52 protein-coding genes (2 of these 52 running past the window's edge) are annotated in these 56,411 nt (G+C 63.2%); 27 read left to right on the forward strand and 25 right to left on the reverse strand.

The genetic code is table 11. The annotated features are described in order from the left end of the window. Nucleotides 1-3, forward strand: partial view of a quaternary ammonium compound efflux SMR transporter SugE gene (gene sugE, locus OQE56_RS00525; RefSeq protein ID WP_267220509.1) — the final stretch only. The gene continues 321 nt to the left of window position 1, outside the view; only the last 3 of its 324 coding nucleotides appear in the window; its start codon lies off the left edge, out of view; it ends in the stop codon at nucleotides 1-3. 72 nt (nucleotides 4-75) lie between these two features. On the opposite strand, the gene phoU is transcribed toward sugE, so the two are convergent. The 6 genes from phoU to rnt all read right to left on the reverse strand — a co-directional run bounded on the left by phoU (nucleotide 76) and on the right by rnt (nucleotide 5,671). Beyond that, on the reverse strand, nucleotides 76-810 hold the full coding sequence (phoU, locus tag OQE56_RS00530; protein ID WP_267220510.1) for a phosphate signaling complex protein PhoU: 735 nt from the start codon (nucleotides 808-810) through the stop codon (nucleotides 76-78). A gap of 87 nt (nucleotides 811-897) precedes the next feature. Next, on the reverse strand, nucleotides 898-1,713 hold the full coding sequence (gene pstB, locus OQE56_RS00535; RefSeq protein WP_267220512.1) for a phosphate ABC transporter ATP-binding protein PstB: 816 nt from the start codon (nucleotides 1,711-1,713) through the stop codon (nucleotides 898-900). Then, a complete protein-coding gene (pstA, locus tag OQE56_RS00540) occupies nucleotides 1,706-2,581 on the reverse strand; it encodes a phosphate ABC transporter permease PstA (RefSeq protein WP_267220514.1) in 876 nt (291 codons plus the stop codon). The genes pstB and pstA overlap by 8 nt, the downstream gene beginning before the upstream one ends. Beyond that, nucleotides 2,581-3,600, reverse strand: a complete 1,020-nt coding sequence (gene pstC / locus OQE56_RS00545; protein ID WP_267220516.1) for a phosphate ABC transporter permease subunit PstC — start codon at nucleotides 3,598-3,600, stop codon at nucleotides 2,581-2,583. The genes pstA and pstC overlap by 1 nt, the downstream gene beginning before the upstream one ends. A 190-nt stretch (nucleotides 3,601-3,790) precedes the next feature. Further along, nucleotides 3,791-4,822 carry a phosphate ABC transporter substrate-binding protein PstS gene (gene pstS / locus OQE56_RS00550; RefSeq protein WP_425601591.1) on the reverse strand — a complete coding sequence of 344 codons (1,032 nt, stop codon included), beginning with the start codon at nucleotides 4,820-4,822 and terminating at the stop codon, nucleotides 3,791-3,793. Between the two features lie 189 nt (nucleotides 4,823-5,011). Beyond that, the gene (gene rnt, locus OQE56_RS00555) at nucleotides 5,012-5,671 is read right to left on the reverse strand and encodes a ribonuclease T (protein ID WP_267220520.1); all 660 of its coding nucleotides are present in this window, start codon (nucleotides 5,669-5,671) and stop codon (nucleotides 5,012-5,014) included. Between the two features lie 222 nt (nucleotides 5,672-5,893). Between rnt and OQE56_RS00560 the strand changes: the two genes are divergently transcribed. From OQE56_RS00560 to OQE56_RS00575, 4 genes are all read left to right on the forward strand, one after another. Next, nucleotides 5,894-7,555: a coiled-coil domain-containing protein gene (locus tag OQE56_RS00560; protein WP_267220522.1), complete on the forward strand. Its 1,662-nt coding sequence runs from the start codon at nucleotides 5,894-5,896 to the stop codon at nucleotides 7,553-7,555. Nucleotides 7,556-7,769: 214 nt separating this feature from the next. Continuing rightward, entirely contained in the window at nucleotides 7,770-8,123 is a 354-nt protein-coding gene (locus OQE56_RS00565) for a hypothetical protein (RefSeq protein WP_267220523.1), read from the forward strand. Nucleotides 8,124-8,338: 215 nt separating this feature from the next. Then, the gene (locus OQE56_RS00570; protein WP_267220526.1) at nucleotides 8,339-9,022 is read left to right on the forward strand and encodes a carbonic anhydrase; all 684 of its coding nucleotides are present in this window, start codon (nucleotides 8,339-8,341) and stop codon (nucleotides 9,020-9,022) included. 14 nt (nucleotides 9,023-9,036) lie between these two features. Then, entirely contained in the window at nucleotides 9,037-10,548 is a 1,512-nt protein-coding gene (locus tag OQE56_RS00575) for a SulP family inorganic anion transporter (protein WP_267220528.1), read from the forward strand. 100 nt (nucleotides 10,549-10,648) lie between these two features. On the opposite strand, the gene OQE56_RS00580 is transcribed toward OQE56_RS00575, so the two are convergent. From OQE56_RS00580 to metG, 9 genes are all read right to left on the reverse strand, one after another. Beyond that, nucleotides 10,649-12,133 (reverse strand): efflux transporter outer membrane subunit, encoded by a 1,485-nt coding sequence (locus OQE56_RS00580; RefSeq protein WP_267220530.1) that lies wholly within the window; start codon nucleotides 12,131-12,133, stop codon nucleotides 10,649-10,651. 4 nt (nucleotides 12,134-12,137) lie between these two features. Continuing rightward, nucleotides 12,138-13,319: an efflux RND transporter periplasmic adaptor subunit gene (locus OQE56_RS00585; protein WP_267220532.1), complete on the reverse strand. Its 1,182-nt coding sequence runs from the start codon at nucleotides 13,317-13,319 to the stop codon at nucleotides 12,138-12,140. Continuing rightward, entirely contained in the window at nucleotides 13,309-16,548 is a 3,240-nt protein-coding gene (locus tag OQE56_RS00590; protein WP_267220534.1) for an efflux RND transporter permease subunit, read from the reverse strand. Before OQE56_RS00590 ends, OQE56_RS00585 begins: the two co-directional genes overlap by 11 nt. 1,434 nt (nucleotides 16,549-17,982) lie before the next feature. Then, on the reverse strand, nucleotides 17,983-19,380 hold the full coding sequence (locus OQE56_RS00595) for a sensor histidine kinase (RefSeq protein WP_267220536.1): 1,398 nt from the start codon (nucleotides 19,378-19,380) through the stop codon (nucleotides 17,983-17,985). Next, nucleotides 19,377-20,042, reverse strand: coding sequence for a response regulator (locus OQE56_RS00600; protein ID WP_267220538.1), 666 nt, complete (start codon nucleotides 20,040-20,042; stop codon nucleotides 19,377-19,379). The genes OQE56_RS00595 and OQE56_RS00600 overlap by 4 nt, the downstream gene beginning before the upstream one ends. A 248-nt stretch (nucleotides 20,043-20,290) precedes the next feature. Then, on the reverse strand, nucleotides 20,291-20,596 hold the full coding sequence (locus OQE56_RS00605) for a hypothetical protein (RefSeq protein WP_267220540.1): 306 nt from the start codon (nucleotides 20,594-20,596) through the stop codon (nucleotides 20,291-20,293). A 360-nt stretch (nucleotides 20,597-20,956) separates the two neighbouring features. Continuing rightward, a complete protein-coding gene (nth, locus tag OQE56_RS00610) occupies nucleotides 20,957-21,592 on the reverse strand; it encodes an endonuclease III (RefSeq protein ID WP_267220542.1) in 636 nt (211 codons plus the stop codon). Further along, the gene (locus OQE56_RS00615) at nucleotides 21,589-22,197 is read right to left on the reverse strand and encodes an RnfABCDGE type electron transport complex subunit B (protein ID WP_267220543.1); all 609 of its coding nucleotides are present in this window, start codon (nucleotides 22,195-22,197) and stop codon (nucleotides 21,589-21,591) included. The genes nth and OQE56_RS00615 overlap by 4 nt, the downstream gene beginning before the upstream one ends. A 13-nt stretch (nucleotides 22,198-22,210) precedes the next feature. Further along, complete coding sequence (gene metG / locus OQE56_RS00620; RefSeq protein WP_267220545.1) at nucleotides 22,211-24,313, reverse strand: methionine--tRNA ligase; 2,103 nt, start codon at nucleotides 24,311-24,313, stop codon at nucleotides 22,211-22,213. A gap of 353 nt (nucleotides 24,314-24,666) precedes the next feature. On the opposite strand from metG, the gene OQE56_RS00625 reads away from it, so the two are divergent. From OQE56_RS00625 to OQE56_RS00635, 3 genes are read left to right on the forward strand one after another with little or no spacing between them, the layout of a single operon-like run. After that, a complete protein-coding gene (locus OQE56_RS00625) occupies nucleotides 24,667-25,839 on the forward strand; it encodes an MFS transporter (protein WP_267220547.1) in 1,173 nt (390 codons plus the stop codon). Further along, the gene (locus OQE56_RS00630; protein WP_267220549.1) at nucleotides 25,836-26,477 is read left to right on the forward strand and encodes an HAD family hydrolase; all 642 of its coding nucleotides are present in this window, start codon (nucleotides 25,836-25,838) and stop codon (nucleotides 26,475-26,477) included. Before OQE56_RS00625 ends, OQE56_RS00630 begins: the two co-directional genes overlap by 4 nt. Then, a complete protein-coding gene (locus OQE56_RS00635; RefSeq protein ID WP_267220550.1) occupies nucleotides 26,470-27,270 on the forward strand; it encodes a DeoR/GlpR family DNA-binding transcription regulator in 801 nt (266 codons plus the stop codon). Before OQE56_RS00630 ends, OQE56_RS00635 begins: the two co-directional genes overlap by 8 nt. Before the next feature lie 69 nt (nucleotides 27,271-27,339). Here OQE56_RS00635 and OQE56_RS00640 read toward each other — a convergent pair whose 3' ends face one another. After that, nucleotides 27,340-27,786: a DUF2147 domain-containing protein gene (locus OQE56_RS00640; protein WP_267220552.1), complete on the reverse strand. Its 447-nt coding sequence runs from the start codon at nucleotides 27,784-27,786 to the stop codon at nucleotides 27,340-27,342. A gap of 150 nt (nucleotides 27,787-27,936) precedes the next feature. On the opposite strand from OQE56_RS00640, the gene apbC reads away from it, so the two are divergent. The 3 genes from apbC to OQE56_RS00655 all read left to right on the forward strand — a co-directional run bounded on the left by apbC (nucleotide 27,937) and on the right by OQE56_RS00655 (nucleotide 31,318). Then, entirely contained in the window at nucleotides 27,937-29,025 is a 1,089-nt protein-coding gene (gene apbC / locus OQE56_RS00645) for an iron-sulfur cluster carrier protein ApbC (RefSeq protein ID WP_267220554.1), read from the forward strand. Nucleotides 29,026-30,160: 1,135 nt separating this feature from the next. Then, the gene (gene dcd, locus OQE56_RS00650) at nucleotides 30,161-30,727 is read left to right on the forward strand and encodes a dCTP deaminase (RefSeq protein WP_267220556.1); all 567 of its coding nucleotides are present in this window, start codon (nucleotides 30,161-30,163) and stop codon (nucleotides 30,725-30,727) included. Between the two features lie 129 nt (nucleotides 30,728-30,856). Next, nucleotides 30,857-31,318, forward strand: a complete 462-nt coding sequence (locus OQE56_RS00655; protein ID WP_267220558.1) for a hypothetical protein — start codon at nucleotides 30,857-30,859, stop codon at nucleotides 31,316-31,318. Between the two features lie 78 nt (nucleotides 31,319-31,396). On the opposite strand, the gene OQE56_RS00660 is transcribed toward OQE56_RS00655, so the two are convergent. Both OQE56_RS00660 and OQE56_RS00665 read right to left on the reverse strand, forming a co-directional pair. Next, nucleotides 31,397-31,813 carry an HIT domain-containing protein gene (locus OQE56_RS00660; protein WP_267220560.1) on the reverse strand — a complete coding sequence of 139 codons (417 nt, stop codon included), beginning with the start codon at nucleotides 31,811-31,813 and terminating at the stop codon, nucleotides 31,397-31,399. Further along, nucleotides 31,810-32,481 carry a dienelactone hydrolase family protein gene (locus OQE56_RS00665; protein WP_267220562.1) on the reverse strand — a complete coding sequence of 224 codons (672 nt, stop codon included), beginning with the start codon at nucleotides 32,479-32,481 and terminating at the stop codon, nucleotides 31,810-31,812. The genes OQE56_RS00660 and OQE56_RS00665 overlap by 4 nt, the downstream gene beginning before the upstream one ends. 103 nt (nucleotides 32,482-32,584) lie before the next feature. Between OQE56_RS00665 and rimO the strand changes: the two genes are divergently transcribed. The 4 genes from rimO (at nucleotide 32,585) to OQE56_RS00685 (ending at nucleotide 36,455) form a co-directional block, all read left to right on the forward strand. Beyond that, nucleotides 32,585-33,904, forward strand: a complete 1,320-nt coding sequence (rimO, locus tag OQE56_RS00670) for a 30S ribosomal protein S12 methylthiotransferase RimO (protein WP_267220564.1) — start codon at nucleotides 32,585-32,587, stop codon at nucleotides 33,902-33,904. Between the two features lie 22 nt (nucleotides 33,905-33,926). Then, nucleotides 33,927-34,730 (forward strand): DUF3025 domain-containing protein, encoded by an 804-nt coding sequence (locus OQE56_RS00675; protein ID WP_267220566.1) that lies wholly within the window; start codon nucleotides 33,927-33,929, stop codon nucleotides 34,728-34,730. Nucleotides 34,731-34,858: 128 nt separating this feature from the next. Continuing rightward, on the forward strand, nucleotides 34,859-35,881 hold the full coding sequence (gene phnD / locus OQE56_RS00680; RefSeq protein ID WP_267220568.1) for a phosphate/phosphite/phosphonate ABC transporter substrate-binding protein: 1,023 nt from the start codon (nucleotides 34,859-34,861) through the stop codon (nucleotides 35,879-35,881). Between the two features lie 61 nt (nucleotides 35,882-35,942). Further along, nucleotides 35,943-36,455, forward strand: coding sequence for a hypothetical protein (locus tag OQE56_RS00685; protein ID WP_267220570.1), 513 nt, complete (start codon nucleotides 35,943-35,945; stop codon nucleotides 36,453-36,455). On the opposite strand, the gene greB is transcribed toward OQE56_RS00685, so the two are convergent. The 3 genes from greB to OQE56_RS00700 are packed head-to-tail and all read right to left on the reverse strand — an operon-like array spanning nucleotide 36,449 to nucleotide 39,714. Further along, nucleotides 36,449-36,946 (reverse strand): transcription elongation factor GreB, encoded by a 498-nt coding sequence (greB, locus tag OQE56_RS00690; RefSeq protein WP_267220572.1) that lies wholly within the window; start codon nucleotides 36,944-36,946, stop codon nucleotides 36,449-36,451. The genes OQE56_RS00685 and greB overlap by 7 nt on opposite strands. After that, the gene (locus OQE56_RS00695) at nucleotides 36,943-38,202 is read right to left on the reverse strand and encodes a hypothetical protein (protein ID WP_267220573.1); all 1,260 of its coding nucleotides are present in this window, start codon (nucleotides 38,200-38,202) and stop codon (nucleotides 36,943-36,945) included. The genes greB and OQE56_RS00695 overlap by 4 nt, the downstream gene beginning before the upstream one ends. Before the next feature lie 6 nt (nucleotides 38,203-38,208). Continuing rightward, on the reverse strand, nucleotides 38,209-39,714 hold the full coding sequence (locus OQE56_RS00700; RefSeq protein ID WP_267220574.1) for a helicase HerA-like domain-containing protein: 1,506 nt from the start codon (nucleotides 39,712-39,714) through the stop codon (nucleotides 38,209-38,211). A gap of 172 nt (nucleotides 39,715-39,886) precedes the next feature. On the opposite strand from OQE56_RS00700, the gene OQE56_RS00705 reads away from it, so the two are divergent. Further along, on the forward strand, nucleotides 39,887-41,389 hold the full coding sequence (locus OQE56_RS00705; RefSeq protein ID WP_267220575.1) for a transglycosylase SLT domain-containing protein: 1,503 nt from the start codon (nucleotides 39,887-39,889) through the stop codon (nucleotides 41,387-41,389). Nucleotides 41,390-41,499: 110 nt separating this feature from the next. On the opposite strand, the gene OQE56_RS00710 is transcribed toward OQE56_RS00705, so the two are convergent. The 3 genes from OQE56_RS00710 to OQE56_RS00720 form a co-directional block, all read right to left on the reverse strand. Further along, a complete protein-coding gene (locus OQE56_RS00710) occupies nucleotides 41,500-41,934 on the reverse strand; it encodes a hypothetical protein (RefSeq protein WP_267220576.1) in 435 nt (144 codons plus the stop codon). A gap of 148 nt (nucleotides 41,935-42,082) precedes the next feature. Further along, nucleotides 42,083-42,928 carry an archaetidylserine decarboxylase gene (gene asd, locus OQE56_RS00715; protein WP_267220578.1) on the reverse strand — a complete coding sequence of 282 codons (846 nt, stop codon included), beginning with the start codon at nucleotides 42,926-42,928 and terminating at the stop codon, nucleotides 42,083-42,085. A 102-nt stretch (nucleotides 42,929-43,030) separates the two neighbouring features. Continuing rightward, on the reverse strand, nucleotides 43,031-44,137 hold the full coding sequence (locus tag OQE56_RS00720) for an FG-GAP repeat domain-containing protein (RefSeq protein WP_267220580.1): 1,107 nt from the start codon (nucleotides 44,135-44,137) through the stop codon (nucleotides 43,031-43,033). Between the two features lie 183 nt (nucleotides 44,138-44,320). Here OQE56_RS00720 and prmB point away from each other — a divergent pair, with 183 nt between their 5' ends. The 10 genes from prmB (at nucleotide 44,321) to OQE56_RS00770 (ending at nucleotide 54,536) form a co-directional block, all read left to right on the forward strand. Continuing rightward, nucleotides 44,321-45,247 carry a 50S ribosomal protein L3 N(5)-glutamine methyltransferase gene (gene prmB / locus OQE56_RS00725; RefSeq protein ID WP_267220582.1) on the forward strand — a complete coding sequence of 309 codons (927 nt, stop codon included), beginning with the start codon at nucleotides 44,321-44,323 and terminating at the stop codon, nucleotides 45,245-45,247. A 6-nt stretch (nucleotides 45,248-45,253) separates the two neighbouring features. Continuing rightward, entirely contained in the window at nucleotides 45,254-45,820 is a 567-nt protein-coding gene (locus tag OQE56_RS00730) for a GNAT family N-acetyltransferase (RefSeq protein ID WP_267220584.1), read from the forward strand. 35 nt (nucleotides 45,821-45,855) lie between these two features. Next, a complete protein-coding gene (gene aroC / locus OQE56_RS00735) occupies nucleotides 45,856-46,944 on the forward strand; it encodes a chorismate synthase (protein ID WP_267220586.1) in 1,089 nt (362 codons plus the stop codon). Nucleotides 46,945-46,990: 46 nt separating this feature from the next. Beyond that, nucleotides 46,991-48,010, forward strand: coding sequence for a 2-hydroxyacid dehydrogenase (locus OQE56_RS00740; RefSeq protein WP_267220588.1), 1,020 nt, complete (start codon nucleotides 46,991-46,993; stop codon nucleotides 48,008-48,010). Between the two features lie 127 nt (nucleotides 48,011-48,137). Then, on the forward strand, nucleotides 48,138-49,166 hold the full coding sequence (locus OQE56_RS00745; protein ID WP_267220590.1) for an aspartate-semialdehyde dehydrogenase: 1,029 nt from the start codon (nucleotides 48,138-48,140) through the stop codon (nucleotides 49,164-49,166). Continuing rightward, nucleotides 49,166-49,471: a hypothetical protein gene (locus OQE56_RS00750; RefSeq protein WP_267220592.1), complete on the forward strand. Its 306-nt coding sequence runs from the start codon at nucleotides 49,166-49,168 to the stop codon at nucleotides 49,469-49,471. Before OQE56_RS00745 ends, OQE56_RS00750 begins: the two co-directional genes overlap by 1 nt. A gap of 165 nt (nucleotides 49,472-49,636) precedes the next feature. Beyond that, a complete protein-coding gene (locus tag OQE56_RS00755) occupies nucleotides 49,637-52,006 on the forward strand; it encodes a motility hub landmark protein FimV (RefSeq protein WP_267220594.1) in 2,370 nt (789 codons plus the stop codon). A gap of 104 nt (nucleotides 52,007-52,110) precedes the next feature. Continuing rightward, nucleotides 52,111-52,878, forward strand: coding sequence for a tRNA pseudouridine(38-40) synthase TruA (gene truA / locus OQE56_RS00760; protein WP_267220596.1), 768 nt, complete (start codon nucleotides 52,111-52,113; stop codon nucleotides 52,876-52,878). Next, nucleotides 52,875-53,495 carry a phosphoribosylanthranilate isomerase gene (locus tag OQE56_RS00765; RefSeq protein ID WP_267220598.1) on the forward strand — a complete coding sequence of 207 codons (621 nt, stop codon included), beginning with the start codon at nucleotides 52,875-52,877 and terminating at the stop codon, nucleotides 53,493-53,495. The genes truA and OQE56_RS00765 overlap by 4 nt, the downstream gene beginning before the upstream one ends. Nucleotides 53,496-53,531: 36 nt before the next feature. Continuing rightward, nucleotides 53,532-54,536 carry a cupin-like domain-containing protein gene (locus OQE56_RS00770; RefSeq protein ID WP_267220600.1) on the forward strand — a complete coding sequence of 335 codons (1,005 nt, stop codon included), beginning with the start codon at nucleotides 53,532-53,534 and terminating at the stop codon, nucleotides 54,534-54,536. A gap of 501 nt (nucleotides 54,537-55,037) precedes the next feature. Here the strand turns inward: OQE56_RS00770 and OQE56_RS00775 are convergent. Next, nucleotides 55,038-55,943: a LysR family transcriptional regulator gene (locus OQE56_RS00775; protein ID WP_267220603.1), complete on the reverse strand. Its 906-nt coding sequence runs from the start codon at nucleotides 55,941-55,943 to the stop codon at nucleotides 55,038-55,040. 109 nt (nucleotides 55,944-56,052) lie between these two features. On the opposite strand from OQE56_RS00775, the gene trpB reads away from it, so the two are divergent. Then, nucleotides 56,053-56,411, forward strand: the 5' end (the start) of a protein-coding gene (gene trpB / locus OQE56_RS00780) for a tryptophan synthase subunit beta (protein ID WP_267220605.1). It continues 850 nt past the right edge of the window; only the first 359 of its 1,209 coding nucleotides appear in the window; its start codon is at nucleotides 56,053-56,055; the stop codon falls past the right edge of the window.

Raw genomic sequence — 56,411 nt, forward strand, 5'->3', positions numbered from 1 at the left:
TGATCGCCGGCTCAAAAACAAAAAAAGCCCCGGATCCATGTCCGGGGCTTTTTTTTGTTTCGATGCTTACGGCGCTCAGTCGTCCTTGTTGCCCAGCTTGGTCAACTCAGGATTGGACGTGAAGTCGCGCTTGGCACGCTGGGCGTTGAGCGGTTCGCCGTTGACCTGATACCAAATGCTTTCGGCGATGTTGGTGGCGTGGTCGCCGATGCGCTCGATGTTCTTGGCCATGAACAGCAGATGCGTGCACGGCGTGATGTTGCGCGGATCTTCCATCATGTAGGTGAGCAGCTGGCGGAAGTAACCGGTATAGGCTTCGTCCAGCTCGGCGTCGTCCTTCCACACCTGATAGGCGCGCTCGGCATCGCGGTCGCGATAGGCGATCAGCACGTCACGCACTTCCTGCGCAGCCAGCTCGGCGAGATAGCCCAGGCCTTTGGTCGGAGCGATGGGAGCGACCATCGACAGCGGGATGGAGCGCTTGGCCACGTTGGCGGCGTAGTCGCCGATGCGCTCGATATCGGCGGCGATGCGCAGCGCGGCGAACACGTTGCGAAGATCGCCGGCGATGGGTGCGCGCAGGGCCAGCAGACGCACCACGTCGTGGCTGATTTCCTGCTCGAGCTGATCGATGGCGTCGTCGTTGTTGACCACGTGTTGCGCGGCGCGCTCATCGCGGCGGTCGATGACATCGATGGCCGATTCCAACTGGCTCACCGCAAGCTCGCCCATGCGAACGATCTCGCCGGTGAGGCGTGTCAGCTCGTCGTCGTAGCTCTTGATGATGTGTTCTTTGCTGCTGCCGCTCATGGGGGAGTCCCTATCAGTGGAGGGTGAGGCGGCGTGGCCCCTCACCCCAGCCCTCTCTCCGGAAGGGAGAGGGAGTGACGTCGTGTTTTAACCGAAACGACCGGTAATGTAATCCTCGGTCTGCTTCTTGCTCGGCTTGGTGAAGATCTGCTCGGTACGGTCGAACTCGATCAGCTCGCCCAGGTACATGAAAGCCGTGAGGTCCGAACAACGGGCCGCCTGTTGCATGTTGTGGGTGACGATGACGATGGTGTACTGGCTCTTGAGCTCTTCGACCAGCTGCTCGATGCGGCCGGTGGCGATCGGGTCCAGCGCCGAGGTGGGTTCGTCCAGCAGCAGCACTTCCGGCTTGAGCGCGATGCCGCGGGCGATACACAGACGCTGCTGCTGACCGCCGGAGAGGCCCAGCGCGCTCTGCTTGAGCTTGTCCTTCACCTCGTCCCACAGGGCGGCGCTGCGCAGCGCCTGCTCCACACGGATATCCATATCGGCGCGCGACAGCTTCTCGTGGTGACGAATGCCGTAGGCAACGTTTTCGAAAATGGTCATCGGAAACGGCACCGGCTTCTGGAACACCATGCCGACCTTGCTGCGCAGTCGGTTCATGGAATAGCTGGCATCGAGAATGTTCTCGTCATCCAGAACGATCTCGCCCTTGGCTTCCAGCTTGGGATAGATCGCGTAGATGCGGTTGAAAATGCGCAGCAAGGTGGACTTGCCACAACCGGAGGGGCCGATGATGGCCGTAACCTTCTTCTCCGGAATATCCATGTTGATGCCTTTCAGCGCATGGAAACCGTCGTAGTAGAAGTGCAGGTCGCGCACCTTCAGCTTGGTGGGCGCGATAGGGGCCGACGTAGCCGCGGACTGCGGGTGGATGCCGGCGGCGGCGGACTCAGTCATGGGACACCTTATTGCGTGAAAGGACCAGACGGGAAGCAAGACTCAGCAGCAGCACGAACATGGTGAGCACGAACGCGCCGGCCCAGGCGATGGCGTGCATCGCGTCACCCGGATCGTTGGCGTACTGATAGATCACCTGGGGCAGGCTGGACATCTTGTCCGACGGGTTGAAGGTCATGTAGTTGTTGCCGAAGGACGTGAACAGCAGCGGGGCGGTTTCACCGCTGATGCGCGCCAAAGCCAGCAACACACCGGTGATGATGCCCGAGCGTGCGGCACGGACGAGAATCTGCAGGGTCAGCTTCCACTGCGGAATACCGAGCGATAGCGCGGCCTCGCGCAGGGTGGAGGGCACCAGGCGCAGCATTTCGTCCGACGTGCGAACGATTACCGGCAGTGCGATCAGCGCCAGCGCCAGACCGCCGGCCCAGCCGGAGAAGGTGGTCGAGCCGCTGGTGAGCGCCGTGGTCGGCAGCACGATGATGGTGTACACGAACAGACCCAGCACGATCGATGGCGCCGACAGCAGAATGTCGTTGAGGAAGCGAATCGACTCGCCCAACCGGGTGCCGTTCGCGTACTCGGCCAGCCAGGTGCCGGCCAGCACGCCGATCGGCGTGGCGATAAGGATGCCGATCAGGTTGACGATGAGGCTGCCCACCATGGCGTTGGCCAGGCCGCCGTCTTCGCCGTAAGCGGTGATCTTGGTGAACAGCTGCGGATGCAGCGCGCCGATGCCCTGGCGCAGCGTTTCCCACAAGATCCAGGCAAGGAACAGCAGGCCAACCAACGTAGCGCACATGCTCAGCGTCAGCGCCACGATGTTTTTGATGCGGCGGTGTGTGTAGAGGAAATTGCTGCTGGCCATCAGCGGCCCTCCTTATGAGCCAGCTGGCGCAGCATCCAGCGTGCGATCAACAGCACGATGAAAGTAACCACGAACAGCAGGAAGGCCAATGCCATCAGCGTCGACTTCTGCAGGCCGGCGGCCTCGCTGAACTGGTTGGCGATGGTGGATGCAATGGAAGCACCCGGATCGAGAATGGATGCCGACAGCGTCATCGCATTGCCCAGCACGAAGGTCACCGCCATGGTTTCACCCAGCGCGCGACCCAGGCCCAGGAAAATGCCGCCAATCACGGCCGAGCGGGTGTAGGGCAGCACGATGTCCCATACCACTTCCCAGGTGCTGGAGCCGAGCGCATAGGCCGACTCCTTCAGGCGCGACGGTACGGTTTGGAACACTTCGCGCATCACCGAGGAGATGAACGGGATGATCATCACCGCCAGCACCATGCCCGCGGTAAGCACGCTAGCGCCAAACGGATAGTCACTGCCGAACAGCTTGCCGACGAACGGAACGTGCTGTGCCACCCAGGAAAGCTTGCCGTCATCCGGCTTGTTGCCCAGATAGTTGGTCAGCCAGGGCTTGATGTGGTCGGCGAAGAAGGGCGCAAAAATAAACAGGCCCCACATGCCGTAAATGATCGAAGGGATACCGGCCAGCAGTTCGATGGCCGAAGCCACCGGCGTGCGCAGCCATGGCGGTGCCACTTCGGAAAGGTAGAGTGCGATGCCAAAGCTCACCGGCACCGCGATCAGCAGGGCAATCAGCGAGGTGGCGATGGTGCCGTACACCGGCACGAGCGCGCCGTAGGTGTCGGAACTCGGATCCCAGGTGTCGCTGACCAGGAAATGCCAGCCGAATGTGCCGAAGGCATGGCGGCCGCCCCACAGAGTGGCGCCTGCGGCACCAAGCAGACAGGCCAACACGAGCAGGGCGCAACCTTTGAGCACCCAGCTGAACAGCCGGTCGTGCCTTGCGTCGCGATGCGCACGCGCTTCCTGTGCCAGGGTGGAGGCGACGGCGCCAACATTCGCTTGCATGTGGAGTGCTTCCCTCAACATTGGGTCCGGCCGGCACGAGGGCCTGTCCGGTCGGTGGACGATGCGCCGCTTCCCGGCGCCTTTCAACGACAGGCCGCCCGAGGTTAGTCGGGCGGCCGTGGTCATGCAGTCAAGCGGTCAGAGTAGGGCTCGTCGGTTGCCGTAGCATGACCGAGCGAGACTCCTCGGCTTAGTGCTTGTACTCGGTGCTCCAGTAAGCCGCGATCTTCTTGACCAGGCTGTCCGGCAGGGCGACGTAGTCGAGCGAGGCGGCGTCCTTCTGGCCGTTCTCGAGCGCCCACTTGAAGAACTCGAACGCCACCTTGGTGTGCTCGGCGTTCTTCGGCTTCTTGTACATCACCACCCAGGTGGTCGCCGTGATCGGCCATGCCTGCGCACCCGAGGCATTGGTCATGATCACGTTGAAGTCCTTGGCGCTGCCCCAGTCGGCGGTAGCGGCGGCAGCGGCGAAGGCCTCGGCGCTCGGCGCGACGACCTGGCCAGCGGCGTTCTTCAGGTTCACCCAGCTGATTTTGTTCTTCACGGCATAGGCGTATTCGACGTAGCCGATCGAACCGTTGATCTGCTTCACGTACTGCGACACGCCTTCGTTGCCCTTGCCGCCCACACCGGTCGGCCACTCAACGGCCGTGCCGAACTTCACCTTGGATGCCCAATCCGGGCTGACCTTGGAGAGGTAGTTGGTGAAGTTGAACGAGGTGCCCGAACCATCCGAACGATGCACAACGGTGATCTTCTTGGCCGGCAGGTTCACGCCAGCGTTCATCGCGGCGATCTTGGGGTCGTTCCACATGGTGATCTTGCCGAGGAAGATGTCGGCGAGGGTGGCGCCGTCCAGCTTGATCTGGCCAGCCGTGATACCCGGGATGTTGACCACCGGCACGATGCCGCCCACCACGACCGGGAACTGACCCAGACCGTACTGTGCGAGGTCTTCAGCCTTCACCGGAGCATCGGTGGCGCCGAAGTCGATGGTGCCTTCCTTGATCTGGGCCACACCGGCGCCCGAACCGACGGACTGGTAGTTGAGCTTGTTGCCGGTCTTTTCGGCGTAGTTGGCCGACCACTTGGAGAGCACCGGGTAGACAAAGCTCGAGCCCGCACCGGTGATATCGGTGGCGTGCGCGGACATGCCGAACAGCGAAGCCGCAGCGAACACTGCGGTGGTGCCGATACGGGACAGGTATTTGGTTGAGGTCAACACGGTGGCTCCTTAAGCGATAAGGGTCTCGGGGGATTCCCGCCCGCCGTTATTTCATGCGTCACGTGTTGCAATGAAATGAGCTCAATGTTTCACCCATATGACAATCCGCCGGGTGTTGTCATATGACATTGATAAAGAAGAGATTAAGAAAACAGGCCAGGCCGGAGTTCAGGCGCCTGATTCTCTTTACATGGACTCAACGCCTATATGTTCGCGTTCGAACATTTCGAGCGTGCGCCAGCGATTGACGATCGTGCAGAACAGCTCCGCCGTGCGCTCGGCATCGTAAATGGCCGAATGCGCCTCGCGCGTATCAAACGGAATGCCTGCCGCCTGCACGGCCTTGCTCAGCACGGTCTGGCCAAAAGCGAGGCCGCTCAGCGTGGCCGTATCGAAGCAGCTGAAGGGATGAAATGGATTGCGCTTGTGTCCCACGCGGCGCACGGCAGCATTGAGAAATCCCAGATCGAACGCCGCGTTGTGACCCACCAGAACGGCCCGCTGGCAATCGGCGTCACGCATGGCGTCACGTACCGGTTTGAACACGTGATCCAGCGCCAGGCGTTCGTCCAGCGCGCCGCGCAGCGGGTTGTCAGGGTCGATGCCGGTGATTTCCAGTGCACGGGGATCGATGTTGGCGCCTGGAAAGGGCTGCACATGGGCCGAGACAGCCGGCATCGGCTGCAGATACCCCTCGGGCGTCATGCGCAAGATGACGGCGGCGATCTCCAGTAACGCATCGCGCTCGGCATCAAAACCGCCGGTTTCCACGTCCACGATGACCGGCAGAAAGCCACGAAATCGCTCGGCCATGCGGCCGGCCATGCTGTTGCAGAGGTTATCCATTTACTAAGCATATCAGCCGGCGCAAGCCGCCCTGTCGACGGCTATTTCACATGGCCCGAGGGGATGTGTGCCGCTGCTTGTCTCCGTTCTGTCACATAACAGGCACATAACGGTAAAGGCGCGAGCCCATCCTGCGCTCCGATCGTGCTTGAGCCGCCGGAGATCGATAGGGGATCAAAGGGGGCGGCTCAGGTGGTTCTTACCTACATGCGGAGAAAAACCATGCGTTCCAAGTTGCTCGCGGTGGCTATTGCTGCCGGTTTGGGCGTTACCAGCTTCCACGTTGTCGCCGATCCGGCGCCGGCGAAGTCGACCTCCAAGACCGGCACCAGCCAGTCCACCCAGGCCGCAGAGATCGAAGCGCTGAAGGCTCAGTTGCAGGCCCTTCAGGCGAAGGTCGTCGAGCTCGAGCAGCGCACGGACGCGCAGTCCGACATCAACGTCTCCACCGGCCAGGCCGTCGAGACCGTGCAGAAGCAGGTCGCTGCCACCGACGCACAGGTCAAGAAGTCGTCCGACAAGCTTGCCTACAAGGGCGTGAACATCACGCTGGGCGGCTTCCTCGCTGCCGAATCGATCTACCGCTCGCACAACACGGGCTCGGACATCGCCAGCAACTTCAACACGATTCCGTTCAAGAACGTGCCGCAGGGCCACACCAGCGAATTCCGCCTGAGTGCTCGCCAGAGCCGCGTGTCGCTGCTTGCCCAGGGTGACGTCGACCCGAATACGCACCTGGCCGGTTACATCGAGGCGGACTTCCTCGGCGGCGCCCAGACCGCGAACCAGAACGAGAGCAACTCGTTCAACCCGCGCATGCGCAACGTCTACATGACCGCCGATTGGGACAACCAGGGCCTGCACCTGCTGGCTGGCCAGAACTGGTCGCTGCTCACGCTCAACAGCAAGGGCATGCTGCCCCGCACCGAGCTGACCCCGCCGCAGATCGACGCCCAGTACGTGCCGGGCTTCACCTGGGCTCGTCAGCCGCAGCTGCGCCTGGTCAAGGATTGGGACAAGAAGTACTGGCTGGGTATCTCCATCGAGAACCCGCAGACCACGTTCTACCTCAACGGCAACCAGGCTAAGGCGCCGGTGCCGGCAGTCGCCGCCGGTGGCGCCATTCCGGCCACGGGTCCGTACTCGATCTACAACATTGGTGCTGGTTCGGGTTACGACTCGGTCAACACCCTGTCGCTCAACCACATTCCTGACGTGATCGTGAAGTTCGCGGCTGACCCGGGTTTCGGTCACTACGAAATCTTCGGCCTCGGTCGTTCGTTCTACAACCGCTACGCCGGTGAGAACCACGACGCCTGGGGCGGCGGCGTTGGTATCGGCATGGTGCTGCCGCTTATCGACAAGACTCTCGACTGGCAGTTCTCGGGTATGACCGGCAAGGGCATCGGCCGTTACGGCAGCGTCCAGATGCCGGACGTGACGTTCAGCCCGAACGGCAACCTGGCTCCGATTAAGGAAAACATGCTGCTGACGGGCCTGACCTGGCACGCCAACTCCGATGTGGACGTCTATCTGTTCGGCGGTCGCGAGCAGGAGTCCAAGAAGGATTTCAACGCCGGCAAGAACGGCTCGCTGGCCCTCGGTTACGGCAACCCGGCTTACAACAACAGCGGTTGCGACACCGAAGGTTCGACCGCTTGCGTGGGCAACACCAAGAACGTCTGGCAGGGCACCACGGGTTTCTGGTGGAAGTTCTACCAGGGCAAGTTCGGCAAGATGCAGTTTGGTGCGCAGTACTCGTACACCAAGCGCGAAGCGTTCGCGGGCCAGGGTCTGGTCAACGGCGTGCTCGTCAACGGTGCTGCTACGCCGAAGGCCACGGAGAACATGTTCTTCACGTCCTTCCGCTACTACCCGTTCTAAGCATCACCGGTACGGTTATCGCAAAGGAGTTCCACCCAAGGATGGAGAGACGGCGGGCTTTGCCCGCCGTTTCTGTTTTTGCTTTCTGCAAAGAAAACCTATGGCGAAACACGCGCTACAGCGCTAAACGCTAGCTGACCCCTTTGGGAATGAAGCGCCTGAAAGTCATCGCAAACACTTGCGACTTAGGATGGCTTTCGATAGTTTGCTCTGCATGTCTTCGCGTCGTTGCCACTCTCCGTTCGCTGTTTTCCTGGCGTGTCTGTTCGGCCTGCTCTTGCTGGTCGGCACGCCGGTGCGTTCGGTGCAGGCGTCCGCAGCTTCGTTCGAAGACAAGGCAGTGGCGACCCAAGTCATGTCCGATGACGTGGCGGACGCCGCAACCGATCACGGCGGCGACTGTTCGCTGGATGACAACACTGGCAACAACGGCATGGACGACATTCTCCATCCGTTCGACGTTGCTTACCTGTGGGCTCCGATGCCCTCCGTGGCTCCTGTAGCCGGCTCTTACGATGTAGGGCCGCACGACCCGGCGCGACTGCTGCGCCCGCCCGAATCCATCTGATACGCCACCGCTGACGCGGTCTGCGTTCCACGTGCGCGCATGCGACGTTGCGTGCCGCCGTTGATGGCCATGCCTGTGTACTGACGTGTTTCGCTGCGAGCGCGTCGTGCGTTCGTGCGCCTTCCTGGCCATCCGTTCCTCTTTTTCTTTTGACGCCCGTTGTGTGGCGCGATGTGCCGTGGGCGTCGTCCCTGCATTTTGTCTGGAGTATTCGCATGAAGCGTTTGATCGAAGGTTTCGAACAGTTCCGCAATGAGGTTTTCCCTGCGCAGCGAGAGCTGTTCGGCAAGCTGGCCAAGGGCCAGAGTCCCAGCACCATGTTCATCACTTGCGCCGACTCGCGTGTGATGCCGGAGATGATGTTCTCCTCGCAGCCCGGTGAGCTGTTTGTCTATCGCAACATCGGCAATATCGTGCCGCCGTACGCGCAGCACGTCAGTGGCGTGGTGGCTGCCATCGAATATGCCGTGAAAGTGATCAAGGTCCGCCATATCGTGATCTGTGGCCACTCCGACTGCGGCGCGATGAAAGCGCTGCAGTATCCGGAGCTGGTGCAGGACATGCCGTCGGTGGCGGCGTGGATGAAGCACGCCGATGTGGCGCGTTATGTGGTTGAGCAAAACGGGCCCAGCCTGCATGGTCCGGAGGGTCTGCGTTGCCTTACGGAAGAAAACGTCGTGGGCCAGCTGGAAAACCTGCGGACGCTGCCTGCCGTCGCTGCGGCGCTAGCAAGTGGTCAGCTGCGTATTCATGGCTGGGTGTACGACATCGCGCATGCGGAGCTGAAGGCCTTCGATGCGCAGCAGGGGCGTTTCGTCGCGATCGAGCCCGGTAAGGGCGACGTGCCCGAGGCGACACCGCATGCGCGCTTTTCCATGTCCGTGGCATCAGCCGCTTGAGGATGGCTGTCGTGATGAGTCAGTACGTTAAACAGGGACTGTTCGGGCGCGATCTGCTCGGTTCCATTGTGGTGTTCCTGGTGGCGTTGCCCTTGTGCATGGGCATCGCCATCGCCTCGGGCATGCCGCCTGCGGCCGGTTTGATCACCGGCATCATCGGCGGCATCGTGGTCGGTGCCATCGCGGGCTCTCCACTGCAGGTCAGTGGGCCGGCTGCTGGTCTCGCCGTGCTGGTGTTCGAGCTGGTGCGGGAGCATGGCATCGTGGCGCTGGGGCCGGTGGTGTTGCTGGCGGGTGTTATCCAGATTGCGGCGGGTTTGTGTCGCGTCGGCATGTGGTTCCGCATGTGCTCGCCGGCCGTCGTGGCGGGCATGCTGTCGGGTATCGGCGTGCTGATCGTGGCTTCGCAGCTGCACGTGTTGATCGATGCCGTGCCCAAGGCGCGTGGCCTGGAAAACTTCGCGGCGCTGCCCGGCGCAGTGATGGATGCCGTGCAGGGTGAGGTGGGCAGCCTGTCCGCTTTGGCCGTGGGCGTGGCCACCATCGCGATCATGCTCGGTTGGGAGAAATTGCGCCCGGCGAAGCTGCGTTTCGTGCCGGGTGCGCTGCTGGCGGTGGTGGCTTTGACTGCGGTTGTGCAGTGGATGGGCCTTCCCGTGAAGACGGTAGATGTGCCGTCGAACCTGATGGCTGCCGTCACGTTGCCGACCTGGAGCAGCCTGTCGGGTCTGCTTGAGCCGGCGCTGCTGATCGCTGCGCTCACCTTTGCCTTCATCGCCAGTGCCGAGACGCTGCTTTCTGCCGCAGCCGTGGACCGCATGCACGATGGCGCACGAACCAAGTACGACCGCGAGTTGACCGCCCAGGGCGTCGGCAACCTCTTGTGCGGTCTGCTCGGCGCATTGCCGATGACCGGCGTGATTGTGCGCAGCGCGGCCAACGTGCAGGCCGGTTCGGCCACGCGGATGGCGACCATCATGCATGGCGCCTGGATCCTGGTATTTGCGTTGCTGCTGCCATGGCTGATGCGCATGACGCCCGTGGCGTGTCTGGCGGGCATCCTGGTCTTCACCGGCATCAAGATGGTGAATTTCAAGCAGGTAAAAGCGCTGGCGGTGTACGGCAAGGGCACCGCGTGGATCTACGTGGCCACCACGGTGGCGATTGTCGCGACGGATCTGCTGGCAGGTGTGCTGATTGGTTTCGCGTTGTCGCTGTTCCGCCTTGCGCTGCATTCATCCCGTCTGAAGGTGGGCCTGGATCAGCACGAGGAACCGGGCACGGCCTCGCTGCGGCTGGAAGGTTCGGCCACCTTCCTGCGCGTACCGTCGGTGGCTCGTACGCTTGAACGTGTGCCGCCGAATACGCGTTTGCAGCTGGTGGTGGATCGTCTTCACCACGTCGATCAGGCGTGTCTGGAATTGCTGCGCGAGTGGGGTCGCAATGCCTCGGCGCGCGGTTGCGAGCTGGTGGTGGACTGGCATCAGCTCAACCAGCGCGTCGAAGGCGTGCGGCGAGTGGCATAGGGCCTCTCGTCATCAAGGAGCTCCTCGTGCTTCCCCTCCCTCTCTACATGAGGAGCTCCCAAGGTCCCCAGGCGGTCGCGACGGCGTAGGTACCGTCGCGTCAGCGGGCCTGGGTTGTGCTGTCGGCCATCGCGCTCGCGGTGGTCGACAGCTGGGCTGAGTCCCAGCCGCCGCCAAGGGCACGAATCAGATCCACGCTCGCCTGCAGGCGTCGCGTACGCACTTGTTCTGCACTGCGTTCGGCTTGCAGGGCCGCAGTCTGCGCACTCACCACGTCGAGATAATTCACCGCACCTTCGCGATAGCGATTGGTGGCGATCGTTTGCGAGTCGTGCGCTGCGCTCGCCGCATCATCTTGCTGATGCGCTTCCTTGCCGAGTTGTTGCAACAAGGTGAGGTTGTCTTCCACCTGCTGGAACGCGTTCAACACGATGCCGCGGTACAAACCCGCCGATGCATCAAGATTTGCCTGCGCCGCCTGCACTTTCGAGCGACGCAGGCCGCCATCGAACAACGTCATGGCCAGCTCGGGACCCAGCGCCCAGTAGCGATTGCCTGCGCTAAGCAGATCGCCCATGCCGGTGTCCTGAAAGCCAAAGATGCCGGACAGACTCAGGCGCGGAAAGAACGCCGCGCGCGCCACGCCGATGTCCGCATTGGCCGCGTAAACGCGACGCTCAGCGGCAGCGATGTCGGGACGCCGTTCCAGCAATTGCGATGGCACGCCCAGTGGAATCGCAGGTACGTCCATCGGTGATTGGTCGGCGGGCAGTGAGAAGCGGGAGGCCGATTCGCCGACCAGCGTGGCAATGGCATGCTCGGTCAATGCGCGCTGCGCCACCACTTCGGAGACTTGCGCCTGGGCATCGGACAACTGCGTCTTCGCACGGCTCACGTCGAGACCGGATGCTACGCCGCCCTCGAAGCGGCGTTCGGTCAGGTCGAGTCCCTGCTGATACGCATCGAGCGTGTCCTTGAGGATGCGCTCCTGCACGTCATAACCGCGCAGCGCGATGTAGAGATCCGCCAACTGAGCCTCGAGGCTCAGTTTCACCGACGCGAGATCGGCTTCCGCAGCCGTGGCGTTTGCCTTGCCGGCAGCGACTTCGTTGCGTACGCGGCCCCACAGGTCCAGCTCGTAACTGAGTCCGAAGCCAAGCGTGTTCGCGCTGTATTCGTTGGGCTGATTGCTGCCGCGCAAGGGCCGGTTGTCTGACTGGCGGTTGCGGGTCGCGGCGGCGCCGACGCCTAGCGTCGGGTACTGATCCGAACGCGCTTCACCGAGTAGCGCACGCGCGGCGTCGTAGCGTGCGAGGGCGACGGCAAGGCTGGGATTGGAGTCGTCAAGCTGCTTTTCCAGCTTGTCGAGTTCCGGGTTGGCGTACACCGACCACCACGGACCTCGCGAGGCCGTGTCCGCCGGGTGTGCGGGTGACCACAGGCCATCGGCTGTCTGGCCGGCATAGCTATCGGGCACTGGGCCGACGTCGGGCTTTTGGTAAGTGGGTGCCAGCGAGCACGCTGGCAGCACGGCCACCAACGCGAGCGGCAGTAGTCGGCGCAGGAAGGGCAGGTTGAGCGTCATGGCGTCAGTTCCGCTTGGCCACGTTGTCAGCGTCGGCGTGCGCTATCTCGACGACATCGCCTTGCGCCAGCGAATCGGAAGGGTGGTTGATCACGCGGTCACCCGGCTGCAGGCCCTTGTCGATGCGCAGGTGGTCGCCAAGATCCATCGCGATATGCACGTCGCGCAGCGATACCTTGTTGTCGGTACCCACGACGGCCACCTGCGGTCCCTGCGCACGGAATATCAGCGTGGTTGCGGGCACCGTAAGGGTCTGACTGCTGCCTGTCACGGGGATGTGCACTTCGGCGTAGGCGCCGGGCAGCAGAGCGCCCTTCGGATTGTCCACTTCAAATTGCGCCAGCAGCGATCCCGTCGCCTGGCTCACTGCGCCCGAGTTGCCGATCAGGCGGCCGGTGAACTGTTCGCCGGGATGATCTGGCACGTCGAGTTGCACGTTCATGTCCGGCTTGATTGCGTCGGCATAGCCCTGCGGCACCTGCACGTACAGGCGCATGCGCGAAGTGTCCGATACGGTGAAGAGCGCCGGCGTGCTCTCGCTGTTTGCGCTGATCAGGTCGCCGATGTCGGTGTTGCGCGCGGTGACGGTGCCGGCAAACGGCGCACTGATGTGCTTGAATGCTTCCAGCGCCGCGATGCGGTCGACATCCGCCCGTACGGCAAGCACGTTCGCCTGCGCGGCTTCCGCTTCACCCGCTTTCTCGTCCGCTTCCTGCTTGGAGACCGAGTTGGAGGTCAGCAGGTTCTTCCAGCGCTTGTCGGTGAGTGCAGCCAAGCGGGCATTCGCCTGGGCGCGGGCGAGATTCGCTTTGGCTTGTTCGAACTGCTGGTCAAGTTCGGGGGTATCGATTTCTGCCAGCGACTGGCCGGCGGTGACCTGGCTGCCAATATCGCTGCTCCAGCTCTTGAGATAGCCGCCGACGCGCGCGTGGATAGGCGCGCTGATCCACGCGTCCAGATGGCCGGGAAGGGTCAGGCCCTGAAGGCCGCCGCTGCTTTCCGGCGTAACGACCTGCACGCTCGGCGTGACCTGAGCATCGGTCCATTTCACCACGCGGTGATAGTCGTAGGCTCGCACCGAGATACCGGCGATGGTGGCGAGTACGGCCACGGCCAGGCCGATGCGCACCGCACGCCCCAGCTTCGGCGTTCGCACAGGTGTTGCGTTGGTGGCGTCATGCGACATGGACGGGTTCTCCAAGAGCGGAATCGGATTCGGGTTGCGCCTGCTCGCGGCCGTGCACGATGCTGAAGATCACCGGCACAAAGAGCAGAGTGGCAAAGGTGGCGAACAGCAGGCCGCCGATCACGGCACGGCCCAGTGGCGAGTTCTGTTCCTGCGTCATGGCCATCGGCATCATGCCGATGATCATCGCAAGCGCGGTCATGCAGACCGGGCGGAAGCGCGTGAAGCCCGCTTCGAGCGCCGCCTTCATGGCATCGCCATGTTCGGCGAGGCGTTCGCGGCAGAAGCTGACGACCAGGATGGAGTTGGCGGTGGCGACACCCATGCACATGATCGCGCCAGTCAACGCAGGCACCGACAGCGTGGTGTGCGAGAGAAACAGCATCCACACGATGCCTGCGAGTGCGGCGGGCAGGGCGGTGATGATCACGAACGGATCGAGCCACGATTGGAAATTCACCACGATCAGCAGGTAGATCAGCACGATCGCGCCGACGAGGCCAAAGATCAGGCCGCTGAAGGCCTCGTTCATGGTGCCGACCTGGCCATGCAGGCTGACCAGAGTGCCCTTCGGACGCGAGAAGGCAAACTGGTCCAGCACCTTCTGCACGTCACCCGCCACGGCGCCGAGATCGCGATCCTGCACGGAGGCGTAGATATCGAACGACGGCATGATGTTGTAGTGCGACACCACCGCGGCGCTAGGCACGCGCGTGAACGTGGCGAGGCCGCCGAGCACCTGGCTCGCGCCCGTGCTGGCGGGCGTGACGGGCAGGCCGGCAAGGTCCGACATGCTGTCCATCTTGTATTGCGGCGTGGCGGCGACGATGGGGTAGGACACGCCATTCTTCGGATTGAGCCAGAACGTCGGCGCCACCTGCGAGCTGCCGGCGAGCGACGCCACCATGGTGTTGGTGACGTCGCGCTCGGTCACGCCCAGCATGTCTGCACGCGTGCGGTTCACCGTGACGTTGAGCTGCGGATAGCTGGTGCTCTGCTGCAGGCGGACATCTGCGATGCCGGGCACTTCGCGCAGGCGCTTCATGATCTCCGTGGCGTAGGCCTCGTTGGCCTTCAGATCGCGGCCAGCGATGGAGACGTCCAGCGGCGCCGGTGCGCCGAAGTTGAGGATCTGCGAGCTCATGTCCGCCGGCAGAAAGGCGAACTGCGTACCGGGGAATTCACGCGGCAGACGTGCGCGCAGCTCGCGTACGAATTCGTCGGTCGGCGCGTGGCCTTCCTTCAGCTCCACCTGAATATCGCCATCCTGTGGGCCGATGGTGCCGCTGGCGTTGTAGACCATATTCACGCCCGACAACGGCAGGCCGATGTTGTCAATCACCGTGTCCAACTGGTCCGGCGGAATGACCTTGCGGATGGCGTTTTCAATACGGTCGAACTCGGCCGCCGTTTCCTCCACGCGGGTACCCATCGGCGCCCGCACGTGCAGCGCGATGGCCCCGGCATCCACATCGGGGAAGAAGTCGCGGCCGAGGAACGGCACCAGCGCGAACGAGGCGAGCACGAAGGCGAGAAAGCCGATAACGAAGCGCTTGCGATGGGTGAGCGCCACGCTGAGCGTTGCATGATAAACGTCGCGCACTTGGGCAAAGCGGTGCTCGAAGCGCTGCTGAAAGCGCACCATCGCCGCGAGGAATGTACTGCGCTTGCGCGGCGCCGGCTGGTCGCCCTCGTGGTGATTGATGTACTCGTCTTCCGGATGATCGCCGGGGCCTTCTTCGATGTGGTGTGGCTTAAGCAGGTACATCGCCAGGGTGGGCACCAGCGTGCGCGACAGCACGAACGACGACACCATCGCAAAGATCACCGCCAGCGCCATCGGGCGGAACAGGAAGCCCGCGATGCCGTCGAGCAGGAACATCGGCACGAACACGATGCAGATGCACAGCAGCGAGACAAAGGCCGGCGTCACAATCTGTTTGGCGCCATCCATGATCGCGTCATGGACGCTCTTGCCTTGTTCGAGATGCCAGTTGATGTTCTCGATGGTCACCGTGGCGTCGTCCACCAGGATACCCACCGCCAGCGCCAGGCCGCCCAGCGTCATCACATTGAGCGTCTGCCCGGTGACCGAAAGCAGAGCGATGGCCGAAAGGATCGCGAGCGGGATAGACACCGCGATGATCACGGTGGAGCGCCAGCTACCCAGGAAGATCAGAATCATCACCGAGGTGAGCAGCGCCGCGATGACGCCTTCGCGCGCCACCGAGGAAATGGCGCCCTTCACAAAGGTCGACTGGTCGCTCAGCAGGGTGACCTTGAGGTTGTCCGGCAGCGATTCGCGCACCAGCGGCATCAGCGACTTGATGCCAGACACCACCGCCAGTGTCGATGCATCGCCCACCTTCAATGCCGGCATCAGTACTGCGCGTTTGCCGTCCACGCGCACCACGTTGGTCTGCGGCGCGGCACCGTCGCGCACATGGGCCACGTCGCCGATGGTGATGGTGGCGTTGTGCACGGTCTTCACCGGCAGTTGGTTCAACTCATCAATGGCGTTGGGGCTGTTGTTGAGCTGCACGTGGTACTCGTACGTGCCGATCTTGGCCGTGCCCACCGGAATGATCTGGTTCTGCGCGGCGAGCGCATTGCTCACGTCCTGCGCGGAAAGGCCGTTCGCGGCGAGCGCGCGCGGATCAAGGTCGAGCGTCACCTGGCGCGCTGCGCCTCCGTAAGGCGTCGGCACGGCCACGCCTGGCACGGAGGTGAGCATCGGGCGCATCACGTTGAGGCCCTGATCGAGGATCTTGGCTTCGGACATGCTCTTGCTCGACAGCGCCATTTGCAGAATGGGCACGGTCGAAGCGTTGTAGTTGAGGATGAGCGGCGGCGTGATGCCCGGCGGCATCTGCTTGAGCACGGTCTGCGAAATCGAGGTGACCTGCGCGGTGGCCGTGCGGATATCCACGCCCGGCTGGAAGAAGATCTTCACGATGCCCATGCCGGGCAAGGACTGCGACTCAATGTGTTCGATGTTGTTGACCGAGGTGCTCAGCTGGCGCTCGTAGTAGTACACGACGCGCCCGGACATCTGGTCTGGCGGCAGGCCGTTGTAGCTCCACACCACACTGATCACCGGAATGCCGATGTTGGGGAAGATATCGGTGGGTGTGCGGAAGGCCGCCAGCGGGCCGGCAATAAGGATAAGCACCGCCAGCACGATGAACGTGAGCGGGCGGGACAGGGCGATTCGGACGAGGCCAAGCATGAGGTGTTCCGGTGGTCCATCGGCACACGAGGGCGCCACGGCGCGACGGCGGTTGCGTCACATCGGTGATATCTGCGGGGGAATCAGCAGGGCGGTCCGGAGCTGGGTGGAACGCGGCGACAGATCGTCATGGTGTGGCTCGGTGCGGGCGGGGCCCGATGTGGCCATCTTGGCAAGGCAATCTTGTGGAAACCTTTTGGGGGGGGCTGAAGGGTTGCCAAGTGGCTGTGGTACATGGTTTTGCTCCCTCTCCCCTCCGGGGAGAGGGTTGGGGTGAGGGGTGGGTGCTCGCCTCGCCGTTTCATTCAGACCGTCTTCCAGGCGAAGGTCGGAGAAGCGCGCAGAACACCCGTGGGGTGCTCGCGGTGGCGTTCATTCCCCTCACCGTCATCCCCGCGAAGGCGGGGATCCAGCGCTTTTGCTCTGGTGTGAGGATTCCGCGACCTGGCTCGCCTGCGGCGGGCTTCCGCTGTCCTGCCGGACAGCGGGTCACTTCTCTTTGCGTGGCCAAAGAGAAGTAACCAAGAGAAAGGCCACCCCGATGGCGCGCCTTCCGGGCTTGCAGCCCGGAAGGTACGCGTGCGGGTTACGGGGTTTTTCGACAGGGCCTCCTGCCCTGACGAAAAACTGGCCGGCATCCCTGCCGGCCACCCTGCGGGCTATTCCTCCACCCGCCCGCCGCGCCATAGGGGCCCGGAGGTCAAGAGCGAAAGCCGGAGCCGGAGCCGGAGCCGGAGCCAGAGCCAGAGCCAGAGCCAGAGCCAGAGCCAGAGCCAGAGCCAGAGCCAGAGCCAGAGCCAGAGCCAGAGCCAGAGCCAGAGCCAGAGCGGCGCGCGAGGCGCGCCAGAAGTCGCGTCCGTGGTTTCCCTAGACTCATGGTTCCCTGTAGGAGCGCACTTGTGCGCGACCGCAGCGTCACGAGGATGCCGCTCCTTCGGCAGGTCGCTCACCAGTGCGCGCCTACAGAAAAGAGCACGCGATACGAGGTGATGCGATGTGCCGCGCTAGCGGCACGAGCCGTGTGCTTTTGATCTGTGGGGCCCCTGTGCGGCGGTGAGGGTTGGACGATCAGGCCCCGTAGGGGTGCCTGGCATGGATGCCAGGCACTTTTCGTCAGGGCAGGATGCCCTGTCGAAAAGCCCGGCCAACCCTCACGGACTTGCCGGGCTATCAGCCCGGCAAGCGCCAAGCGGGGTGCTCTTTCTTTTGGTTACTTTTCTTTGAGCAAGCAAAGAAAAGTGACCCGGCGATCGGCAGATCGTCGGAAGCCCGCGGCAGGCGGGCCAGGTCGCCGGAACGCGCACAAGAGCGAAAGTCACTGGATCCCTGCCTCCGCAGGGATGACGGTGAGGGAAATAAACGTTACCGCGAGCACCCACCCCTCACCCCAACCCTCTCCCCGAAGGGGAGAGGGAGAAAAAAGCGCGCTCACCACTACGACTCACACGCCATCCGAATGCGCACCAACAACCCCCGCCCCAACGGAGACTCCAGCAACTCAATCGACGCCTCCTGCAACTCAATCGCACGCTGCACGATACTCAGCCCCAGCCCATAGCCGCGCGTCGCGCTCTCCACCTCGCGATGGAATCGCTGAAACACCGCCTGACGCCGGTCTTCCGGAATGCCTGGCCCGTTGTCGCAGATATCGATGACGACCTGGCCACCCTCACGCCGAATCGCCACCTCCACCTGACCCGCGGGCTGCGTATAACGCAGCGCGTTCTCGATCAGGTTGCGAAACATCGCGTTGAGCGCCACCTCATGACCCAGCACGAACAGCAGTGTGTCGTCGTGGTTGAGGCTGAACGCGATGTCCTTTTCGGCAATCAGTGGCGCCAACTCCTCGATCACCTCGATCACGATGCGGCTGAGATCGAGCCGGATGCGCTGTTGCGATGCCGCGCCGGCTTCCAGGCGTGCCATCGCCAGAATCTGTTCGATGCGGCGCCCAAGCCTCGCCATGCTCTGCTGGGCATTGCGCACGGTGAATTCCATCTCAGCCGGGTCGTCGGCGATCATCGCGCTTTCGAGATGAATCATGGTGGCGGCCAGCGGTGTACGCAGTTCGTGCGCGACGTCTGTGGCGAAGCGATGCTCGCGGTCGAGCGCGTCTTCGAGTCGCTCCAATTGTTGGTTGAGCGCCACGATCAGCGGTTTGATCTCGCTCGGCGCAACCTCGGCAGGCATGGGCTTGCGGCTGCCCGGTGTGCGCCGGTCCAACATCTCGGTGAGCAGGGCCACGGGTCGCAAGCCCCGTTTCACGGCAAGACTCACCAGCAAGGCCAGCAGTGGCAGGCCGATCAGTAAGGGCAGGGTGTGCTCGATGACCAGGCCGCGTGCGATATCCAGGCGGTTATCGGAGCGCTCGCCGATGCGGATCACGAGATGTGCGCGATTCTGCATCGTAAATGTGCGCCACAGTCGCCCCTCGTGCTGTATGTCGCGAAAGCCGCGTTCGTCGGTGGTGGGAGGCGGCAGATCGGCGAGATTCGACGTGGCGGCGATCAGTTCGCCGTTCGGGTCATAGGCCTGAAAACCGACTTCGGGCTCGTAGTTGTGCGGGTGCACCGAGACCACGACGCCGTGATGATGGGCATCGGCGTTCTGAGCAATGTTGGGAAGGTCCGCGTCCCGCAGCGGTAGCTGGCCATGCGCGATCAATGTGCCGAGCGTGCGTCCCGCCTGGGCGAGACGGCCATCCAGCAGCTCGTTCATCTCTCGCAGTTCGCGGCGATAGCTGATCCAGCCCAGGGGGATGAGCACCACGACCATCACCGCGATGATTAACCAGGTCAGGCGTGTGCGTAGGCTGGCTGGATGCGGCTTCATTGCGGCTCACGCGGAATCATGTAGCCAATACCGCGTACGGTGTGGATCACCTCGGGGCTGAGCTTGCGCCGCAGCCAGTGCACCTGTACTTCGATGGCGTTGCGTTCCACGATGGTATCGAGCCCGTAGACAGAGTTCTCCAGGGTTTCCCGGCGCACGATGCGCCCGGCGCGTTCCATCAGTACGCGCAACAACGCGAATTCGCGGCGGGTCAGGCTGACCCGTTCGCCACGGAACTCCACTTCAGCGGTAGCGAGGTTCAAGCGTAGCCCACCTACTTCCACCAGGTTGTCGGCCAGGCCCTGCGTGCGCCGGGTCAGCGAGCGAATGCGAGCGGCAAGCTCACCCAGGTGGAAGGGCTTCACCAGGTAGTCGTCGGCACCCAGGTCGAGGCCACGGATACGCATCTCCAGCGCGTCGCGTGCCGTCATGACCAGCACCGGCGTTTTCACGCCGGCCCGACGCGCATCGGCCAACACCTCCAGACCATCCTTGCCAGGTAAACCCAGATCGAGCAGCACCAGGTCGACGGGGTCGCCGCGCAGCGCTTCGGTGGCTTCGCGGCCATCGCGCAGCCAGGTCACGGCATAGGATTGATGTTCCAGTGCGTGCTTGATGGCCGCGCCTAACTCGGCATCGTCTTCGACCAGCAGAATATGCATGCCATACCACCCGTGTCGGTGTCGGGAGGGCGCGGATCTCACCAACGCCCGGCACCATGATCGTGAACCTTCCTTTTGTGGATCTTTTCCCGTCGAGCGGGATCAGACGCTGTCACGTTGGCGCGTGAGATGGGTTCCGTCAATCGGTGGCAGACAAAAAGAATGACGGCAGGCTGCCGCCCACCGTCATTCTCCCTGCGATAGCGCCGAAAGGAGGCGCTGGTGAAAGTTTTCGCTGTGCGAAGCTCTCAGGGCCCCTTTGCCAGCGCGGCGGCAATGATGGCTTGCTTCAATTGAGCCTGGTTCATCGCGGTGGCCTGCGATTGGTCGATGGCCACGGCCTTGATGGACTGCGGTTTAAGCATCAGGTGGCGCTGAATTTCCCAATTGGCGGCCTGGTGCTGTGCAAGGGCGAAGTCTTCAGGGGTGTTGCCGACAAAGCCGACGACGGCATAGCCGTTCAGATCAACGGTGTAGCTTTCAACCGCGGCACTGGCCTGACCTACAAAAACAAGACCGAACGCGATCAGGGCGGGGAGAAGTACGCGTTTCATGGTGTTGCCTCCTGCGGGGGGAATGCACTATCCGGGGGAGGCTTGACCTTAGGCCGTTGTGGCGGCTCAAGCTTGAGGAAGTCGCGCGAAAGGCTGAGGAATTTGTGAGGCTTTCGGGTTCGTTTTGCGCAATATGTGCCACTCGTCATGCATGGCAGGGGCATGAGCGACTTGAAGTGGTAAGAAACGTCGTGTGGGCATGACATATCGCGGACACGCTCGCGATACGTGATGGAAATGTGCAGGGCAAGCTGTGGGCTTCCCTTTGATCCTTCAGTTGCAAATGTAAGCACTGCAAGCTGACGATGGGCACGCCATAAGCCGCGTCGAGAAGTCGCTGCGACGCAGATACCCAGTCGATCAGGGTTGGGTCTTGTCCTTGAAGCGACACAGATCGCGAATCACGCATTGCGGGCAGTCCGGTTTGCGCGCTTTGCAGACATAGCGGCCATGCAGGATCAGCCAGTGATGCGCGTCCTGCTTGAACTCAGGCGGCACCACCTTCTCCAGCTTGTCTTCCACTGCGCGTACGTCTTTGCCCGGCGCGAGACTGGTGCGATTGGAAACCCGGAAAATATGCGTGTCCACCGCGATGGTCGGGTGCCCGAACGCCGTGTTGAGGACCACGTTGGCGGTCTTGCGTCCCACGCCCGGGAGTGCTTCCAGCGCTTCGCGCGTGCGCGGCACTTCGCCGTGATACTGCTCGACCAGGATGCGGCACAGCGCGATCACGTTCTTGGCCTTGCTGTTGAACAGGCCGATCGTGCTGATGTACTGCTTGAGCTTCTCTTCGCCCAAATCGAGCAGGGCCTGTGGCGTGTTGGCCACGGGATAGAGCTTCTTCGTCGCCTTGTTGACGCCCACGTCGGTGGCCTGTGCCGACAGCACCACGGCGATCAGCAGTTCAAACGGCGTGGTGTAGTTGAGCTCGGTGGTGGGGTGGGGATCCAGTTCGCGCAGGCGGGTGAACAGCTCGACGACGTCGGCCTTCTTCACGTGGGCTTTCCTTGCTGTTTTGCGCGTGCGCGGGCCAGTGCCGCCAGCACGGGGTTGGCCTGGTTGGCGCTCGCATCGACTGCAGCCTTGCGTTGCGCCAGCTCCGCTTCGCGCTGCGCTTGCTCTCGCGCAAGCCGCGCCTCGCGACGCTGGAAGTGCAGGCGGGAGGCATCGGCGTGCGCCGGATCATCGACCTGTGAGAGCGGCATCGGCTCAAGCACGATGCAGTCGACCGGGCAGGCGGGCACGCACAGTTCGCAGCCGGTGCAATCGTCAGCGATCACCGTATGCATCAACTTGGCGGCACCTACGATCGCATCGACAGGGCAGGCCTGAATGCATTTGGTGCAGCCGATGCAGTCGGCTTCCACAATGCGCGCCAGCATGCGCGGCTTTTCGATGCCGTGCTCAGGATCGAGCGGCAATACCGGCACATCCAGCAACGCCGCGAGACGGGCGATGCCAGCGGCACCGCCCGGCGGACATTGGTTGATCTTTGCTGCGCCGCTCGCGATCGCTTCCGCGTAAGGGCGGCAGCCGTGGTAACCGCATTGTTCGCATTGCGTTTGCGGCAGCAGGGCGTCGATGCGGTCGGCGAGCGACATGGCGGCGCGAAACTCAGCGAACCGTTGCGCCCGGCTTGGCGCCCTGGTCGGCATCGAGCAGGAACAGATCGCTGCCGCCGTCGCCGGCGGAGAGGATCATGCCCTCGGACAGGCCGAAACGCATCTTGCGTGGCGCGAGATTGGCGATGAACACCACGTTGCGACCGACCAGCTTTTCCGGCTCGCCATAGGCGGCGCGAATGCCCGAGAAGATCTGGCGCTTGCCCAGCGGGCCGGCATCCAGTTCGAAACGCAGCAGCTTGTCCGAGCCATCGACGAACTCGCAGACCAGTACCTTGCCAATGCGCAGGTCGAGCTTGACGAAATCGTCGATGCCGATGATGGCGGCGCCGTCGATGGCGGGAGCGGTCTGGGTGGTGTTGGCGTCACTCATGGTCTTGCCGGAATCCTTGAATTTCTTGGGAGCAGGCTTGGTGTCGGCGGGCGCGAGCGAATCTTTCGACGCTTCCACCATGGCCTCGACTTGCTTGGGATCGATGCGGCCGAGCAATGGCTCGAACGCATTGACGGTGTGGTTGTGCAGCTCGGCGCGGGCGTCGTCAAAACCGCTGATCGGCGCGGCAAGGAAACGCTCAGCCGCTTCCACTGTGGCGGGCAGTACCGGCTTGAGCAGGCCGGACAGCAGGCGGAATGCGGCCAGTGCGAACGAGCACACCTGATGCAGTTCGGTGCGCAGGCTTTCGTCCTTGGCCATCGCCCAGGGCGCCTTGGCCGCGATATAGCCGTTGACCATGTCGGCCATGGTCACGAAGCGGCGTGCGACCTCGGCGAACTCGCCGCTGTTGTACAGCGCCGGCACGTCGCCGTAGTGCGACAGCAGCTCGCGCCACAGTTCCTGTTCTTCGTGGCTGAACGCCGGCGCCAGACGGCCGTCGAAATACTTGTGCACAAAGCCGGCGGTACGGCTGGCGATATTCACCCACTTGCCGACCAGGTGCGAGTTGACGCGCTCCTCGAAGGTCTTGAGATCGAGGTCCACGTCTACCGGCGTATCGCTCAGCATGCTGGCGAAGTAGTAGCGCAGAAATTCCGGATGCAGGCCGGAGTCCAGATAGGTGCGGGCCTTGATGAAGGTGCCGCGCGACTTGGACATTTTCGCGCCGTTCACCGTCAGGTAGCCGTTGACGTGCAGCGCCGTCGGCGTGCGGAAATTCGCGCCGTGCAGCATCGCCGGCCAGAACAGGCCGTGAAAGTTGATGATGTCCTTGCCAATGAAGTGGTGCATCTCGGCGCGGCTGTCCACGGCCAGGAAGTCTTCGAACTTCAGGTCGGTGCGGTCGCACAGCGCCTTGAAGCTGGCGAGGTAGCCTACGGGTGCGTCCAGCCACACATAGAAGTACTTGCCCGGTGCGTCAGGAATGGGGAAGCCGAAGTAGGGCGCATCACGCGAGATGTCCCAATCTTTCAAGCCGCCGTCCAGCCATTCGCGCAGCTTGGCCACCACGCCGCTGTTGGCCACCGGCGTGCCGTCGGTGAGCTTGCCGCCGAACCAGTCGCGCAGCAGCGGCTCGAACTTGCCGAGCTCGAAGAAGTAGTGCTCCGAATCGCGCAGCACCGGCGTGGCGCCGGACATCACCGAGGTCGGATTGATGAGATCGGTCGGTGCGTAGGTGGCACCGCAGTTCTCGCAATTGTCGCCGTACTGATCGGCCGTGCCGCAGTTGGGGCAGGTGCCCTTGATGTAGCGATCCGGCAGAAACATTTCCTTTTCCGGATCGAACAGCTGCTGGATATCGCGGCGGGCAATGAAGCCGCCGTCACGCAGGCGCGTATAGATCAGCGAAGCGAGTTCGCGGTTCTCTTCCGAGTGGGTCGAGTGGTAGTGGTCGAATGCCACGCCGAAGGCGGCGAAATCCGCCTCATGCCCAACGCGAATGTCTTCGATATATGTCTCGGGAGACAACCCGGCCTTTTCCGCCGCCAGCATGATCGGCGTCCCGTGCGCGTCGTCGGCGCAGACGTAGACCGTCTCGTTGCCCTGCATCCGCTGCGCGCGCACCCAGATATCGGCCTGGATGTAGCCCAGCAAATGACCCATGTGGAGCGGGCCATTGGCATAGGGCAGGGCATTGGTAACGAGTAGGCGACGGCTCATGGGCGGCGGCGGTTGAGGTGGGGCCGTCCATTATGGCATGCGATCTCAATGGACACTGCGCTTGTGCATCTGGATGGCCAGATCCGATAACGGTGGCGCAAGTGAGCAAGCATTGAGGAACGGGGCACGAGCGTAAGCCCTGTCCGTGCAAACACCACGAGATGCATGACGCCGAGTTGGACATCATCGGGTGCGCGCCTGCATCGACCGAAGTCCATGGATGGTTTGCGGCGACTCTGCCGACAGACACGGGCATTGGGGGCGTGAAGCAGCTTGTCTAACCGGGCCTCTCGTTGTTGCATGTTGTTGCACGTTTCAATACATTGATGCCTGGTCGCTTCCCCGAGTCATTTGTGAAAGCTTCACTCGAGTCTGTTCCCACGGGCGGCCGCTCGGCCGTTGTGCCCGCTGCCAAACGCGCCACCCGCTGGATCTTTCTGGTTGCCGGTATCGCCATGTCCGCGTGGGCGCCGATGGTGCCTTACGCCAAGGCAAGGCTGGGCCTGGACGACGCCCAGCTGGGCCTCGCTCTGCTGGCATTCGGCGGCGGCTCCATGCTGTCGATGCCGTTTGTCGGCTGGCTGGCGCATCGATGGGGTAATCGCGCGGTGATCATGACGTCGGGTCTGCTCACCTGCCTCGCTTTGCCGATGCTTGCATCGGTTCCCAGATTGTCCACATTGATGGCTGCGCTGCTGTATTTCGGCGCGACGCTGGGTGCGTTGGACGTGGCGATGAATGCGCATGCGGTGGATGTCGAACGCCTGGATGGCGGCCGCTTGATGTCAGGTTTCCACGGGCTCTTCAGTTTGGGTGGTCTTGCCGGCGCGGCGGTGATGAGTTCCCTGTTGGCGATCGGTGTGTCGTTGACGGTCGCTGCGTCACTGATCACTGCCGCGTTGGTGGCAACGGTGCTCGCACTACGCGGCGGCTTGCTCGATGACGCATCACATTCTATCGACGCACCCAAAGAGCCCCTTGGCATGCCGCACGCGCTGGCCTGGCTGCTGGGGTTGCTTTGCTTCGTGAGCTTTCTGGCGGAAGGCGCCATGCTGGATTGGAGCGCCGTGTTCCTGCGTGATTTCCGCGGACTGGCGCCGGCGTCGGCAGGGTTGGGGTATGCGTGCTTCTCGGTGGCGATGGCTACCGGCCGCCTGTTTGGCGATCGCGTGATAGCCCGTCACGGGCCAGCGTGGGCGGTGCGCACGGGCGCGGCGTTGGCAGCGTGCGGCTTCCTGTTAGTGGCCTGCGTGCCCACTACGGCGACGTCGCTGGCTGGCTTTGTAGTGATCGGCCTGGGCGCATCCAACATTGTGCCCGTGATGTTCAGCGCAGCCGGGCGTCTGCCGGGCACGCCGCCGGCGATCGCGATTGCTACCGCCACCACGCTGGGTTACGCGGGCTTGCTCAGCGGGCCGGCATTGATAGGTTTCCTGGCACACGCAAGCAGCCTGCCGATGGCGTTCGTGGCGGTCGCGGGATTGTTGGTACTGGTGGGACTTTCAGCGAGGATCGTGCAGCGATGAGCAAACGTGTCGATACGGTGATATTCGATCTGGGTAACGTGTTGATCGGTTGGAACCCGCGCCGGCTTTATCGTCAGCTGTTTGATGACGAGGCGGAGATGGAGTGGTTCCTGCGCGAGGTCTGCAGCAGCGCATGGAACGAACAGCAGGACGCCGGGCGTTCATGGGCGGAAGGTACCGCCCTGTTGCGTGCGCAGTTTCCCGAACATGCCGTGCTGATCGATGCCTACCACCTGCGCTGGGAAGAGACCTTGCTGGGCCCTATTGAGGAGAGCGTGGCCTTGCTGGCAGCGCTGCGCGAGCGCGGCGTGCGCTTGCTTGCACTTACCAACTGGTCGCAAGAAACATTTCCCGTGGCGATGCAGCGCTATGCCTTCCTACAGTGGTTCGAAGGCATCGTGGTGTCCGGCGATGAGAAGCTGATCAAGCCCGATCCACGCATCTACCAGCGGTTGCTGGATCGCTATGGCGTGGATCCGGCTACGGCGCTCTATATCGACGACTCCGCGCGCAACGTTGCCGCGGCGGAAGCACTTGGTATGCATGGCTGGTGGTTCCGCGATCCCGCAGGTTTGTCCGAACGCTTGCAGCAACTGGGGTTGCTGGAGCTATCCGCCCGCGAGGTCTCGCATGGTTAAGGTGACGCCCGCAGACAACAACGCGCTGCCAGAGGAGCGCCAGCAGCGCATCCTGTCGCGGCTGCGCAGCGATGGCCGCGTGGTAGCGGCGGAGCTGGCACTGGCGTTCGAGGTGTCGGAAGACTCGATCCGGCGCGATCTGCGCGAGCTGGCGGCGCAAGGGCTATGCAAGCGGGTCTACGGTGGCGCGCTGTTGCCGGCCGTCACGCTCACGCCGCTCAAGCAGCGCCGCACCGAACATTCCGCCCGCAAGGAGGCTCTGGCACGCAAGGCCGTCAGCCTGGTGCAGGCGGGGCAGACCTTGTTGATCGACGCGGGCACCACCAATGCGGCCATTGCGGCAGCGCTGCCGCGCGAGGCCGGGCTGACCGTTATCACCAACGCGCCGCATATCGCGCAGCTATTGCTGGATCGCGAAGGATTCGAAGTGCTGTTGATCGGTGGCCGTATCGATACCGCGATTGGCGGCACCGTGGGTGCGCAAGCGGTGGAGCAGGTGAGGCGCGTGCGTGCTGATCTGTGCTTCCCCGGCGCGTGTGCGATCGATGCAGCGCATGGTCTGTGGGGCTTCGACAGCGAAGAGGCACTGTTCAAGCGCGCGATGATCGAGGCCAGCGACGAGACGGTGGTGGTCGCTACCGATGACAAACTCGGCGCTGTGGCGGCCCATCAAGTGTCGGAGTTGTCGCGCGTGCAGCATCTGGTGGTGGAGCATTCGGCGGATCGCGCTGCGCGTACGGCGTTTACGTCGCGGGGTGTGGCGGTGCATCGGGCCGAGGCCACGGCGGGCTGAGTTCATCTTGCCCGCCTCGGTTTCTAGTGGGAGCGCACGATGTGCGCTCCCACAGTCAATCCAGAGCGCTTACTGCTGGCGCAGCCATTCCTGGCTGCGGCCAAGCAGCGAGAAACCGATATAACCGCGCACGGTGAGCTTGCTGCCATCTGCGCTCGGCTGCAGCTTCACCTTGTAGACCTTGCCGGTCTTGGGATCGAGGATTTTGCCGCCGTCCCAGATATCGCCGTCCTTGTGCACGCCCCACATGATGTTCATGCCTTCGACGGGCTTGTCCTTGCGCTCGCCGTCGCAGTTCTTGCAGATCGGGTGCGGACCTTCGTCTGACTGCAGCACCTGCAGCACGGTAGCCTTGAGCTCGCCGCCCTCGTCGGTGATCTGCACGATGGACTTGGGCTTGCCCGTTTCATCGTCGATGGTCTTCCAGGTGCCCACCGGCGTGTTTTCGGCGGCGAACACGGCGCCGGTACCCAGCAACAGGCTGGCGGCGATGGCGATGCGAAGCAGTGACTTCATCAGGTATTCCTCCCCGTACGAAAGCGTATGTCCCGAGCCTGACCGACCTTGCGCAAAGCCGTCAAGCTGCATTGCGAAAGTCTGTCGCAGGCGCCCTCAGGCGCTTGGCTGGCATAATGGGCGATCCCCAAAGACAGGCCTCATTGGTTTATGACGCAGGCGAGCGAAGCCCTGGTCCGCCGCATTCTTGGCGAGCTGGTTGACCCCCATACCGGCGCCCCCGTCGGCGAGGCCATTCGTGCCGTAGGCGTGGACGGCGATCGCGTTTCGGTGGATATCCAGCTCGGTTATCCCGCGGCCGGTGCGGTCGCTGCGCTGAGCGCACGGGTAAAGCAGGCACTGGAAGCCGATCCGGCCATTGCCTCGGCCTCGGTGTCGATCGGCTCACGTATTCACGCGCATAAGGTACAGGGCACGCTGGCGCCACAGCCGGGCGTGAAGAACGTCATTGTGGTGGCGTCGGGCAAAGGCGGCGTGGGCAAGTCCACGGTGGCGGTGAATCTGGCCCTCGCGCTTGCGGCAGAAGGCGCAAAGGTCGGCATTCTCGATGCCGACATCTACGGCCCGAGCCAGCCGCGCATGCTTGGCATCAGCGGCAAGCCGCAGTCGCCGGACGGCAAGACCATCATCCCGATGGAGGCGCATGGCCTGCAGGCCATGTCGATCGGTTTCCTGGTGGACGAGGAAACCCCGATGATCTGGCGCGGCCCCATGGTCACCCAGGCCATGATGCAGCTGCTCAATGACAGCCGCTGGGAGCAGCTCGATTACCTGGTTGTCGATCTGCCGCCGGGCACTGGCGATATCCAGCTCACGCTGGCGCAGAAGGTGCCGGTGTCTGGCGCGGTGATCGTCACCACGCCGCAGGATATTGCCCTGCTGGACGCGCGCAAGGCGCTGAAGATGTTCGAGAAGGTGGAAGTGCCAGTACTGGGTGTGGTGGAGAATATGGCTACCCACGTTTGTTCGAACTGCGGTCACGAGGAGCACATCTTCGGCGAGGGCGGCGGCGTGCGGATGGCGGAACAGTACGGTGTGGCTTATCTGGGGTCGTTGCCGCTGGATATCCGCATTCGTGAGCAGGCGGATGGTGGTACGCCGACTGTGGTGGCGATGCCTGAGTCCGATCTTGCGGCGCGTTATCGCGAGATCGCACGGAATGCCGCCGGCCGTCTTTCGCGGACGCCGCGGAACAAGTCGTTGGGGTTGGGCAAGATCATGGTGGAGGGGGCGCCGTAAGCGTCTCGCCGGCTTGCTCTTCGGGACATAGGTTTCGGTTGGGCCGTGTGTTTTTCTCCCTCTCCCCTCCGGGGAGAGGGTTGGGGTGAGGGGCGGGTGCTCGCGGTAGTGCCCATTCCCCTCACCGTCATCCCAGCGGAAGCTGGAAGCGCTTCACAACAGCCGAAGGCTGGTCATCCAGTGACTTTCGCTCTTGTGTGCGTCCCCGCGACCTGGCTCGCCTGCGGCGGGCTTCCGCTGCCCTGCCGGGCAGCGGGTCACTTCTCTTTGCGTGGCCAAAGAGAAGTAACCAAGAGAAAGGCCACCCCGATGGCGCGCCTTCCGGGCGAAGCCCGGAAGGTTCGCGGGCGGGTTACGGGGTTTTTCGACAGGACCTCCCTGTCCTGTCGAAAAACTGGCCGGCATCCTTGCCGGCCACCCTGCGGGCTATTCCTCCACCCGCCCGCCGCGCCATAGGGGCCCGGAGGTCAAGAGCAAAAGCCAGGGCCAGAGCGGCGCGCGAAGCGCGCCAGAAGCCGCGCCCATGGCTTCCATGCACTCACGGTTCCCTGTAGGAGCGCACTTGTGCGCGACCGCAGCGTCACGAGGATGCCGTTCCTTCGGCTCGTCGCTCACCAGTGCGCTCCTACAGAAAAAAGCGCGGGATACGAGGTGATGCGATGTGCCGCGCCAGCGGCACGAGCCTTTGCGCTTTTGATCTGAGGGGCCCCTGTGCGGCGGTGAGGGTTGGACGATCAGGCCCGCAGGGGGATCGGCATGGATGCCGATCCCTTTTCGTCAGGGCAGGAAGCCCTGTCGAAAAGCCCGGCCAACCCTCACGGACTTGCCGGGCTATCAGCCCGGCAAGCGCCAAGCGGGGTGCTCTTTCTTTTGGTTACTTTTCTTTGAGCACGCAAAGAAAAGTGACCCGGCCTCCGGCAGGAGGTCGGAAGCCCGCCGCAGGCGAGCCCAGTCGCCAAATCGCAACAACCGAGCCCAGTCGCCAAATCCCAGCAACCCAGCCACAAAACCATGAGACCCAGGCCCCCCAAACGCCCAGTCTCACACCCCATGACTGGCGGCCCACCCGCCATTTCCGCTATTTTCGCGGTCTTTACGCCGACCGGCGTGACAAAACCGCCCTCCGGGAGTTCGAGTGAGCATCAAATCCGACAAATGGATCCGCCGTATGGCCGAGCAGCACGGCATGATCGAGCCGTTCGAGCCGGGCCAGGTCAAGACGCGCGACAACTCCAAGCTCGTGTCGTACGGCACGTCGAGCTACGGCTACGACGTGCGCTGCGCGCGCGAGTTCAAGATCTTCACCAACATCAACTCGACCATCGTCGACCCGAAGGCATTCGACCCGTCCAGCTTTGTCGATGTCGAAGCGGACGTGTGCATCATTCCGCCCAATTCGTTCGCGCTGGCGCGCACGGTCGAGTACTTCCGTATTCCGCGCAAGGTGCTCACCATCTGTCTCGGCAAGAGCACGTATGCGCGCTGCGGCATCATCGTCAACGTGACGCCGCTGGAGCCGGAGTGGGAGGGCCACGTCACACTGGAGTTCTCCAACACCACGCCCTTGCCCGCAAAGATCTACGCCAATGAAGGCGTCGCGCAGATGCTGTTCCTCGAATCCGACGAGGAGTGCGAGACCAGCTACCGGGATCGCGGCGGCAAATACCAGGGCCAGCAGGGCGTTACCTTGCCGCGCACCTGACGCTGTTTCTTGCGCTGCTGCGACGGCCCTGACCGCGCACCTGAATGGGTGCCGTCCGGATCCGACGCAGGGGCGTGAGGCGGCGCTACACTTCCCCTTGTTCACACCGATGCATTGCAGGAGATCCGCATGACCCGTTTTTCCACGCTGCTGACCCGCGCGGCCGCAGCCATCCTGCTGGGCAGCATGCTGGTGCTGACCGGTTGCCATCGCGGCAGCGCCAAGAATGACGTGCGCACCGCCGACATGAAGAGCCAGTTCGACGCCGTAATCCAGGCCTATAAGAGCGGCCAGTTCATTGTCGATGGCGCCGTGTTGTCCGCGCTCGATACCGGTAGCCACTTCGCCTACCTCAAGGATCAGGGCAGGTTGCCCAAGACTGTGCTGCTCGAGCCCAGCGACGATTCCAAGATTCGCAAGCAGCACCTGCAGTACATGGCACGCCTGCAGATCGACTATGGCTTTACCGTGTACTACGACGATGGCGGCACGCTGAAGAAAATCAGCGTGGTCGATACCAAGGCTCGCGAGCTTGAGGATTACAAGGCACCGCAGAAGGCCGAGGCACCGCCGCCGCAGCAGCATTACTGATTGCTGACAGTTCCATCAAAAAGCCCGCGGAGTGATCCGCGGGCTTTTTCTTTGGGTCGCTCGAAAAAGTCGCAACGCTTACGGCATCAGCTGATGACGCAGCTCGGACATTCGTGACGCCAACGCGTCCGCATCATAGGGCAGGGCACGACCGCTACCCCACACCGGGCCCGGCCAGGCAGCATCGCCTTCACGGCGACCCACCACGTGGATGTGCAACTGACGCACGATGTTGCCGAGAGCGCCGAGATTGAGCTTGTCGAACGGCGACGTTGCACGCAACGCTTGCGAAGCGAGATTCACTTCGTGCCAGAGCAAGGTCTGTTCATCCGCTTGCAGGTCGCAGATTTCCACCAGGTCGGCCCTGCGTGGCACCAGCACCAACCAGGGAAAGCGGGTGTCGTTCATCAACAGCACGTCGCAAAGCGCAAGCGATGCGACGCGCCGGGTATCGGCCTGCAGGCGTGGATCGAGCGCGAAGCCGGTCTCGCTCATGCGCCGTGTGCCAGATGCTTGTCGAAGAATGCCAGCGTGCGTTCGTAGGCCAGCTTGGCGCTGACTTCGTCGTACTGCTGGCCGACATCGCGATTGAACGCGTGATCGGCGGGGTAGGTGAACACCTCCATCTGCGGCAGCATCTCGCGATGCTTTTGCACCATCTCGGGCGGAATGCTCTTGTCCTTTTCGCCGAAGTGGAACATCACCGGCGCCTTGGGCTTTTCGCCCAGAAACGGGACGTTGCGGGCGCCGTAGTAGCTCACCGACGGCAAGCCAAGACGGATGGCCGAAAGCATGGCGATCGTGCCGCCCCAGCAATAGCCCACCGTGCCAATGCGCCCGGCGGACGAAATGGCTTCGGCGGCGCTGGCCACGTCTTCCACCGCGCGATCCATGCCAAGTTCCATCACCAGGGCCTTGCCCCGCGTGTAGCCTTCTTCGTTGTAGCCCAGCTCCACGCCGGTCTCCAGGTGATCGAAGAAGCACGGCGCAATGGCGGTGTAACCGGCTTCCGCAAAGCGGTCCGTCACGTGCCTGACGTGCTCATTCACTCCGAAAATCTCCTGGATCACCACTATGCCGCCCTTGGATTTGCCTGCCGGCTTGGCCAGATAGGCCCCGATGCACTGCATCCGCGTGGTGTTGAGGTTGATTGACTGGCCCATCACTCGTACTCCCTCGTGGCGATGGGTCATTCTAGCCATTCAGGGAAAAGCGTCCGCCTGCGATATAATGGTCTGTTTTCCGCATAGTTACGGTTGCCCAGCCATGTCGCAGGTTTCGCCCAAAGTCGGTTTCGTCAGCCTCGGATGCCCCAAGGCGCTGGTCGACTCCGAACGCATCCTCACCCAGCTGAAGGTTGAGGGTTACGAGATCGTGCCGAGCTACGGCGCCGCCGATGCGGTGGTGGTCAACACGTGCGGCTTCATCGATGCGGCCGTGCAGGAATCGCTGGATGCCATCGGCGAGGCTTTGCACGAGAACGGCAAGGTGATCGTTACCGGCTGTCTGGGCAAGCGCTCGGAGCTGATTCGCGAAGCCTATCCGGATGTGCTGGCCATTACCGGTCCGCAGGACTACGCCAGCGTGATGCATGCGGTGCATAGCGCATTGCCGCCGCAGCGCAATCCGCTGCTGGACATCATTCCGGATACCGGCGTCAAGCTGACGCCGAAGCACTACGCGTATCTCAAGATTTCCGAAGGCTGCAATCACCGCTGCAGCTTCTGCATCATCCCGTCGATGCGCGGCGACCTGGTGTCTCGTCCGGTGGACGAAGTGCTGCTGGAAGCCGAGCGTCTGGTGAAGGGCGGCGTGAAGGAGCTGCTGGTGATCTCGCAGGACACCAGCGCCTACGGCGTGGATGTGAAGTACGCCGAGCGCCAGTGGCGAGACAAGAGCTATCGCACGCGCATGACCGAGCTGTGCGAAGGCCTCTCCGAACTCGGTGTCTGGACGCGCCTGCACTATGTCTACCCGTATCCGCACGTCGACGAAGTCATGCCGTTGATGGCGGAGGGCAAGATCCTTCCGTACCTCGATATCCCGTTCCAGCACGCCAGCCCGCGGATCCTCAAGCTGATGAAGCGCCCGGGCAACATCGACAAGACGCTGGAACGCATCCGCAACTGGCGCAAGGTGGTGCCGGATCTGACGATTCGCAGCACGTTTATCGTGGGCTTCCCCGGCGAAACGGATGCCGAGTTCGAAGAGCTGCTCGACTTCCTGCGTGAGGCGGAACTCGATCGCGTCGGTGCGTTTGCCTATTCGCCGGTGGATGGCGCCAAGGCAAACGAATTGCCGGGTGCCGTGTCCGAGGAGTTGAAGGAAGATCGCCTGGAACAGTTCATGGCAGTGCAGGCGGAAATCTCTGCGGCCAAGTTGCAGCGCAAGATCGGCCGCACCATCAAGGTGCTGGTGGACGAAGCGGGCAAGGATGGCGCCGTGGCGCGTTCCGCGGCCGATGCGCCGGAGATCGATGGCGTGGTGCACATCGCCAACGGTCACTTGCTTAAGCCGGGTCAGTTTGTCGACGTCGTGGTGGAAGACGCTGACGAACACGATCTGCACGCGCGCCTGCTGGGTTGAGTCGCGGCTACGGCCGGGTGTGATGCGTTACATCGCACCCGAGCGGGGAAGCGTCGAACGATCGCAGTTCGGGCAGTCACCTCTGCAAGACTGGGCGGCCCAGGCCGAATGGTTGCAGGGAAGCGAATGGCCGTCGATCGCGGCGCTCAATGCAGCGCGGCCGGAGGTGATGTCCGAGTGTTTCGTTGCGCAGACCACGACGCTGTTGAGTGATGGTCTGCATTACGAACAGCGCATCGCTGAACGTGGCGAGATAGCCACGCGCGAGGCCAACTGGCACGACTTGTTCAACGCGTTGATATGGCTGCGCCATGGCGGCATCAAACGCGCCCTCAATGTGCAACAGATGGCCGAAATTGCGCATATGGGGCCGCGTGACCGGTCGCGCGCCCAATACGCCATGACGCACTTTGACGAAGCCGGTGTGTTGGTCGCGGTGCGTGATCCGCGGTTGCTCGAACTGTGGGATGCGCATGACTGGTACGGCCTGTTCTGGCGTGAACGAGGCGCATGGACGGATGGGCGCATCTCGGTCGAGGTGTTTGGCCATGCGTTGCTGGAGCATGCCCTGACGCCCGATAAGCTGCTGGTGGGCAAGGCGCTGGTGTTCGTTGGCAGCGCAACAGCGGAAAGTGTGGAAAGCAGCTGCGCCAACGGGATTCTGGCAGGGCGTCTGCTGCGCGACCCGCTTGAACTGCGCCCCTTGCCATTGTCTGGGATTCCCGGCTGGCACCCGGACAACGACAGCGAGGCGTTCCATCGGGATACACCCTGCTATCAACCGCGCCGGCTCGGGCGACGGTATCCGGCCCCCAGTTTGCTCTGACCTTGCACCCTCCCGGTTTTTGCGAAATTGCCCCGGCGTCACAATCGCGCTAAAACGTCACTAGCGGGGCACCAGGACCGAGCAACGCTGGGGCGGGCATGGATATGGCTTGTCGTGGGCGCTTTGGCATGAGGCGTTGGTTGCTCAGGGCTGGACTGCTGGCCTGCTTGTTGGCGCCTGGACTTTCTTTGCGCGCAGACAACGCGGCTCCGGATACCGGAGCCGCCCCCATCCGTTTCGGCATTCTGCCGATTGGCAGCGCCGCCGAGTCGCGCGAGCAGTGGCGACCGTTGCTCGATGATCTCGAGAAGAAGCTGGGGCATCCGGTGACGACGGTCTCCGTGAGCAGCTATGCGGGTCTGTCGGGTGCCATCGGCGACCAGCGTGTGGATATGGCCTTTCTTTCAGGGCGTTTGGCCATTGAGGCGGTAGTGCATCAGCACATGGGCGTCGTCGCCCAGTTCGTGCGCGACGACGGCGCGAAGGGCAACGTCGCCATGCTGATTGTGCGAGCCAACGGTCCCATCCATAACCTCAAGGATCTGTTGGCCCGCCCGGGGCGTTGGCGCTACGGACGAGGCGAAACGCTTTCGGTGACCGGTTATGTCGCGCCTGAAGCCGAGGTGTTCGCGCCGCGCGGGCTCAACTCCGACACGTTCTTTGCCAGCGTGCACGTGGGCAATCACCAGAACAACGCGCTTGCCGTGGTGAATGGCGAAGTTGACGTCGCCACGTGCAACAACCCTGATCTGGATCTGTTCCGGCGCAACTTCCCTAATGAGGCTGCGGAGCTTCGGGTGATCTGGCGCTCCACGCTGATTCCCGCCGGCGTACTGGTGGTGCGCGACGGCTTGCCTGACCCATTGCGCGGACAATTGATCGACTTCATGCGTCACTATGGGCGCGCACCGGGAGCGGCCGGGGAGCGTGAACGTGCCAATCTGGCGCGCATCCCCGATCTGGCGGGCTTCGAGCCGGCCGATAGCCGTGTCTTGCAACCTTTTGTGGATCTGGAGTTCAAACTCATCCGCGAACAGGCTGAGCACGGCCGCTGGATCAATGAGCAGGCCAAAGACGCCCGCCTCAAACAGATCGATGCGGATTACCAGAAGGCTTTGCACCAGTTGATGCGCAACCGAAGCCCGATCTGACGCCCCGGTGCTAGGGTGTTGTCATGGCCGGGGGCGTCCGGCGAATTTGATGGAGATGTTGATGTCTGCTTTCAATCATGTATGGCGTGCGTGCCGCCTTGGCGTGCTGTTGCTCCTGTTGGCCGCGGCACCGCTGACGCATGCCCAGGTTGCACCGCCCGGCTTGCCGGAGGCGGACAAGCAGCAGATCAAGAAGTACACGCTCAATGATGACGTGTTCAATCGGTTGGTAGCGGCCACTCAGGAAGCGCGCGCCACCGGTATTCCGCCGCAGGCGGCGCCTGACGCCACCAAGGTGCACAGTCTGGATGACCTGGCTATGCAGGCGATGGGCGGCGATCCGCGCATTCCCCAGCTTGTGAAGAAGTATGGCTTCACGCCACGCGAATTCATGTTGGCCAATATCGCGTTGATGAACGCCATCATGGCCTCACGCGCCCGCAACGATCCCGCGATGGCCAACAACCTTAATCAGGTCTGGGACAATCCTGACAACATCCGCTTCGTCGATGCCCATCAGGCGCAGATCGCGGCGTTGCTGCAGGGGCAGGGTGCCCGGCCTGAGGGTCAGTAAGTCACTTCGACAATGACGAAGCGTGTGCGGCCGCCGGGAAGTTCGGCTTCGAACTCGTCATCCACGCGCTTCTTGAGTACGGCACGGGCCATTGGAGAGTCGATGCTGATCCAGCCCAGGCGTGCGTCCGTTTCGTCGGGACCGACGATGCGATAGCGCAGGGTCTCGCCAGAATCGGCATTTTCCAGCTCGATGCTGGCGCCAAAAAACACCACGTCACGATCAGCGGGCGCCCCTTCGGCCACCTTGAGCGAGGGGATGCGCTTGCTGAGGTAACGCACGCGGCGGTCGATCTCGCCGAGCTGCTTTTTGCGGTAGGTGTACTCGGCGTTTTCCGACCGATCGCCTTCGGCTGCGGCTGCGGCAAGCGCTTTCACCACTTCGGGGCGCAATGTGTGCCACAGGTGATCGAGTTCGGACTTTAGTCTCTCGAAGCCGTCGCGGGTGATGATGGCGGTGGAGGATGGTGACGGTGGGCGCCAGCGGCTCATGCGGATTTCGTCTGTGCTTGCAGTTGTTGCGCGAATGCGTCGATGTCACGGCGCAACGGATGGTCGGGCCAGTGGGCGGATAGTTTACCAAGCAGCACCACGGCATCGGCCGTACGCTCGGGCGTGGCGGCAAGCAGGCGCGCGGCCAGCAGTCCGTAAGTTGGCGCATCGGGCGAACGCGGCCATCGCGCAAGAAAGCCGCGGCACATGCGCAGCGCCAGGTGACTCATGCCCGACCGCGCCGCCAGCGCGGCCAATGGGCCAGCGATGGAGGGATCGTCCGGCAGAAAGGCGCTATCGATCTCCTGGCATTCCTGCACCAGGCCGAGTGCACGACGCGATTCGCCATTAGCCATCAGCGCGGCGATCCAGATGTGTCCGTGTTCCAGCAATCCGTCGCGCAGCCCTTCCTGTCGCAGCAGCTCGCGATAAGCCTGATGCAACGGTGCGGGCGCGCTGCGACCCTGCATGCGCGTTACCAGCATGGCAATGGCCGTACGGCGATCGCTCGCCGCCACTTCGTGCACCTGCTGCAGTAGCAGGGTGTCTTCATCCTGTCCGTTTTCACGCACAAGTTCTTCGGCCTCGGGCTCCAGGCCGAAACTCTCGTGGCGCTGGTGAACCATGGCGCCCATCAAGTGCAGGTTGAGAATGATCAGGTAGGTATATGCGAAGGCGAACAACGGCAGCGAGAGCAGTTTCGGCAACATGCCGGTGGCAACCGAGGCCAGAATAATCAGCGCGCCCGTCGCAAGATTGAGCCCCACGGGAATCAGGTACGCCCAGCCGAATCGGCGGATGACCTCCCACCAGGTCACCGGACTCATCGCCAATTCCATATTGCCGTCGAACGCCAGCGACATGTCGATGGCGGGCAGCATCACCGCAAACAGGATCATCAACGGCCACAAGGCTTGCGGATAGAACAGACTGCTGACGAAACAGAGTGCGAACGCAAGCAGGTGAACGGCAGTGAGTCCGTTGCCTGCGGCGGGGTTTTCATCCACGCCGATGTCCGGTGGATCGGCGAAGCCATTGGCGGTGTACGTCAGGCAGATGGCGGCATACCGCCATGTGGCCGCCCACAACGCGAAACTCGCAAAAATCCCGATGAACGCGGGCAGTATGACGAGGTAATGCGCCAGCGCGAGCGCCGCGCAGGTGGCCAGTCCGCCGCCACGCAGGGGATAGCTCAAGCCGGTGACGAAGCGTTCGCTAAAGGGCGTGTCAGGCGAAACGATGGCGATGCGAATCATGGGCGTTCAGCGCTTGCCGCCGAAAATACCGCCCAGTACGCCGCGCACGATCTGCTGCCCGAGACGTGACCCGACGGCGCGGCTGGCAGATTTCGCCATGGCTTCGATCATGCCCTGGCGGCGGCTGGTGCCAAGCAAGGCGTCGCGCACGGCATCGGACCAGCCTGGCTCGCTGCTGGCGCTGGTACCGGCAGGGGCATGCGTTGCCACCGCCTGCGGATCGGCCGCCTTTTCGTTGGCACGCCTGGCAAGGATTTCCGCAGCCGATTCGCGATTGACCGGCGTGTCGTAGGTGCTGCCTACCGGAGAGCGCTGGCGTACGGTGCTGCGTTCGGCATCGGTGATCGCGCCGATGCGGGCGGTGGGGGCCGTCACCATCACGCGTTCGACCGGCGAGGGCACGCCGCCATCACGCAAGGTCGAAGCCAGCGCTTCGCCCACGGCGAGCTGGGTGATCGCTTCGGCGACGTTGATCGCCGGGTTCGCCACAAACGTTTCGGCCGCGGCCTTTACGGCTTTCTGGTCACGTGGGGTGAACGCGCGCAGCGCGTGCTGCACGCGATTGCCGAGCTGTCCAAGGATGTTGCCGGGCACATCGTCTGGATTCTGCGAGCAGAAATAAACACCCACGCCTTTGGAGCGGATCAGGCGCACCACCTGTTCCACGCGCTGCTGCAACGCCGGCGGGGCATCGTCGAACAACAGGTGAGCCTCGTCGAAGAAGAAGACCAGTTTCGGCTGGTCGAGATCGCCAACTTCCGGTAGCTGTTCGAACAGTTCCGACAGCAGCCACAGCAGGAACGTCGAATACAGGCGTGGTTTGAGAATCAGCCGATCTGCGGCGAGCACATTGATGACGCCGCGGCCACTCATGTCCTGGCGCATCAGATCGCTTAATGCCAGCGCGGGCTCGCCGAAGAACTGGTCCGCGCCATCTTGCTCCAGCTTCAGTACGGAGCGCTGGATCGCGGCAATGCTCTGTGCGCTGATCAAGCCATAGTGCGCCGAGATGTCCTTGGCGTTCTCGCTGGCGAAACTCAGCATGGCGCGCAGATCGGGCAGATCCAGCAGCAGCCAGCCCTGATCGTCCGCTACCTTGAAGATGACCTCGAGCACGCCTTCCTGGGTGTCGTTGAGCTCGAGCACGCGGCCCAGCAGGGTGGGGCCCATCTCACTGATGGTGGCGCGCACCGGGTGCCCGAGCTTGCCGTAGATGTCCCAGAAAATGACCGGGTTTGCCTGCGGCTTCCAGTCCGTGATCCCGAGTTGGGCAAGCCGCGCTTTTAACTTGTCGCCCGGCTCAGCGGCGGGCATGGAAAGACCGGCGAGGTCGCCTTTCGCATCGGCGAGAAAACAAGGCACGCCCAGTTTGGAAAAGCCCTCGGCCAGCACCATCAGCGATACCGATTTGCCGGTGCCCGTCGCTCCCGCGATCATGCCGTGGCGATTGCCGTAGCGCGCATCCAGGTTGACGCTGGCGTGGTCGTTGCGGCCGATGAGAATGTCCGTCATGGGATTTCTTCCTTTGAGTGCTGCCCGATTGTAGCCACGCGCGTCCCTGAGTGAATGGCGTCTTCACATGCACGTGACGGCGCGCACCGGCACTACGTCGCGTTGCAAATCGGTTGAGTCGACGCTCCCGGGGCAGTAAGGTCGGCCCTTCGATTGCACAGCGAAGTTGCCCATGGTTTTCCCCGTCGTTCCCCGCTTTCCGCGTCTGGCTCCCCTCGCTGGCGTGACCCTGTTGCTGGCTGCCTGCGCCAGTGGCGGCAGCACCAAGCCGACGCCGCAGGCTAGTCAGTTGTACGCGCAGTTGGATCAGGCCAGCCGAGGCTATGAAACGGCCCTGGCGCAGGCGCGGGCCGGCGATGCGCAGGCGTCGCAGAAAACCCTCGACGCGTCGCTGGACCAGCTGAAGAGCGCGTCCGCTCAATGCCCGTCGACGCAGGGTTGCGATCCGCAGCGCTTCTTCTCGGTGTTCGACCGCCTGCTGCGCCTCAAAGACGGCAATTTTTCGCTGGGCGATGACGTCGGCGGCATGGATGACGACCCGCCGGAGGGCAGCAACAGCGGCAAGCAAGGGGCGGCCGCGCTGCCGGAGGCGCAGCGCAGCGTGACGCTGCTGCGTGGGCAGCAGTTGTCGCAACTGATTGCCATGAACGGCCCGGTGAAGGCCGCGCTGGAAATGTGGCTCACCCAGTGGCGCGGCAACCTGATGGATGCCTACGTCAATTACGAGTTCCTGCGCTACCAGATGTGGCCGGAATACCAGAAGCAGGATCTGCCCGAGGCCTTGCTGTTCGGCATCATCGCCAAGGAATCGGGAGGCAAGGTGCACGCGGTGTCGCGTTCAGGCGCGGCGGGGCCGCTGCAGTTCATGTACGCCACGGGCCTGCGCTTTGGACTCAGCACGGAAGATGGTTTCGACTCGCGCTTCGATCCGGCCGCTTCAGCGCGCGCCAATGCCGAGTATCTGGACGAGCAGCTCAAGATCTTCAACAACAACCTTGAGCTGACGCTGGCTGCCTATAACGGTGGGGAAGGGCGCATGCGCCGTCTGGCGGGCGACAACACCTCGGTGAGCCTGTACGACCCGACCATCTACAACCAGCTTTCGCAGGAAACGCGCGACTACGTGCCGTCGGTCCTCGCCGCGGCCTGGTTGTTCCTGCACCCGGAAAGCTACAACCTGCGATTCCCGAAGATAGATGGCGCGCAGGGCAGCATTGTCCTCAAGCGCTCCGCATCGCTGACCGAGCTGACGGTTTGCCTCGGTTCTGCGGGCGGCATGAGCGATGGCTGGTTCCGCACCCTGCGCAATCTCAATCCGAGGCTGGATCCACAGGTGGCCCAGCCGACCGGCGTGCGCATCATCGTGCCCAAGGTGCTGGAAAAGCCGTATGAGGCACGCTGCGTCGATGGCCCCTGGCCGATCCTTGCCAACGACCTGCACACCGCCGTGTTGCCCGTGGTGCCATCAACGCCGGCACCGGCGCCCGCCGCGTCGGCAGCACGTTCGTCGAGCACTGGCAAAACGCGTGGTTACGTGGTGAGGCGTGGCGATACCTTGACCAGCATCGTCGGCAAGCTCGGGTGTACCTCGGTGCAGGAGGTTGCACAGATGAACGGGTTGAATCACCAGCACATCAAGCCGGGTCAGACTCTGAAGGTACCTGCCTGCCGCTGATTCACTCGAACAGCCTGACCTGAAAAGGAAAACGCCGCCCCGGAGGGCGGCGTTTTCTTTCTACGGCAACTAGGGCCTGGCCACACGGATAGTGTGAACAGGCCCTAGCATCAGGCTGCAGCGGGCGCCTGCATCCATTTGTGCGCTGGATCGGCGCGGTGTTCTTCCTTCAGTTCACGCAGCAGCCGCATCACTTCGCGATGGGGCGCCTTCAAGTTGGCGTGGGGGGTGTCCTTGGTTTCGTGATAGGCCACAGCGAGCCACAGGGCGATGCCGCGCATGGCCACCTCGGGGTTGTCCGAGCGGGCGCGTGCCAGGCCGATGTCGGTGCCCTGGCCCCACGGCAGATAGCGTTCTTCCGGCGAGGTGCCATAGAGATGGGGGAAATCACTGCGCGACGCCTGACCGATCTCCCGCAAGGCCATCGTGCCCAGCCGTGCGCGGCTGCGCTTGGGCAGTGCATAAACGCTGCGCGCGATTTCGCGGAGCTGCTGACTGAGCTGGCGCGCGCGATTCATCGCGATGAGGCGGGTGACGATGCGCATGGAGTGTCCTTGATTAGCCCCAGGGGTGGCGGCCGCGCATGGCGGTGCCGGGCGAGGAGGTTAACCCCACCCGGCGAGGCAGTGCGCCAAAAAGGTCACAAAACGACGCGATGCGTCACCGTGGCGTCAAATAATTGACGCCAGTTGCTCAATGTTTGAGCAACGCACCCATGCGCTGGCCCACCTTGACCGCCTGTTGCGAAGGCAGGGCGTCGAGTTCGGTCATGCCGTCGGGGAACAACAAGATCACGGTGGAACCCATGTTGAAGCGGGCCATTTCGGCGAAGCGTTCCAGCGTGATGTTCTGTCCGGCAAACGACTTGCGGCGGATCGAAGAGGCATAGGGCGGAATCACCAGGCCGTCCCACACAGTCGCGACGCTGGAGACCAGGATCGCGCCCACCATCACCACCACGAACGGGCCGTGCTCACCTTCGAAATGGCAAACCAGCCGCTCGTTGCGGGCGAACAGGCGAGGGATCGCTTCCACCGCGAACGGCGCCACGCTGAAAATGCGGCCGGGCACATGCACGGTTTCCTTGAGCGTGCCCTTCAGCGGCATGTGCACGCGGTGATAGTCGCGGGGCGACAGATAGATCGTGGCGAAGCTGCCGTTGCGGTACGGCGTGGCACTGGCCTCATCGCCCAGCAGCTCGCCCGCGGTGTACTCCTGCCCCTTGGCCTGGAAGATGCGGCCGTCGACGATCTTGCCCATCTGGCTGATCTTGCCGTCGGCGGGCGAGATCACCGAGGCGGCGTCGCTGTCAGCCTGACGCGCATCGGGGCGCAACTTACGGGTAAAGAACGCATTGAAGTGCTGATAGGCCAGCGGATCGGGCTGCGTGGCCTCGGCCATGTTGACCTGGTAATTGCGCACGATGGTGCTGATCAGAAAGTTCTTCCACGGCTTGAACGTCCAGCGCGTGGCCCAGTAGACCACCCGCGACAGGGCGCGATGCGGAAGGATGTATTGGAGGAGTACGTTGAAGGTCATCTCGCAAGTATGAATGATGTGGGGGGATGCGCCCACCCGGCCCCGTGAAGGGGCTCTTTGCGGAAAAGGAGGGCCGGGATCGAATGCCGGCCCCTTGCCAGTTCAGTTTCGCGCGCCGACTAATGTCCAGCCGGACGGGTAGCTACCGATGGACAGGTAGTTCCAACCTGAGCCCGTGCTCGACATCGTGGACGTATACCAATGCAGGGAGCCGGGGCTGGAGCCGCCATTGGCAGTGTCGTTAGCCCAGATCGCCACACCTTCGTTGAGATGTGCGTAGTTGCCGATGGCACCGAGATAGTCGCCGGCGTTAATTGGGAAGCTGTTTTTGAGAGTAAAGGTGGTCGAAGCCACTTGGTGCTGGTTGTTGTATGACTGCACCCATTCATACTGCTCGAATTTAAGCGTCGTGTCGTTTTGGACGTAAACGTTGACGCCGCCAAAGTCGCCTGCCACTGCGGCTCCTATGATTCTTCCTTGTGCGTCGTAATTGCCCAAAAATGTGGAGCTGAACCAATTACCCTGGCCTGCCCACAGGTAGACGTCGTTTGCCGCGCTGGTCCATAGCAGGTCGAGATGCGTGGTCTGCATGAAATGCCCGATCGCGGCCACGTGATAACCGCAGGTGACGTTGAACGTCTTGATGTTGGCAATCTTGCTTCCATGCATGATCCAGTAGCCGAACTGACAAGTGCTTTCGTTCCACCACAACAGATCCGCGTCGCCATCACCGTCGATGTCGCCCGCGCCGAGCAATTGCCACCCGGCGGGATAGGTGCCGATGTACTCAGACTTGAACGAGCTCCCCTGGGAGGTCCACAGGTACAGATCGTTGTTTGCACTAGTCCAGATCAGGTCGGACTTGGTATCGCCGTTGAAATCGCCAATGGCTCCGATGTAGTAGCCCGGGGTGATATTGATCACCTGATAGGAGCCCCTGGCATATCCGGTGTTACTGCTGGTGGAGCCCGTGATCCAGAAGGCAAACTGGCTGGTGGTATTGTTGAACCAGAGCAAGTCACTTATGCCATCACCATCTATGTCGCTAGGGGCGACATAGTTGTTTGGATAAAAAACCTCGTTGGCAACTTGCAGGAACTGAGGTTTGGCGGGCGCGCCGACTGCCAGGGCCTTACCGGGCAGCACTGCCGCGAGCGCGCACAAAACGGCGAACAACCGGGCCATTGCTGCCCGTATTTCCTTATCCATAATCCCCCCCGTGGACATATTTTTTTGGCGCATCCCGGCTTCCGCCGGTGGCGCCCGGATTCTGGGGCATGGCATGAGAGGGGGGCAATCGGCCGCCACTGCCCAGGCGCCCAGGTGTCCGGCCAAGCAGGGCGCATTCTGTGGCAGCTATACTTTGCGATCCCTCGAAGCCCAGAAACCGCCGTGACCCACGAACTCGCCTCCATCATCGACTTCATCCGCTACGGCGCCAGCCGATTCTCGGCGGCCGGGCTCACCTTCGGCCACAGCCACGACAACCCTATCGACGAAGCCACGCACCTGGTGCTGGCCAGCCTGCATTTGCCGCCGGATATCCCGCCGGCTTATGGCGCAGGCCGTCTGACCACCGCAGAACGCGAGCGCGTGCTGGCGCTGATCGAGCGCCGCGTCAACGAGCGTCTGCCGGTGGCTTATCTGGTGGGCGAGACCTGGTTCGCCGGGCTCAAGTTCAAGAGTGACCGCCGCGCGCTGGTGCCGCGTTCGCCGATCGCCGAGTTGATTGAATCGGGCTTCCAGCCGTGGCTGGACCATCGTCACGTGGAACGCGCGCTGGACCTGTGTACCGGCTCGGGCTGCATCGGCATTGCCATGGCCGAGTACAACCCGGAGTGGCAGGTGGACATCGTCGATATCAGCGATGACGCGCTGTCGCTGGCACGCGAGAACATCGTGTTCCAGCATGTGGAAGGACGCGTCGAAGCCATCAAATCCGATCTCTTCAATGGCCTCAAGGGCCGTCGTTACGACCTGATTGTCTCCAATCCGCCGTATGTCACCGAAGACGAATACGCGGCACTGCCAGGCGAATACAGCCATGAGCCGAAGCTTGGGCTGACCTCCGGCGAAGATGGTCTGGACATCTGCGTGCGCATGCTCAACGAAGCTGCGGACTACCTCACTGAAGATGGCCTGCTCATCGTGGAGGTCGGCGAGAGCGAACACGCGCTGGCGGCCTTGCTGCCGGAAGTCCCGTTCGTGTGGATCGAATTCAAGGTGGGTGCGATGGGCGTTTTCGCGATCGAGCGCCGCGACCTCATCGAGCACGCTGACGCCATCCGCGCGGCCGCCAACGCGCGCCAGGGGCGCTGATTCCTCGTGGAACTGGAGACGCCGCGCCTTCGGATCGATGCCTTGCATCTTTCCGATGCTGCGGCGTTGTTTGGTTATCGCTCCCTCCCTGAGGTAGCGAAATACCAGAACTGGTGGCCCGAGACGGTCGACGAGGTCGAGCGTTTCATTCGTAACCAATCGCGTCTGCTGGCGCCTGCGCCCGGACAGTGGTTTCAGCGGGCCATTCGCTGGCGCGATGATGGTGCGCTCATCGGCGATCTGGCGTTCTGCCTGTCGGACGACGGTCAGGCGGAATTCGGCATTAACCTCGCGGCTTCGCATCAGGGCAAAGGCCTCGCTCGCGAAGCCCTGCAGGCGGTGCTGGAGCGGTTGTTCGGCGCCATGGGCGTGCATCGCGCGCACTGTTCGGTCGACCCGCGCAATCTGCCCAGCATGGCGTTGATGCGCTCGCTGGGCCTGCGCCAGGAGGCCCATTTTCACGAAAGCCTCCGGTTTCGTGGCGAGTGGGTGGATGATGTGATCTTCGCGATGCTGGCACGCGAATGGCGGGCTCGCATGGCCGAGAGCGCAGACGAGGCCGCATCGCGTTAAGCTGTGCCGGTTTCCCTGCAGACGACCCGAGACTCGTGTCCAGCAACTCCTTCGGCAAACTCTTCACCGTCACCACGTTCGGCGAAAGCCACGGTCCGGCCATTGGCTGCGTGATCGATGGTTGCCCGCCAGGGTTGCCCATCACGGCCGAAGAGTTCCGCACAGACCTGGATCGTCGCGCCACCGGCAAGAGCCGCCACACCTCGCAGCGCCGCGAGGCGGACGAGGTGGAAATTCTTTCCGGTGTCTACGAGGGCAAGACCACAGGCACGCCGATCGGGCTGCTGATCCGCAATACCGATCAGCGCAGCAAGGATTACGGCGATATCGTGCAGACGTTCCGGCCGGGCCACGCCGATTACACCTACTGGCAGAAATACGGCATTCGCGATCCGCGCGGTGGCGGCCGCTCCTCGGCACGTGAAACCACCATGCGTGTCGCCGCGGCGGTGATCGCCAAGAAATGGCTGGCCGAGCGCTATGGCGTGCGGGTGCGTGGCTATATGGCGCAGATCGGCGAGATCACGCCGGGTTCATTCGACTGGGCGGCGGTGGAGCAGAACGCTTTCTTCTGGCCCGATGAGCATGAGGTCTCTACGCTCGAGTCGTATATGGACGCCTTGCGCAAGTCAGGCGATTCCGTAGGTGCGCGCGTCACCGTGGTGGCCGATGGCGTGCCGCCGGGTTGGGGTGAGCCCATCTACGGCAAGCTCGATGGCGACCTGGCGTCGGCGCTGATGTCGATCAATGCGGTAAAGGGGGTCGAGATTGGCGATGGCTTCGGCGTCGTCCCCCAGCACGGCAGCCAGCATCGCGACGAAATGTCGATGGACGGCTTTACGTCCAATCATGCAGGCGGCATTCTTGGCGGCATCAGTACGGGGCAGGCCGTGGTGGCGTCCATGGCGCTCAAACCCACCTCGAGCATCCTGATTCCTGGTCGCAGCGTGAACCTGGCGGGTGAGCCGGTCGACGTGGTGACCAAGGGCCGCCATGATCCCTGCGTGGGTATTCGCGCCACGCCCATCGCGGAAGCCATGATGGCGCTGGTACTGATGGATCATGCATTGCGCCACCGTGCCCAGTGCGGTGACGTTGGCGAGGTTGCTCCTCGCATTCCCTGATAAGAGCCGGTCCGTAATTCGGACTGGCGCGGAACAGATGTAGAAGATGACCGCCAAACCGAAAGTCTGGGTATCCCGTCCTCTCTTTCCCGACGTGCTGGCTCGCCTGGCGCAGTATTTCGACGTTGACGCGGAAGCGGTCGAGCGCCGGCACAGTGCGGAAGAACTCAAGCGCAAGCTTGCCGGCGTCGATGCAGCCGTGCTGGGGCTGACCGACCGGGTCGATGCCGCTGTGCTGGAAGGCAATCAGCGCCTCCGGGTGGTGGCCAATCTCGGTGTGGGGTTCAACAACCTCGATATCGACGCACTGACCCGCGCCGGCGTGCTGGCCAGCAATACGCCGGATGTACTCAACGAAAGCGTGGCCGATTTCGCCTGGGCGCTGATGCTGGCGGCAGCGCGCCGGGTCGGGGCGGCGGAGCGCTGGCTGCGGGCAGGACACTGGCCGGGCAGTCACATGCGTTTCGACGACTGGCTGGGCCTGGATCTGCACGGCCGCACGCTGGGCATCCTTGGCATGGGCCGCATCGGCCGCGGCGTGGCGCGACGCGCGGCCGGGTTCGACATGCGGGTGCTGTATCACAACCGCTCGCGACTGCCGGACGAGGTGGAGCGCGAATGTGGAGCGGCGCTGGTGAGCAAGGCCGAACTCTTGCGCCAGGCTGATTTCCTGGTCCTGGTGCTGCCATTTACCCGTGAGAATCGCCACGCCATCGGCGCGCCCGAACTGGCGCAGATGAAGCCCTCGGCGGTTTTGGTGAATATCGCTCGTGGGGGCATTGTTGACGATGCCGCCCTTGCGGCGGCCTTGCGCGAAGGCCGGCTGGCCGCGGCGGGCCTGGATGTGTTCGAAGACGAGCCGAACGTGCATCCGGACCTGCTCACGTTAGACAATGTGGTGCTGTGCCCGCATATCGCCAGCGCCAGCGAAGAAACGCGCCGCGCCATGGCGAGCCTGGCAGCTGACAATGTGGTGGCGGCCCTGGGCTATGGCGAGGTGGCAGGAAAGCCGCCGACACCGCTGAATCCGGCGGTCATGGCACGCTGGACCGCATCCAAAGCGTGATGACATTCACGCCCATGCGTGTCGCAGGTTGTTTTGCGCGCCGCCCCGGCTAGATTTCCGCAGATGCGGAGATCAGGTCACCCCCAGCCGGGACGGTTTTCCGATTCCTCCTACCTGATACCGGGACATGAGCAAGAAGAGCAGTTACAAGGTGGCAATGGTCGGCGCGACGGGCGCCGTAGGTGAAACGCTGCTGGCGATCCTGGCCGAGCGTGAGTTTCCGATCAGCGAGCTGGTGCCTCTGGCGAGCGAGCGCTCTGCCGGCGAAAAAATCACCTTCGACGGCAAACAGGTCGTCGTGCGCAACCTTGCCGACTACGATTTCGACGGCGTCGACATCGCGTTCTTCTCGGCCGGCGGCTCGGTGAGCCGCGAGCACGCGCCGCGTGCGGCCGCCGCGGGCGCGGTGGTGATCGATAACACCTCCGAGTACCGCTACCAGGACGACATTCCGCTGGTGGTGAGCGAGGTGAACCCGCATGCCATCGCCGAGTACACCACGCGCGGCATCATCGCCAACCCGAATTGCTCCACCATGCAGATGCTGGTGGCGCTGGCGCCGATCCACCGTTCGGTCGGCATCGAGCGCATCAATGTGGCGACCTACCAGTCCGTCTCCGGCGCCGGTCGCAGCGGCATGGAAGAACTGGGCAAGCAGACCTCCGCCATGCTCAGCTTCCAGGACGTGGAGACTAAGAAATTCTCCAAGCAGATCGCTTTCAACGTGATTCCGCACATCGACGACTTCCAGCCGAACGGCTACACCAAGGAAGAAATGAAGATGGTGTGGGAGACGCGCAAGATCTTCGAAGACCCGACCATCCAGGTGAATCCCACTGCCGTTCGCGTGCCGGTGTTCTATGGTCACTCCGAGGCCGTGCATATCGAAACGCGTGACAAGATCACCGCTGAGCACGCGCGTGAGCTGCTTGAAAAAGCCGAAGGCGTCGTCGTGGTCGACGAGCGCAAGGCGGGCGGCTATCCGACGCCGGTGACTGACGCCGCGGGCAAGGATCCTGTTTTCGTGGGCCGCATTCGTGAAGACATCTCGCACGAGCGCGGGCTCGATATGTGGATCGTGTCGGACAACATTCGTAAGGGCGCGGCGCTAAACGCCGTTCAGATCGCTGAACTTCTCATCAAGGACTATCTGTAATGAAAATGATGCTGTCGGGGCTGGTCATGTTTTCATTGGTGCTTGCCGTGCCGGCCCAGGCAGCACAGGCCCAGCCGTCGTCCGCCGTCAAGGCGGGCGACCAGAAGCAGGTCGAGCAGGCCATCGAAAAGCAGCAGGCCACCCTCAAGCAGTTGCAGGGTGATGTGAGCCGTGAGGAAAACCGCTCCCACGAGGCGGACGCCAAGCTCAAGCAGCAGGACCAGACCATTGCGGATCTGCAGCAGCAGCTCAAGGCATTGCAGGGGGCGTCCACGGATGCCGGGCACCCCGCAAAAGGTGGCTGAGACCCGCCACCCTACAAGAACAAGTGGTAGCAAGACACTGTAAATATTGGCCAATGCTATTGTTGATTGGCCCGTACCTAACTTAAAGTGACGCCTCGTTCCCGGTCCTGCCGTTTTGCGGCAGGCCGATGAGAAACGTCACGGGGTCGTTCGGGGGATTACACGATGAATCGTTCGTTGAAGCTGTCGATGCTGCTGGCGCTTGCCTTGGGCAGCACCCAGGCAGCTGCGCTGGAACTGGGCCAGATCCAGGTGAAATCGGCTCTGGGCCAGCCCTTGCTGGCCGAAATACCGGTCAATCCCGACAGCCCGGCCGAGTTGCAGAACCTCACTGCCCGACTGGCCTCCGCTGAAGATGCGGCCCAGGCTGGCGTCGCGGCCGGCCCGACGATTCCGTTGCAGTTCTCTGTGGTGGACGGTGCCAACGGCAAGAAGGTCATCCGCATCACCAGTGCCGCGCCGGTGAACGATCCTTACCTGGATCTGCTGGTGGAAGTGAATAACGCCGCTGGCAAGAGCCTGCGCGAGTTCACCATCCTGCTCGACCCGCCCAACAGCGTGTCCAGCGCGCCGGCCACGACGGCGCCGACGCAGGCCGCGCCCAAGTCATCGCGTCACGCGACGGCACCGGCCGCAGCCAGCAGCAGTCAGGCGAATGCCGCTGCACCGGCTCCCGCTCCCGCGCCGGAGGCAAAGCCGGCCAAGCCCAAGCCCGCACCTGCGCCGCGCGCGGCGGGTGGCAGCACCTTCGGTCCGGTCGAGCGTGGTCAGACGCTATCCGGGATCGCCCATGAAACGGCCCCGGACGGCGTAGACGCCAACCAGATGCTGCTGGCCCTCAAGCAGGCCAACCCGGATGCGTTCTACCGCGACAACATCAACGCGCTGAAGAGCGGCGTGGTGTTGCGCGTGCCCACCCGCGAGGACGCTCAGGCCCTGGCCGTCGCTGCCGCCGCAGCCGAAGTGCGCCGCCAGAACAGCGATTGGCGTTCGGGTGCCGCTCGCACGCCGACCACCGTTGCCGATGCCGGTACACGCGCAAACACCTCGTCCGCACCGACCACGGCGGCTCCGGGCGGCGACCATCTGGCGCTGGTCCCGGCCAAGGAAGGGTCGGACAACGCTGCTGGCAAGGGTGGCAAGGGCGATAAGACCGAAAAGGGTATGGCCGCGCTGCATCAGGATTTGCTGCGCAGCCAGGAATCGCTGGCGTCCCTGCAACAGCAGGGTGACGAGCTGAAGTCGCGCCTGAAGGATCTGGAAGGCATCAATGGCAAGAACGAGCGTCTGTTGTCGCTGAAGGACAACGAGATCGCCGATCTGCAGAAGAAGCTGGCTGACGCCCGCAAGGCGAAGGGCGTGCCCGCTGAAGCGGCTGCCAAGCCTGCTGCGGCGGCCAGCGCTCCGGCCAAGCCCGAAGCGGCCAAGGCTGCAGACGAGACCGTGGTGAAGGCCGGTACGCCGGCCACGGCACCTGCGTCGGCCAGCACCAGCGCTCCGGCCGCCGCTGCGGTGGCCAGCAGTGCCGCTACGCCAGCCCATGCCAGCACGGCGGCAACGCCGGCCGTGGCAAAGAAGCCCGCAGCGCAGCCGGCCGCCAAACCGGCGCCGGTGGCAGAGGAAGAGCCCTGGTACATGCAGACCTGGGCCTGGGGTGTAGGCGCGGGTGCTGCCGTGTTGCTGCTCGTGCTGGGGCTGCGCGGCCGTGGCCGCAAGCCGGCCGCTGCCGCTGCCACGGGCACGTCCTCGCTGGCCGATCGTTTCGGTACGGTGCCGCCCGGTGGCCCGGCCAGTGCCGACCCGGACCAGGACGAATTGCTCGATCAGCTGGCCGAGCATCCGGATGACATCGGTTTGCACCTGGAGCTGGTGAGCCTGTACTACAGCCGCCGTGACGTCGATCACTTCGAGGCTGCGGCCGAGGCCATGCACGCCCATATCGCTGATGTGCAGCAGCCCGAATGGGTGGACGTGGTGCACATGGGTGAGGATCTGGTGCCGGAACATCCGCTGTTCGCTCATGCCGCGCCGCGCGTGCCGCAGAGTGGAGAGGAGCATGAGGCCCTGGATCACTTCGACCTGGGCCGCTACGCCAATGATCATGAGGACGATGATCTGCCGCCGCCGATTCCGTCGACCTCGGCCCAGCAGGTGCATCATCCGAAAGTCAGCGAATACCACTTCGATTTCGATCTGACCCCGCGTCAGACCAATCTCCACGCTCACGCTCCGGCCTCGTCGTCGTCGGCGACGGCGGTCGAAAAGGAAGTGGAAGAGCAATTTGAAACCCATGGCTCCACCTGGGAATTTGCTGAGCCGAGCGCCGATTCGGCGAGCGACGCTGCGCACCACGAATTGCATCACGACCTGGGTCAGCTGAACGACGATCCGGTGGACACCAAGCTGGACCTGGCCCGCGCCTACCTGGACATGGGCGACCCGGACGGTGCCCAGGCGATGCTGGAAGAAGTCATGCACGAGGGCACGCAGATGCAGAAGGACGTGGCCAAGCGCCTGCTGGACGGCATTCGCTAAACCCTCGAAACGCTAGTGTTGCCAAGCACGGGCCGGCTTTTGCCGGCCCGTGTGCGTGTGGGGCCTGCTAACCTTGCGCTTTCGTTGACGGCAACTGTTTCTTCATGCGCATCGCCCTGGGTATCGAATACGACGGCACCGAGTTTTCCGGCTGGCAGCGACTGAGCCACGGCAACACCGTGCAGGGCGTGCTGGAGCAGGCGCTGTCATTTGTCGCTGCGCATCCCGTGGAAGTGGTCTGTGCAGGGCGTACCGATGCCGGCGTGCATGGGCGTTGCCAGGTGGTGCATTTCGATACCGAGGTGCAACGCGACATGCGCAGTTGGGTGCTGGGCACCTGCTCCAATCTGCCGGCGAGTGTGGCCGTGCTGTGGGCGCAGCCGATTGACAGCACGTTCCACGCGCGCTTTTCGGCGCGCAGCCGACGTTATCGCTATCGCATTCTCAATCGCCAGGTGCGTGCCGCACTGGATGCCCGCTATGTCACCTGGGAGCGTCTGCCGCTTGATGCTTCGCGCATGCATGAAGCCGCGCAGGCGCTGGTTGGCGAGCACGACTTCACCGCATTCCGCGCTATATCCTGCCAGGCGCCCCATCCGCGACGTGAGGTGAAGGCGGTGAGCGTGCGGCGCGAAGAAGAGCACGTCATCATCGAGATCGAAGCCAATGCCTTTCTGCACCATATGGTGCGCAACATCGTCGGATCGTTGTTGCCAATCGGGCGCGGCGAGCAACCGGTGGCCTGGATGGGCGAATTGCTGGCAGGCTGCAACCGCGAGGTCGCCGGGCCCACGGCGCCGGCATCGGGCCTGACCTTCCTCGGTCCGCGCTACGAATCACACTGGGGCTTACCAGCGGAGGTGAGTCAGTGACCCGCATCAAATGCTGCGGCATGACCCGTGTCGAGGATGCGCAGCTGGCGGCGCAGCTCGGCGCAGACGCCATCGGCGTCGTGTTCACCGCACGCAGCAAGCGCCGCGTGACGATAGCGCAGGCGCAGGCGATAGCCGAGGCAGTACCGCCGTTCGTCAGCATCGTTGCGTTGTTCATGGATGACGACGCATCGCTGGTACAAGCCGTGATCGATGCCGTTCAGCCCGATCTGCTGCAGTTCCATGGCGGCGAGCGCAACGACTGGTGCGCGCAATTCGGCCACCGCTACCTCAAGGCTATAGCGATGGGCGAGGGCGAGGCCGCATTGCCGCGGTTGCGCGAGTATCCCGGCGCGGCGGGGTTGTTGCTTGATGGACATGGTCTGGGCGAATCGGGCGGCAGCGGCAAGGCGTTTGATTGGTCGTTGATGCCAAAGGATCTTTCGCAGCCGTTGATCCTGGCCGGCGGTCTGACGCCCGCCAATGTGGCCGAAGCGATCCGCGTGGCGACGCCGTGGGCGGTGGACGTCGCCAGTGGCGTCGAGTCTGCGCCTGGTATCAAGGACCCGCGCAAGCTCGCGGACTTCATCGAAGCTGTGCGAGCAGCTGGCTGCTAGCATCGCCTGACACCCGCTTTCTGCTCCAGGTCGCCCATGCCCGTTCCGATGGAAGAGTTTCACTACGACGGCCAGCCCGATGCGCTGAACACCATCCTTCGTGGCGAGCGCCCTGTCGTGATCCGGGGTCTGGTGAGACACTGGCCCATCGTCAAGGCGGCCACGACCTCGGATCAGGCTTTTGCCTCGCAGCTGATGGCGCTCGACAACGGTTCTATCGTCGACGCGCTACTGATGCCGCCGGAAGAGCAGGGCGTGATCGGCTATCGCGGCGATGCGGACGCTTTCAACTTCAATCATCACCGCGTGTCCGTGACGCAGGGTCTGCAAAAGCTGCTGCAGTTCGCCGACAAAGAGGATGCGCCCGGCATTGCGTTGCAGAGCGCGCCGATTGCCACCTGTTTGCCCGGCCTGCTTGATGACCATGCGATACCGTTGCTCGACGAGGCGATCAAACCGCGCCTGTGGCTCGGCAATCGCGTCACCACGCCGGCGCACTTCGACGAGTACCACAACATCGCCTGCGTCGTTTGCGGCACGCGGCGATTCACCCTGTTTGCGCCAGAGCAGGTGCGCAATCTCTATATCGGGCCACTGGATTTCGCGCCGACCGGCGCTGCCATCAGCATGGCCCGCCTCGATCAGCCGGACGATCCGCGTTTTCCACGTCTGAAGCTCGCGCTCGCTGAAGCGCAAGATGCGGACCTGCTACCGGGTGACGCCATCTACATACCGCCCATGTGGTGGCATCACGTGGCTTCGATGGGCACGCTCAATGCGCTGGTGAATTACTGGTGGAAGCATGGGCAGGGCGCCGGCCTGGTGCCTAACACCCGATTGGGCGGGTTGCTTCACTGCATCCTTCTTTTCAAGTCGTTGCCGCCGTCAGAGCGCGCGGCGTGGCGCGAGCTGCTCGACCACTACGTATTTAGCGGCGAGGATCCGGCGGCGCATATTCCGGAGGCGCGTCGTGGCTGGCTGGGGGAGCTGGATGCGGAGCAATCCACGAAATTGCTGGAGCGCATTCGTCGTTACCTGTGAGGGGGCGTCATGCATCGCGTGATGCGAAGTTTTCCACAGCGAGTGTGGATGCACATGGGAGAAGCTTGTGGATAGGTTAGCTATCTCACTGATCGCAAAGCGATGCTGACGCATTGATGTTCAAATGTGCAGAGTGAGGTGGGTGGTGTTGCACACCTGCACACTGCCACGTGGGAGCGCAGCCTCTGCGCGACGAATCCACGAGAGCGCATCGTGTTTTCCACAGCCGATGTGGATCGCCCGGGGAAAAGGCTGTGGATAGATGCGCTATCTCCCTGATCATAAAGCGATGCCGACACGTTGATGCGCAAATGCTCAACGCGAAAGCACATTGCACATAAGCGCACCCGCAGAAGCGCACGGGTGCGCGACCGTCATGCGAAACCGTGTGGTGTTTTCCACAGCAAATGTGGATGCGTACGGGAAAAGCCTGTGGATAGATGCGCTATCCATTTGACGACAAAGCGATGTCGACGCAGTGATGCGCAAATGCGCAGCGGCTCAGTGTCCCGCGGTCGTTCCGCGCGCAAAGGCGTCTGCGAGCCACAAAGCAAGCGCTTCGGATCTCGCTGCTGCCGCACGAACCGGCGTTGCCAGCACCCACTGCGAGGCGGTGTCCATAAATCCCCAAGGCGCGACCAGCCGCCCGCTGGCGAGATCGTCGGCGACAAGTGGTTCCGGCGCGATGGCGATGCCGCGACCGGCGACCGCGGCTTCGATCAGGTGGTACAGGTGCGGGTAAGCCTGGCCGAGCTGCAGCTGTGCGTCATCCAGGCCCGCGCTTTGTGCCCAGATGGACCACGCGCGTGGCCGCGATGAGGTGTGCAGCACCGAGTGTTGCAGCAGCGCTTGCGGCCGGCTGCGCGTGAGCTGATGCACTTCGGCAAAACTCGGGCTCACCACCGGCCCCACGCGTTCACGCACCAGCGGACGTATATGCCAGCCCGCCGGCCAGGGCGCCTCGCCGGCCAGCACGGCAGCATCAAGCCCATGGAGTGCCTCATCGAACGGGGCTTCTTGTGGGCGCAGATGGAGATCCAGCTCGGGCAGGTCCGCCATCAGGCGCTCGAGGCGCGGAATCATCCAGCGCGCCAGCAGGCTGACCGGGCAGCCGAGCACGAACGGAGATTGGGCCCTGTCGGTGCGCAGCGCTTCGCACGCATCGCGCAGCTGCGCAAACGCGGCGGTGCTGGTGTCGCGCAGGCGCTGGCCCGCCGGGGTCAGTGCCAGGCCGCGCCCCTGCCGTTGAAACAGCGCTACGGTCAGTTCCTCCTCCAGTGAGCGAATGTGTCGGCTTACGGCGCCGTGGGTGACGTGCAGCTCTGCCGCCGCACGGCTGACGCTGCCCAGGCGGGCCGCGGCCTCGAAGGCATGCAGGGCGTTCAGCGATGGCAGCGGGCGGGGCATGGCATATGTGAGTTTTTCTGACAGATGGTGTCCATCATATCGCTTTTGGCGCCATCGCCTTTGGGATAGGGTGGGCGTTGCCCTCCGTCACTGTCCCCGAGTGCCATCTATGAGCAAGATCGACTTCAGCGCCTACCCCGATGAGCACGGGCGCTTTGGCAACTACGGCGGCAGCTTCGTCGCCGAAACCCTGATGGCGCCGCTGGCCGAGCTCACCGAGGCCTATCTGCGGCTGCGCCAGGACCCCGACTTCCTGGCCGAGCTGGACCGCGATCTGAAGTACTACGTGGGTCGCCCGAGTCCGGTGTATTACGCCGAGCGGCTGTCTCAGCACGTGGGCGGTGCACGCATCCTGCTCAAGCGTGAGGACCTGAACCACACCGGCGCGCACAAGATCAACAACACCATCGGCCAGGCGCTGGTGGCCCGCCGCATGGGCAAGCCGCGCATGATCGCGGAGACCGGCGC

The organism is Dyella silvae, from assembly GCF_026421305.1.
In the GTDB taxonomy this organism is placed as follows: Bacteria; Pseudomonadota; Gammaproteobacteria; order Xanthomonadales; family Rhodanobacteraceae; genus Dyella; species Dyella silvae.

What these genes read in the sequence shown, in the direction of transcription:
- phoU (WP_267220510.1), bottom strand. Translation starts at nt 810, where the DNA reads ATGAGCGGCAGCAGCAAAGAACACATCATCAAGAGCTACGACGACGAG.
- pstB (WP_267220512.1), bottom strand. Translation starts at nt 1,713, where the DNA reads ATGACTGAGTCCGCCGCCGCCGGCATCCACCCGCAGTCCGCGGCTACG.
- pstA (WP_267220514.1), bottom strand. Translation starts at nt 2,581, where the DNA reads ATGGCCAGCAGCAATTTCCTCTACACACACCGCCGCATCAAAAACATC.
- pstC (WP_267220516.1), bottom strand. Translation starts at nt 3,600, where the DNA reads ATGCAAGCGAATGTTGGCGCCGTCGCCTCCACCCTGGCACAGGAAGCG.
- rnt (WP_267220520.1), bottom strand. Translation starts at nt 5,671, where the DNA reads ATGGATAACCTCTGCAACAGCATGGCCGGCCGCATGGCCGAGCGATTT.
- OQE56_RS00560 (WP_267220522.1), top strand. Translation starts at nt 5,894, where the DNA reads ATGCGTTCCAAGTTGCTCGCGGTGGCTATTGCTGCCGGTTTGGGCGTT.
- OQE56_RS00565 (WP_267220523.1), top strand. Translation starts at nt 7,770, where the DNA reads ATGTCTTCGCGTCGTTGCCACTCTCCGTTCGCTGTTTTCCTGGCGTGT.
- OQE56_RS00570 (WP_267220526.1), top strand. Translation starts at nt 8,339, where the DNA reads ATGAAGCGTTTGATCGAAGGTTTCGAACAGTTCCGCAATGAGGTTTTC.
- OQE56_RS00575 (WP_267220528.1), top strand. Translation starts at nt 9,037, where the DNA reads ATGAGTCAGTACGTTAAACAGGGACTGTTCGGGCGCGATCTGCTCGGT.
- OQE56_RS00580 (WP_267220530.1), bottom strand. Translation starts at nt 12,133, where the DNA reads ATGACGCTCAACCTGCCCTTCCTGCGCCGACTACTGCCGCTCGCGTTG.
- OQE56_RS00585 (WP_267220532.1), bottom strand. Translation starts at nt 13,319, where the DNA reads ATGTCGCATGACGCCACCAACGCAACACCTGTGCGAACGCCGAAGCTG.
- OQE56_RS00590 (WP_267220534.1), bottom strand. Translation starts at nt 16,548, where the DNA reads ATGCTTGGCCTCGTCCGAATCGCCCTGTCCCGCCCGCTCACGTTCATC.
- OQE56_RS00595 (WP_267220536.1), bottom strand. Translation starts at nt 19,380, where the DNA reads ATGAAGCCGCATCCAGCCAGCCTACGCACACGCCTGACCTGGTTAATC.
- OQE56_RS00600 (WP_267220538.1), bottom strand. Translation starts at nt 20,042, where the DNA reads ATGCATATTCTGCTGGTCGAAGACGATGCCGAGTTAGGCGCGGCCATC.
- OQE56_RS00605 (WP_267220540.1), bottom strand. Translation starts at nt 20,596, where the DNA reads ATGAAACGCGTACTTCTCCCCGCCCTGATCGCGTTCGGTCTTGTTTTT.
- OQE56_RS00615 (WP_267220543.1), bottom strand. Translation starts at nt 22,197, where the DNA reads ATGTCGCTCGCCGACCGCATCGACGCCCTGCTGCCGCAAACGCAATGC.
- metG (WP_267220545.1), bottom strand. Translation starts at nt 24,313, where the DNA reads ATGAGCCGTCGCCTACTCGTTACCAATGCCCTGCCCTATGCCAATGGC.
- OQE56_RS00630 (WP_267220549.1), top strand. Translation starts at nt 25,836, where the DNA reads ATGAGCAAACGTGTCGATACGGTGATATTCGATCTGGGTAACGTGTTG.
- OQE56_RS00635 (WP_267220550.1), top strand. Translation starts at nt 26,470, where the DNA reads ATGGTTAAGGTGACGCCCGCAGACAACAACGCGCTGCCAGAGGAGCGC.
- OQE56_RS00640 (WP_267220552.1), bottom strand. Translation starts at nt 27,786, where the DNA reads ATGAAGTCACTGCTTCGCATCGCCATCGCCGCCAGCCTGTTGCTGGGT.
- apbC (WP_267220554.1), top strand. Translation starts at nt 27,937, where the DNA reads ATGACGCAGGCGAGCGAAGCCCTGGTCCGCCGCATTCTTGGCGAGCTG.
- OQE56_RS00655 (WP_267220558.1), top strand. Translation starts at nt 30,857, where the DNA reads ATGACCCGTTTTTCCACGCTGCTGACCCGCGCGGCCGCAGCCATCCTG.
- OQE56_RS00660 (WP_267220560.1), bottom strand. Translation starts at nt 31,813, where the DNA reads ATGAGCGAGACCGGCTTCGCGCTCGATCCACGCCTGCAGGCCGATACC.
- OQE56_RS00665 (WP_267220562.1), bottom strand. Translation starts at nt 32,481, where the DNA reads ATGGGCCAGTCAATCAACCTCAACACCACGCGGATGCAGTGCATCGGG.
- rimO (WP_267220564.1), top strand. Translation starts at nt 32,585, where the DNA reads ATGTCGCAGGTTTCGCCCAAAGTCGGTTTCGTCAGCCTCGGATGCCCC.
- OQE56_RS00675 (WP_267220566.1), top strand. Translation starts at nt 33,927, where the DNA reads ATGCGTTACATCGCACCCGAGCGGGGAAGCGTCGAACGATCGCAGTTC.
- phnD (WP_267220568.1), top strand. Translation starts at nt 34,859, where the DNA reads ATGAGGCGTTGGTTGCTCAGGGCTGGACTGCTGGCCTGCTTGTTGGCG.
- OQE56_RS00685 (WP_267220570.1), top strand. Translation starts at nt 35,943, where the DNA reads ATGTCTGCTTTCAATCATGTATGGCGTGCGTGCCGCCTTGGCGTGCTG.
- greB (WP_267220572.1), bottom strand. Translation starts at nt 36,946, where the DNA reads ATGAGCCGCTGGCGCCCACCGTCACCATCCTCCACCGCCATCATCACC.
- OQE56_RS00695 (WP_267220573.1), bottom strand. Translation starts at nt 38,202, where the DNA reads ATGATTCGCATCGCCATCGTTTCGCCTGACACGCCCTTTAGCGAACGC.
- OQE56_RS00700 (WP_267220574.1), bottom strand. Translation starts at nt 39,714, where the DNA reads ATGACGGACATTCTCATCGGCCGCAACGACCACGCCAGCGTCAACCTG.
- OQE56_RS00705 (WP_267220575.1), top strand. Translation starts at nt 39,887, where the DNA reads ATGGTTTTCCCCGTCGTTCCCCGCTTTCCGCGTCTGGCTCCCCTCGCT.
- OQE56_RS00710 (WP_267220576.1), bottom strand. Translation starts at nt 41,934, where the DNA reads ATGCGCATCGTCACCCGCCTCATCGCGATGAATCGCGCGCGCCAGCTC.
- asd (WP_267220578.1), bottom strand. Translation starts at nt 42,928, where the DNA reads ATGACCTTCAACGTACTCCTCCAATACATCCTTCCGCATCGCGCCCTG.
- OQE56_RS00720 (WP_267220580.1), bottom strand. Translation starts at nt 44,137, where the DNA reads ATGGATAAGGAAATACGGGCAGCAATGGCCCGGTTGTTCGCCGTTTTG.
- OQE56_RS00740 (WP_267220588.1), top strand. Translation starts at nt 46,991, where the DNA reads ATGACCGCCAAACCGAAAGTCTGGGTATCCCGTCCTCTCTTTCCCGAC.
- OQE56_RS00745 (WP_267220590.1), top strand. Translation starts at nt 48,138, where the DNA reads ATGAGCAAGAAGAGCAGTTACAAGGTGGCAATGGTCGGCGCGACGGGC.
- OQE56_RS00750 (WP_267220592.1), top strand. Translation starts at nt 49,166, where the DNA reads ATGAAAATGATGCTGTCGGGGCTGGTCATGTTTTCATTGGTGCTTGCC.
- OQE56_RS00755 (WP_267220594.1), top strand. Translation starts at nt 49,637, where the DNA reads ATGAATCGTTCGTTGAAGCTGTCGATGCTGCTGGCGCTTGCCTTGGGC.
- truA (WP_267220596.1), top strand. Translation starts at nt 52,111, where the DNA reads ATGCGCATCGCCCTGGGTATCGAATACGACGGCACCGAGTTTTCCGGC.
- OQE56_RS00770 (WP_267220600.1), top strand. Translation starts at nt 53,532, where the DNA reads ATGCCCGTTCCGATGGAAGAGTTTCACTACGACGGCCAGCCCGATGCG.
- OQE56_RS00775 (WP_267220603.1), bottom strand. Translation starts at nt 55,943, where the DNA reads ATGCCCCGCCCGCTGCCATCGCTGAACGCCCTGCATGCCTTCGAGGCC.